General features: G+C 34.9%; 47 protein-coding genes and 1 tRNA gene (1 of these 48 running past the window's edge). 32 read left to right on the top strand and 16 right to left on the bottom strand.

Annotated features, from left to right (window positions below; translation table 11 throughout):
- The 8 genes from ACJJVI_RS02775 to ACJJVI_RS02740 form a co-directional block, all read left to right on the top strand.
- On the top strand, positions 1–192 hold the final stretch of the coding sequence (locus ACJJVI_RS02775) for a PAS domain S-box protein (protein WP_405350162.1). Its footprint begins 1,035 nt before the window's first position; the window shows 192 of its 1,227 coding nt (coding positions 1,036–1,227); its start codon lies beyond the left edge, outside the window; its stop codon occupies positions 190–192.
- Positions 193–199: 7 nt separating this feature from the next.
- The gene (locus ACJJVI_RS02770; protein WP_042269833.1) at positions 200–1,249 is read left to right on the top strand and encodes a response regulator; all 1,050 of its coding nucleotides are present in this window, start codon (positions 200–202) and stop codon (positions 1,247–1,249) included.
- 75 nt (positions 1,250–1,324) lie between these two features.
- Positions 1,325–2,128: a universal stress protein gene (locus ACJJVI_RS02765; RefSeq protein ID WP_042249326.1), complete on the top strand. Its 804-nt coding sequence runs from the start codon at positions 1,325–1,327 to the stop codon at positions 2,126–2,128.
- A gap of 73 nt (positions 2,129–2,201) precedes the next feature.
- On the top strand, positions 2,202–2,999 hold the full coding sequence (locus tag ACJJVI_RS02760) for a universal stress protein (RefSeq protein ID WP_397300727.1): 798 nt from the start codon (positions 2,202–2,204) through the stop codon (positions 2,997–2,999).
- Between the two features lie 11 nt (positions 3,000–3,010).
- Complete coding sequence (locus ACJJVI_RS02755) at positions 3,011–3,853, top strand: universal stress protein (RefSeq protein WP_405350159.1); 843 nt, start codon at positions 3,011–3,013, stop codon at positions 3,851–3,853.
- Positions 3,854–3,917: 64 nt separating this feature from the next.
- Positions 3,918–4,766 (top strand): universal stress protein, encoded by an 849-nt coding sequence (locus ACJJVI_RS02750; protein WP_317289874.1) that lies wholly within the window; start codon positions 3,918–3,920, stop codon positions 4,764–4,766.
- Positions 4,767–4,830: 64 nt separating this feature from the next.
- Positions 4,831–5,682 (top strand): universal stress protein, encoded by an 852-nt coding sequence (locus tag ACJJVI_RS02745; RefSeq protein ID WP_036579665.1) that lies wholly within the window; start codon positions 4,831–4,833, stop codon positions 5,680–5,682.
- Between the two features lie 56 nt (positions 5,683–5,738).
- A complete protein-coding gene (locus ACJJVI_RS02740) occupies positions 5,739–6,386 on the top strand; it encodes a hypothetical protein (RefSeq protein WP_405350158.1) in 648 nt (215 codons plus the stop codon).
- A gap of 89 nt (positions 6,387–6,475) precedes the next feature.
- On the opposite strand, the gene ACJJVI_RS02735 is transcribed toward ACJJVI_RS02740, so the two are convergent.
- The 4 genes from ACJJVI_RS02735 to ACJJVI_RS02720 all read right to left on the bottom strand — a co-directional run bounded on the left by ACJJVI_RS02735 (position 6,476) and on the right by ACJJVI_RS02720 (position 7,971).
- Positions 6,476–6,560, bottom strand: a tRNA-Ser gene (locus ACJJVI_RS02735).
- 112 nt (positions 6,561–6,672) lie between these two features.
- On the bottom strand, positions 6,673–6,816 hold the full coding sequence (locus ACJJVI_RS02730) for a hypothetical protein (RefSeq protein WP_193743777.1): 144 nt from the start codon (positions 6,814–6,816) through the stop codon (positions 6,673–6,675).
- Between the two features lie 102 nt (positions 6,817–6,918).
- Positions 6,919–7,584, bottom strand: a complete 666-nt coding sequence (locus ACJJVI_RS02725; RefSeq protein ID WP_405350156.1) for a vancomycin high temperature exclusion protein — start codon at positions 7,582–7,584, stop codon at positions 6,919–6,921.
- Complete coding sequence (locus ACJJVI_RS02720; RefSeq protein ID WP_036579670.1) at positions 7,585–7,971, bottom strand: acyl-CoA thioesterase; 387 nt, start codon at positions 7,969–7,971, stop codon at positions 7,585–7,587.
- Positions 7,972–8,115: 144 nt separating this feature from the next.
- Here ACJJVI_RS02720 and ACJJVI_RS02715 point away from each other — a divergent pair, with 144 nt between their 5' ends.
- Positions 8,116–8,742, top strand: coding sequence for an NAD(P)H-dependent oxidoreductase (locus ACJJVI_RS02715; protein ID WP_036579672.1), 627 nt, complete (start codon positions 8,116–8,118; stop codon positions 8,740–8,742).
- 67 nt (positions 8,743–8,809) lie between these two features.
- On the top strand, positions 8,810–9,304 hold the full coding sequence (locus ACJJVI_RS02710; protein WP_405350154.1) for a thioredoxin family protein: 495 nt from the start codon (positions 8,810–8,812) through the stop codon (positions 9,302–9,304).
- 11 nt (positions 9,305–9,315) lie between these two features.
- Here the strand turns inward: ACJJVI_RS02710 and ACJJVI_RS02705 are convergent, their stop codons facing one another.
- Both ACJJVI_RS02705 and ACJJVI_RS02700 read right to left on the bottom strand, forming a co-directional pair.
- A complete protein-coding gene (locus ACJJVI_RS02705) occupies positions 9,316–10,125 on the bottom strand; it encodes a DUF4249 domain-containing protein (RefSeq protein ID WP_405350153.1) in 810 nt (269 codons plus the stop codon).
- Positions 10,126–10,129: 4 nt separating this feature from the next.
- A complete protein-coding gene (locus tag ACJJVI_RS02700) occupies positions 10,130–12,496 on the bottom strand; it encodes a TonB-dependent receptor (RefSeq protein ID WP_405350152.1) in 2,367 nt (788 codons plus the stop codon).
- A 170-nt stretch (positions 12,497–12,666) separates the two neighbouring features.
- Between ACJJVI_RS02700 and ACJJVI_RS02695 the strand changes: the two genes are divergently transcribed.
- Both ACJJVI_RS02695 and ACJJVI_RS02690 read left to right on the top strand, forming a co-directional pair.
- Positions 12,667–13,635, top strand: coding sequence for an NAD(P)H-dependent flavin oxidoreductase (locus ACJJVI_RS02695; protein WP_405350150.1), 969 nt, complete (start codon positions 12,667–12,669; stop codon positions 13,633–13,635).
- A gap of 164 nt (positions 13,636–13,799) precedes the next feature.
- A complete protein-coding gene (locus tag ACJJVI_RS02690) occupies positions 13,800–15,353 on the top strand; it encodes an NAD(P)/FAD-dependent oxidoreductase (RefSeq protein ID WP_405350148.1) in 1,554 nt (517 codons plus the stop codon).
- Between the two features lie 3 nt (positions 15,354–15,356).
- On the opposite strand, the gene ACJJVI_RS02685 is transcribed toward ACJJVI_RS02690, so the two are convergent.
- Positions 15,357–16,292: a LysR substrate-binding domain-containing protein gene (locus ACJJVI_RS02685; protein WP_036579684.1), complete on the bottom strand. Its 936-nt coding sequence runs from the start codon at positions 16,290–16,292 to the stop codon at positions 15,357–15,359.
- A gap of 110 nt (positions 16,293–16,402) precedes the next feature.
- On the opposite strand from ACJJVI_RS02685, the gene ACJJVI_RS02680 reads away from it, so the two are divergent.
- Both ACJJVI_RS02680 and ACJJVI_RS02675 read left to right on the top strand, forming a co-directional pair.
- Complete coding sequence (locus ACJJVI_RS02680; protein WP_051788614.1) at positions 16,403–16,678, top strand: hypothetical protein; 276 nt, start codon at positions 16,403–16,405, stop codon at positions 16,676–16,678.
- 22 nt (positions 16,679–16,700) lie between these two features.
- The gene (locus ACJJVI_RS02675) at positions 16,701–17,663 is read left to right on the top strand and encodes a sodium-dependent bicarbonate transport family permease (protein WP_042269848.1); all 963 of its coding nucleotides are present in this window, start codon (positions 16,701–16,703) and stop codon (positions 17,661–17,663) included.
- Between the two features lie 60 nt (positions 17,664–17,723).
- Here the strand turns inward: ACJJVI_RS02675 and ACJJVI_RS02670 are convergent, their stop codons facing one another.
- On the bottom strand, positions 17,724–18,182 hold the full coding sequence (locus ACJJVI_RS02670) for a hypothetical protein (protein ID WP_042249350.1): 459 nt from the start codon (positions 18,180–18,182) through the stop codon (positions 17,724–17,726).
- A 216-nt stretch (positions 18,183–18,398) separates the two neighbouring features.
- Between ACJJVI_RS02670 and ACJJVI_RS02665 the strand changes: the two genes are divergently transcribed.
- From ACJJVI_RS02665 to ACJJVI_RS02610, 12 genes are all read left to right on the top strand, one after another.
- A complete protein-coding gene (locus ACJJVI_RS02665; RefSeq protein WP_042269850.1) occupies positions 18,399–19,394 on the top strand; it encodes a sugar kinase in 996 nt (331 codons plus the stop codon).
- The gene (locus ACJJVI_RS02660; RefSeq protein WP_405350146.1) at positions 19,394–20,050 is read left to right on the top strand and encodes a bifunctional 4-hydroxy-2-oxoglutarate aldolase/2-dehydro-3-deoxy-phosphogluconate aldolase; all 657 of its coding nucleotides are present in this window, start codon (positions 19,394–19,396) and stop codon (positions 20,048–20,050) included. The genes ACJJVI_RS02665 and ACJJVI_RS02660 overlap by 1 nt, the downstream gene beginning before the upstream one ends.
- 99 nt (positions 20,051–20,149) lie before the next feature.
- Positions 20,150–20,914: a FadR/GntR family transcriptional regulator gene (locus tag ACJJVI_RS02655; RefSeq protein WP_348022417.1), complete on the top strand. Its 765-nt coding sequence runs from the start codon at positions 20,150–20,152 to the stop codon at positions 20,912–20,914.
- Between the two features lie 177 nt (positions 20,915–21,091).
- Entirely contained in the window at positions 21,092–24,244 is a 3,153-nt protein-coding gene (locus ACJJVI_RS02650; RefSeq protein ID WP_405350144.1) for a SusC/RagA family TonB-linked outer membrane protein, read from the top strand.
- A gap of 11 nt (positions 24,245–24,255) precedes the next feature.
- A complete protein-coding gene (locus ACJJVI_RS02645) occupies positions 24,256–25,743 on the top strand; it encodes a RagB/SusD family nutrient uptake outer membrane protein (protein ID WP_405350142.1) in 1,488 nt (495 codons plus the stop codon).
- Positions 25,743–28,142, top strand: a complete 2,400-nt coding sequence (locus ACJJVI_RS02640; protein WP_405350140.1) for a polysaccharide lyase 6 family protein — start codon at positions 25,743–25,745, stop codon at positions 28,140–28,142. The genes ACJJVI_RS02645 and ACJJVI_RS02640 overlap by 1 nt, the downstream gene beginning before the upstream one ends.
- A gap of 11 nt (positions 28,143–28,153) precedes the next feature.
- Positions 28,154–29,590: an IPT/TIG domain-containing protein gene (locus ACJJVI_RS02635; protein ID WP_405350139.1), complete on the top strand. Its 1,437-nt coding sequence runs from the start codon at positions 28,154–28,156 to the stop codon at positions 29,588–29,590.
- 130 nt (positions 29,591–29,720) lie between these two features.
- Entirely contained in the window at positions 29,721–31,250 is a 1,530-nt protein-coding gene (locus tag ACJJVI_RS02630) for a lamin tail domain-containing protein (RefSeq protein WP_405350138.1), read from the top strand.
- Position 31,251: 1 nt separating this feature from the next.
- The gene (locus ACJJVI_RS02625; protein WP_405350136.1) at positions 31,252–32,061 is read left to right on the top strand and encodes a fibronectin type III; all 810 of its coding nucleotides are present in this window, start codon (positions 31,252–31,254) and stop codon (positions 32,059–32,061) included.
- A gap of 49 nt (positions 32,062–32,110) precedes the next feature.
- A complete protein-coding gene (locus tag ACJJVI_RS02620) occupies positions 32,111–33,010 on the top strand; it encodes a polysaccharide lyase family 7 protein (RefSeq protein WP_317289853.1) in 900 nt (299 codons plus the stop codon).
- Between the two features lie 106 nt (positions 33,011–33,116).
- Positions 33,117–34,523, top strand: a complete 1,407-nt coding sequence (uxaC, locus tag ACJJVI_RS02615; RefSeq protein WP_405350134.1) for a glucuronate isomerase — start codon at positions 33,117–33,119, stop codon at positions 34,521–34,523.
- Between the two features lie 54 nt (positions 34,524–34,577).
- Positions 34,578–35,105 (top strand): SMI1/KNR4 family protein, encoded by a 528-nt coding sequence (locus ACJJVI_RS02610; protein WP_405350133.1) that lies wholly within the window; start codon positions 34,578–34,580, stop codon positions 35,103–35,105.
- Between the two features lie 79 nt (positions 35,106–35,184).
- On the opposite strand, the gene ACJJVI_RS02605 is transcribed toward ACJJVI_RS02610, so the two are convergent.
- From ACJJVI_RS02605 to ACJJVI_RS02570, 8 genes are all read right to left on the bottom strand, one after another.
- Positions 35,185–36,486 carry a TRAP transporter large permease gene (locus tag ACJJVI_RS02605; protein WP_036579812.1) on the bottom strand — a complete coding sequence of 434 codons (1,302 nt, stop codon included), beginning with the start codon at positions 36,484–36,486 and terminating at the stop codon, positions 35,185–35,187.
- 3 nt (positions 36,487–36,489) lie between these two features.
- Positions 36,490–36,960, bottom strand: a complete 471-nt coding sequence (locus ACJJVI_RS02600) for a TRAP transporter small permease (protein WP_036579809.1) — start codon at positions 36,958–36,960, stop codon at positions 36,490–36,492.
- 2 nt (positions 36,961–36,962) lie between these two features.
- A complete protein-coding gene (locus ACJJVI_RS02595) occupies positions 36,963–37,937 on the bottom strand; it encodes a TRAP transporter substrate-binding protein (protein ID WP_348022410.1) in 975 nt (324 codons plus the stop codon).
- 9 nt (positions 37,938–37,946) lie between these two features.
- Entirely contained in the window at positions 37,947–39,167 is a 1,221-nt protein-coding gene (locus tag ACJJVI_RS02590) for a DUF4861 domain-containing protein (protein WP_405350130.1), read from the bottom strand.
- Entirely contained in the window at positions 39,168–39,956 is a 789-nt protein-coding gene (locus ACJJVI_RS02585) for a gluconate 5-dehydrogenase (RefSeq protein ID WP_405350128.1), read from the bottom strand. It lies immediately after the preceding gene.
- A 6-nt stretch (positions 39,957–39,962) separates the two neighbouring features.
- Complete coding sequence (gene kduI, locus ACJJVI_RS02580; protein ID WP_405350126.1) at positions 39,963–40,802, bottom strand: 5-dehydro-4-deoxy-D-glucuronate isomerase; 840 nt, start codon at positions 40,800–40,802, stop codon at positions 39,963–39,965.
- Between the two features lie 49 nt (positions 40,803–40,851).
- Positions 40,852–42,036 (bottom strand): mannonate dehydratase, encoded by a 1,185-nt coding sequence (gene uxuA / locus ACJJVI_RS02575; RefSeq protein WP_405350124.1) that lies wholly within the window; start codon positions 42,034–42,036, stop codon positions 40,852–40,854.
- Between the two features lie 63 nt (positions 42,037–42,099).
- On the bottom strand, positions 42,100–42,927 hold the full coding sequence (locus ACJJVI_RS02570) for an SDR family oxidoreductase (RefSeq protein ID WP_317289846.1): 828 nt from the start codon (positions 42,925–42,927) through the stop codon (positions 42,100–42,102).
- Between the two features lie 315 nt (positions 42,928–43,242).
- Between ACJJVI_RS02570 and ACJJVI_RS02565 the strand changes: the two genes are divergently transcribed.
- The 6 genes from ACJJVI_RS02565 (at position 43,243) to ACJJVI_RS02540 (ending at position 57,622) form a co-directional block, all read left to right on the top strand.
- Positions 43,243–44,907: a hypothetical protein gene (locus tag ACJJVI_RS02565; protein ID WP_405350121.1), complete on the top strand. Its 1,665-nt coding sequence runs from the start codon at positions 43,243–43,245 to the stop codon at positions 44,905–44,907.
- A gap of 88 nt (positions 44,908–44,995) precedes the next feature.
- A complete protein-coding gene (locus ACJJVI_RS02560; protein ID WP_348022404.1) occupies positions 44,996–49,006 on the top strand; it encodes a two-component regulator propeller domain-containing protein in 4,011 nt (1,336 codons plus the stop codon).
- Positions 49,007–49,214: 208 nt separating this feature from the next.
- Positions 49,215–52,274 (top strand): SusC/RagA family TonB-linked outer membrane protein, encoded by a 3,060-nt coding sequence (locus ACJJVI_RS02555; protein WP_397300651.1) that lies wholly within the window; start codon positions 49,215–49,217, stop codon positions 52,272–52,274.
- Between the two features lie 29 nt (positions 52,275–52,303).
- Positions 52,304–53,857, top strand: a complete 1,554-nt coding sequence (locus ACJJVI_RS02550) for a RagB/SusD family nutrient uptake outer membrane protein (protein ID WP_348022402.1) — start codon at positions 52,304–52,306, stop codon at positions 53,855–53,857.
- Positions 53,858–54,088: 231 nt separating this feature from the next.
- A complete protein-coding gene (locus ACJJVI_RS02545; protein ID WP_405350118.1) occupies positions 54,089–55,189 on the top strand; it encodes a glycoside hydrolase family 88 protein in 1,101 nt (366 codons plus the stop codon).
- A 21-nt stretch (positions 55,190–55,210) separates the two neighbouring features.
- Positions 55,211–57,622 (top strand): glycoside hydrolase family 2 protein, encoded by a 2,412-nt coding sequence (locus tag ACJJVI_RS02540; RefSeq protein WP_405350116.1) that lies wholly within the window; start codon positions 55,211–55,213, stop codon positions 57,620–57,622.
- Positions 57,623–57,671 lie beyond the last annotated feature (49 nt).

The raw sequence follows: 57,671 nt of genomic DNA, 5'->3' as shown, positions 1-57,671 counted from the left end.
ATACCAGAACATGAACAACGTTTTGTTTTTGATAGATATTTCAGAGCAGAAAATGTATTGCTTAATCCAGGTACCGGTATAGGTCTTAATATTGTAAAAAATCATTTGAAAAACTTAGGTGGCAACATCACTTTTCAAAGTAAAGAAAATGAAGGTTCTACCTTTGCAATAACTATTCCTACAAGTAAATAACATAATAATGAAAAAGATCTTAATTATAGAAGATGATGCCGCATTAAGGGAGAATACAGCCGAATTGCTTGAGCTGTCAGACTTTGAGGTTATTACTGCGGCAAATGGTCGTTTAGGAATAGAACAAGCTCAAAAAAACAAACCCGATGTTATCGTTTGTGATATCATGATGCCAGAAGTAGATGGTTATGGTGTTTTAGAGGCTTTATCACTAGACGTGAGTACCAATCAAATCCCTTTTATATTCTTATCAGCTCGCACAGACCATAAAGAGGTGCGTAAAGGAATGGATCTAGGAGCTGATGATTATCTAACAAAACCATTTGAAGAAGAAGAATTATTAAACGCTATAGAAACTCGATTAGCCAAAGCTGAAGTTTTTAAATCTTTATTAAATAATTTACCACAACCTTCAAGTGATGAAGATCAATTGCGTAATCTAAATGAGTTGAAAAATTTTTTTGATGATCATGGAGAAGAGCTCAGTTTTAAAAAAGGTGATGTAATCTATCAAGAAGGTTCACGTTCATTTAGAATTTACTTGATTACAAAAGGAGTGGTTAAAACATATCAAATCGATAAAAGTGGTAAGGAGTTAATTACTTCCTTATTTAAGGAAGATGAGTTTTTAGGGTTTACCTCTATATTAGATAATGTTGCTTATGAAGAATCTGCAGAGGCTCTCGAAGACGTGACACTAGTTGGTGTCTCTAAATCTGTCCTTAAGGAAATACTAGATCACAGTAATAATTTATCAATGGAGTTGTTACAATTGTTATCTGATAATGTAGCTCATGTAAAAACACAACTTTTACAAATGGCTTATAGTTCAGTACGTAAAAAAACAGCTCAGACGATACTACAATTTGCTAGTGCTTTTAATAAACAAGCTCAAGAAGATATTTGTATCACTCGTAACGATCTAGCAAGTGTTGCAGGTATAGCTACAGAAAGTTTAATACGCACTTTATCTGGATTTAAAAAAGATGGGCTTATTGAAATAGAAGGACGCAGTATTAGAATTATCGATATTAATGGACTTGAAAAAGTAGAATAAATATCCGAAAACTGATTTTTATCATTATTTCATAGTTTCTAGCCCGATACATTTGTGAGCTCAAAGTAATTTGCAATGAAGCACATTCTTATACCGGTAGATAATACAGATCCATCATGGACCGCTGCACATTGCGCTATATCTATGTATCGTGATGCTGGAATTTGCTTTTATTTGTTGCCAGCTAGCTCTTTAAAGCCTATTGATGATGTGTCTAAAACTCTAATAGCTACCAATTGTAATTTTAAAGAAAGAGTAGAGGCTTTAGAATTATTAATAGCACCACATCAAAAGATTATTGGTTTATCATTAGAAGGTAGTTTCATAACTCAAGTTAAAGAAGCTGTACATGACAATGATATAGACCTTATAGTGTGTACAGATGTATTTCATACAACTCACAATGGACAGATAGATGCCATTCATACTAAAGCTATTATCACACGCATAAAATGTCCTGTGTTGATTGTGCCGCATGATTTTAAGTGTAAACCTCTAGAACAAGTTGTCTTACTGTCCGATTTTAATTTTACTCATCGGTCCAAGGCAACCAACACCATTACAGATTTTGTAGATCGTTCACAGACTCATCTCAATATATTACAATTACAGACCAGTAATGCTATTTTAACACAAAGTCAGGTAGAAAATAAGTCATTTCTTAAAACTGCTTTAGAGCAGTTTTCTTGTAGTTTCCATTCTGTGATAAATAAAACAATGGATGATGCATTACAACTTTTTGTAAGTATACACCAGGTGGAGTTAGTTATACTATTTGCTAAAAACATCAATTTTCTTGAAAACATACTTTTCTCGTCCGAGCATTACCATGAACTCAATTATCGTAAAAAAGTTCCTTTTTTAATCATTCATGAATAACGGTTAACTGATTAATATCATAGTTTTTAAGTGTTGTAAATCATAGGTTTACGTAAATAAACACCATGATACTATGAAAGTTATAATCGTTCCTACAGATTTTTCAGAAAATGCTTTTAACGCGTTGCAGTGTGCTATACAGTATTTTGATAAGGAAGAAGCTAAGTTTGTAATTGTACATACCTATGATCTGCCTATGCAAGACGTACAGCTGGCGTGTGAAGAAAAGCTGGATCACTTATTAGAGCGAGTAGAGTATTTAACCTATAATCCGCATCATAGTTTTGAGACTCGCGCAATTGCAGGTAATTTTATGACACAACTCAATAATCTGGTAGACTTACTGAATGCAGACTTAGTTGTTATGGGAACGCAAGGTAAAACTGCAGATCGCAAAAGAAATTTCGGTAGTAATACCTTACAGATCATTAAAAATGTTAGCTGTCCTGTTCTAGCCATACCACTCGAGTTAGAGTTTAAGAGTCCAGATAGTATTCTTTTCCCATCTGGACTGCAGGTACCTTTTAAAGATAGAGAACTAGACTTAATCAGCATGCTGGCACTATGTCATCGTTCTAAAGTGCATCTTTTACATATAGCACAGTTTGATCAATTATCTCAAAGGCAGATTGAAATTAAAAAAATATGGGAATCACGCTTTCGCGAAAGCGAGATAGAATATACCCGTCATGATTTAGGAGATGGAACCACAGTGATTAATAATTTTATCAGCAAACATGAGATTGATTTATTAGTACTTGTAAATTCTAAACATTCTTTCCTAGAGTCCTTTTTAAAAACACCAACCATCGATGCGTTAGGATTAAATCTTAAAATTCCTTTTTTAATTCTTCAAAATCTATCACGATAATATAATTAATTATGAAAAAGATTCTTTTACCTACAGATTTTTCCAAGGCATCCATCAACGCCATAGAGTATGCTGTGCAGTTGTTTAAAAATGAAAAGTGCACTTTTTATGTTCTTAATACTTATGAGCCGGTAGCGCTTTATACTTCTACTACTTATGGAAATGATCCTGGTTTAGATTTAGAAATAGGAGAGCTATTTAAAAAGAAGTCTAAAGAACAGGTGCAAAAGGTTATCGATGAGGTGAGTTCAAAATATGAGGATGAACATCACCACTACAAAGGGATTTCAACATTTAATATGTTGAGTATTGAAGTTAATCAACTAGTTAAAGATTATAATATCGAACTCATTATTATGGGGACAAATGGAGCTACTGGTCTTAAGGAAGTATTTATAGGCTCGCAAACCATGCATGTTATAAAAAATGCCAAAGTTCCCGTAATAGGTGTACCGCAAAATTACCGTTTTAAACAGCCCAAGGAGATATTGTTTACCACTGATTATCACACAAATGAAAACCACATAGGTATGGAATTGCTTGAAGATATTTGCAATAAAAATATCTCCAGATTAATATTTTTAAATGCCTATGAAGGTAGTAGTTTGACACAGCAACAAGTTGCAAATATGGAGTCGTTAGACGTTTTTTTTAAACGTGATGCACACCTTACTCAAATAGCAAAAGGTATGGATGTATTAGAGGCTATGGAAGATTTTCAATCTAGGCATGGTATCGATCTTTTAGTTCTAGTTCACAATAAACACAACTTTTTTGAGAATTTATTGTTCAAACCTGTTGTTAAAAAAGTAGTTCATCATTCAGATGTGCCTTTCTTTATTTTACCTAACTAGAACTGATTTTTATCATAGGTAAATATATAAGTAAGGGATAGTTTTATCCACTAAAATAAGGACCATGGCATCTATTATTGTACCGACTGACTTTTCTGAAAATGCGTATAATGCGTTATTTTATGCGACACAATTATTTCCTGATGAAAATTGTACCATATATCTAGTACATTCTTATGAGGCGACCTTAAATGATAGCATTAGTAAAATGGATCCTGTGGCAAATGAAGCAATTACTGCAAAATTAAGATCAACGGTCCAAAGTCAACTAGAGCAATTGTCTCATCGAGTTCAACTAGACTGTGCGGGATACGACTTAAAGGTTGAATTGATGTATGCTGCATTACCTCTTAATGAGATTATTAATGATTTAATTGAGAATCTAGATGTTCAATTAGTAGTTATGGGCACTAAAGGAGCATCAGGATTAAAAGAAATTTTTATAGGAAGTCAAGCGGTAGATACCATTAAGAATATCAGCCCTATTCCGCTTTTTTTAATTCCTGAAAATTCGAACTATATTCATCCTAAAAATATAGCCTATGCTACTGATTTTAAGAAGAATACTCTACAAAATAACATTGATTTTTTAAAAAAGATAATAAAAGCAAATAACTCAAAATTACAATTAGTTCATTTTCATAATGAGTCAGATGTACAAAGAGAAGTTGAGCCACAATTCAATATTTTAAAAGAGCAATTAAATGATGTTGAGTTTACAACACACTGGGTCTCTAGTAAACAATCTGTTGAGAGTGATCTTAATCAGTTTTGTAAAACACAAAATATTAATTTATTGACATTACTATTTCATAAGTATAGTTTTTTAAAGAGTGTTTTAAAAACCTCAACGGTAGAAAAAATAAGTTTCCATACTGATCTTCCATTACTTATTCTGCCGGAAGAGGTCTGATAATTATCATAGTTATTCTTCTCTCAAATATCTAGATTTATGAAGTAATATAAAGTAATAAGCTATGAAAAAGAAAATCTTAATACCTACCGATTTTTCAAAGAACGCATGGAATGCCATAACCTATGCTTCAGACCTGTTTAAAAATAAAGAGTGCAGTTTTTTCTTGCTCAATGCCTACAATGCTACAATGCATAGTAGAGGACATTTAATGAAGGATAAAGCAGAAATGCTTTCTTTTGAGACAGAAAAAAATAAGTCAGCTAGTGGTCTAGCAAATATATTAGAGATGTTAGATTTTAGAGGTCTTAATGAAAAGCATGAATATCATATAGTATCTGTAAAAGATGATCCATTAAGTGCTATTCAATCAACCATTGAAAAGAAAGATATTGAGTTGGTTGTTATGGGGACAAAAGGTGCTAGTAATTATGAGAATAAACTCTTTGGTAGTAATACTATAAATGTGATGGAAAATTTGCGTAGTTCACCTATTCTTGGAATTCCATTAGACGCCAGATTAGTACATATTAAAGAAATTGTGTTTCCGACTAGTTTTAAAACGCATTACAAAAGAAGAGAACTAGTTCATCTTGTCGAGATAGCGCAGTTGCAAGATGCAAATATTTGCGTTTTACACGTTAATGATCATCCAGAACTAACCGTTGAACAACAAGAGAATAAACAATTGCTAGAAGATTGTTTTGAGGATGCTTCTTTTAGTCTACATCACATCGGCGGTTCAGATGTTAATAGTAGTGTTAAACGATTTGTAGAAAGTCGTGGAAGTGATATGGTGTCTTTTATCAATAGAAAACATTCATTTTTAGATTCTATATTTTCTACACCAATGGTAGAAGAATTAGGAATGTTTAGTAAAGTGCCTTTATTGGTGATGCATGATTCAAAGTACTAAATCGTGGAATAAAATGTATTTGCGAGAGCATTTTTGTATCTATTTAAAAACTAATCATGAGAAATTCAATATATGCTATAGCGATTTTAGTCTTTGGACTTGTGAGTTGTTCTGACTCTGAATTAGTAGAAAACTGGAAAAATCCTGAAGTTGAAACTTTTCAAGCGCAAAAAGTACTTGTACTTGCCATATCCAATGATGTTGAAAACAGACAGTATTTTGAAAACCGTGTGGTTCAACAGCTCATAAATAAAGGAGTAAACGCTATAAATAGCGATAATTTTTTTGACAATAATTTTACCCAAAGACCTCAAACGGAGAATGAAGTAAAGGCTCTGGAAGATTTATTGTTACATGATGGTTATGATGCAATATTAGTTTCTAAAGTTATAGGAGCAGAGGATAAGGTTACGTTGATTAAATCATATCAGAATTTTAATAAAACGTTTGAGACTTTTAATGAAGATTATTATTCAAACCAAGGCTTATTTGATCAAAACGAGCAATTAGAAAGTTATGTAGTTTATCATGCTGAAAGTGTACTATATCGTATCTGTCCAGAAAAAGAGCGACAAGTGATATGGCGAGCATCTATTGACGTTACAAAACTTGATTCCAAAAAGAAAGCCATTAAAGATTATTGTAAAATGTTGATGTGGTCTCTTGAAGATCAAGAATTGTTAATCACTAATTCAAAATCTTAATCGAGAACTCAATTGTTTTTTTGTTGAACACAATAAGAACTTTGATTAAAAAATAGAACCCCAATAATCAAAGATTATTGGGGTTTTTGCGGAGAAGAAGGGATTCGAACCCCTGGAGGTGTGACCCTCGCTGGTTTTCAAGACCAGTGCATTCGACCACTCTGCCACTTCTCCAGTCGATAAACAAAAATGTTTTTGCTTAAGCGGTTGCAAATATATAATTATTCTTTGTTTAATTATAATTTGGAGTAAAAAAAATCTACTTTTTTTGTAGATTTTTTATGTATTAAGAAGGTGTTTTAATTTCATCTCTAGGTTGATGATGTTCTTTTTTATCTTTTACCTGATGATTAATTTTTTTGCCATGGGTTTTTTCTAGGTTAATGGCTTGTTCTCTTTTGCTTGTTTTTGCTGTCTTCGATGTTTTCATTTTTTATTTTAAGATAAAAAATATTCTAATCGTTGACAAATAACTTAACAAGCTTTAACTGAATCATTTTCCTTTTATTTAATTTTTAAGAAAAATGGTCCGTTAGTTTAACTGTTTGTCATGACTAGGGCTGCTACTTCCTGTTATAGGAATAGATTTCCCACTATAAGTAGGGCTTTTTTCAATGTTTAATTCAATCCAAGCTTTAATATTTGCTAGCCATTCTCTACGAGTGAAATGGGCGTTTCCTGGATACTCTCGATTGTCGGCAATATATCCTTGTAGTTCTAATCCCATTTTTTTACCTACATATATGGCGCGTGGTAAATGAAATTTTTGAGTTATCACAATTGCTTTTTCTACTTGAAATACCTCTCGTGCTCTAAACATGCTGTCGTAAGTGTCAAAACCAGCATGATCCAAAAATATATCCTCATTAGGTACACCTTTATCGTTTAAATAACGTCGCATAGCATTCACCTCATCGTACTCTTTTTGCCCATGATCACCGCTTAATAAAAACTTTTTGATTGTACCATTGTGATATAATTCAAATGCCTTGTCAACGCGGTCTTGTAGAATAGGAGAGAGACTTTTATCTGGTCGTACACTAGCGCCTAGTACTAAGCCTACATAAGTAGGCTCTAAATCATTTGCGTTTTCAAAAATCAAATCACGACTAGATTTGTTTACATGAAACTGTAAGATAATTACAAGTAGGACTATCCCTAAAATTGTAAAAACGGTAAGATTTAGAAATTTACGCATTTAGCAAATAGGAGTTGGATTCTTATCATCATCTATGGCGACAAAGGTAAAGTTTCCTGTAACCACTTTTTCACGTTTATAACTATACATATCCTCCATAAACATGCTTACCTCAACAGTACAACTAGTATTACCCACGCGGCTTATACGCGCTACAAGTTCAACAATGGAGCCTTGAGGAATAGGTTTTTTAAAGTCAATTTGATCGGTACTTATGGTAACAACTTTCTTTCTAGAAAAACGAGTAGCACATATAAATGATGCTTCATCCATCATGTGTAAAGCAGTTCCACCAAAAAGAGTGTCGTAGTGATTTGTAGTATTTGGAAAAACGGCTTTGAAAATTCTCGTTTCAGAGTCATTAATACGTTTTTCTGTGTCGGTCATAAATTTCCTTTATTGAATAATTAACGAGCTAAGAGATTGAAGGTCTTACCTTTGTTTATAGTTATTTTGAACTTTGATTTTTCGCTTTCGCGAAAGCGAATATATAATAACTCGACTACCTTACAAAGATAACGTTTCCAACCTATGAAAAGTATAGATAATTTACAATGGCGCTATGCCACAAAGAAGTTTGATTGTCAAAAGACATTAACTACGGATCAGATAGATACACTAGTTCAAGCATTTAACTTAACTGCAACTTCTTATGGATTACAGCCTTGTAGAATGATTGTAGTACAGAATCAAGAAATAAAAAACGCGATGGTTGAAAAAGCTTTTGGTCAGAAACAAGTTGCTGATTGTAGCGCTGTGTTAGTTTTATGTACTAAACATGTTGATGTTGAATATGTAAATGAATATTTTGAACTTGTAAAAAAGATACGCAGTACACCAGATGAGGTTTTAAAACCGTTTAAGAATCAACTCACCCAATCTTTTTCAGAAAAACAAAAGGTTGAAGTAGAACAGTGGTCTAAAAACCAAGCTTATATAGCATTAGGCAATTTAATGACTGTTTGTGCGCAAGAACGTATAGACTCATGTCCTATGGAAGGTTTTTTACCAGAGCAAATCGATGAATTACTAGATCTTCAAAAACAAGGTCTTAAATCTGTATTACTGCTGCCAGTAGGACACCGTGCAAAGGATGACGTGTTTTCTAAAATGGAAAAAGTAAGACGCCCACAACAAGAAATGGTACAATACGTTTAGATTATGGCAAGATTGTTGACCTAGTGTAAATAATCTTATTATTTTTGATACTATAAACCTAGTTACTATGAAAATGTATTCCTTTTTATTGATTCTTCTTTTTACTGGATTAGTGAATGCTCAAGAGTCTTTTGAAGAAAATGTTCAAGATGTCGAATCTATTGAAGAAGTAGAAATTAACTGGTTTACAGATTTTAAAACAGCTAAAGCTGCTGCAAAAAAGCAAAATAAGCCTATGCTCGTTTATTTTACTGGTAGCGACTGGTGCAAACCTTGTGTAAAGCTTAAAAAGGATTTTTTTAATACACCCCAATTTGCTGAAGCTTCAGAGGATTATATCGTTGTAATGCTTGATATTCCTTATCGTGATGATATAATCTCGTTAGAGCAAAAGAAAATAAATAAGGAAATGCAAAAAAAGTTGAGAGTTAGTAAATTCCCAACCTTACTTGCTTTAGATCATAATGGACGTGAACGCAATAGAATGGAACGTTATAGCTTCCCAGATCCACAATATTATTGGGAATTTATGAATAATAATGAGAGGCTTTTCGGCCTTTAAGAGATATCTATTTAAGGATTCTCAACAACAGTATATTCTATCTCAAATTTTTCTGAAACCCTGAAATATCCGTAAGGAAAATTTTCAGGGTTTACTGTATTAATAATATTTCCTCTTACGGTTGCTGGTTGTGTATCAAATGGGCCGCCGCCACCATCTGCAGTTTGTTGAATAAGCGTGTCATAAAATGTAAAACCTCTGCGGTCAATACCTTTTATGGTTAAGGTAATTATAGTGCCGGTTGGTAAATCTTCCATGAAAAACGCTGTCAAAGCTTCATTTCCATCAGAGAATTCATCATCTGATATGTCAACTTCAGTATTATACGCATCGATATATTCAAATAAATAATAGTTTTCTTCACCTGGTGGATCGTTAAAAAAGCCTGTTATCTCAGTAAAATCACCAAAACCTGTAATTTCTGACTGCTCTACTCTAGAATATGGAACGGTGCTAATAAACTCTTGTGTTGCCCTGTAGATGTCATCTCCATCAATAACGGTTAATACGTAAGATTCACCATCTTGTATATTTAAAGTTACATTTTTATATAATCCTGGATTAGTCAATATGAAAGTATGATCAGTTCCAGAAGGATCAGTAACAATCACACTAGCATCGTCTACAAAAAGAATTTCTTCTTGATAAAATGCGCTACTACGAGTTAGTAGAACAGTAGCTTCAGTAAAACCATCTTCTTGCAATTCAAGAGCTGCATCTATCACTAATCTAGGCGCTGCATTATTGAGATCTAGTTCAATAACATCTTCACAAGAAATTATGCAGATGGAAACTACTAATAAGGTAAATATCTTTTTCATCATCTTAAAATTTGAAATTGTAAGTAACAGCAGGTACTAATCCAAAAATTGATAGTCTCGTTGCTTCATTACGATTAGTATCTTCATTTTGTGCAAAGCTTATGCTGGCTGCATTTCTTCTATTATAAGCATTATAAATACTGAAAACCCAGCTGCCTTGCCATCCTTTTGTTTTGTCTGGTTTAGGAATGTATGTAGCACTTAAATCTAGTCGATGCACGATAGGCAGTCGACTGCTGTTACGTGCCTCATAGGTAGGTATAAATAAACCATCGAACTCATATTGCCCGTTAGGATAAGTGATAGGTTGTCCTGTTTGTAGAGTAAAATTAGCGCCAAAGCTCCACTTGTTATTTAATTCATAGTTACCCGTTATGGTTAAATCATGTGTTTTATCCCAGGCAGCGTTGTACCATTCACCATTATTAATTCCAGTTTCTTCAGGTGTGCGGCCTGGTGTGCGTTGTTCACTACGTGATAAAGTATAAGCAATCCAACCTTGTAATTTACCTTTGTTTTTTCTAAAGAGAAGCTCTAGACCGTAAGCTCTAGCCTCACCTTTTAATAATATTTGTTCTACGGCATCATTAGCTATAAGATCTGCACCATCTATATAATCCAGTCGATTATCAACTGTTTTATAAAAAACTTCTGTCTCTAAAGAATAGTTACCTATGTTCTTAAAAAATCCAGCAGCAATTTGATCTCCTTTTTGCGGTTCAATAAAAGTGCCGCTAGGAGCATAGAGATCAAATGGAGTAGGAGCATTAGTATTAGAAATAAGATGTATATATTGATTAATGCGCTGGTAGCTCGCTTTAAAGCTAGTATTGTTATCTAAAGAGTAGGCAATAGAGAATCGAGGTTCAAGATTTGCAAATGTTTTTAAAGTCGTGCCTCTACTAGCATTTGTAGTTTCTATAGGGTCTACAGATTCATAGATTTGTAAATCTTCATTAAAGACTATAGGTTGATTGTTTTCATATATATTAATATTGTTCTGACCTAGACGATTAAAGGTGCTTAATCTTAAACCAGCATTAATATTGATATTATCTGTTATTTCAAACTCTCCATCAACATAAACTCCATTTTCCCAAGCATACTTTTTTGTAAGTTGTCTCTCATTTATAGGACTTGTGGCTGTTGTAGGTGTTATAAGTCCTGGATCAAATTCATAATAGATAGAATTAATCCCATACCTCATTTTAGTTTTATCATTGACATAATGTGTCAAATCATATTTTGCATTAAGATTGGTAATTCCACTACTGAATTCAAATTCTACAAAATCTAATTCAAGGCCATAATTATAATCTGAATAAATCAAAGAGGTATTTGCAAACCATTTATTATTAAAGGTATGATTCCATCTCGCGTTAACAAAAGAGTTTCCAAAGGTGTTACCGAACAGATTGTTCACCTTAAATACATCTCTACCAAAGTAAGAGGACACATAAAGTCTATTATTGTCGTTTAATGTGAAGCTTAATTTTGCATTTAAATCATAAAAGTAAGCCACGTTATCTATATCAAATAAAGGTAAGAATAGATGGGCATAACTACTGCGACCACCGATAAGAAACGATGATTTGCCTTTCTCAATAGGACCTTCAAGCAATAATCTACTAGCCACTAGACCTACACCACCAGTGGCACTCAGTTTATTCTTATTACCATCACGTTGATAAATGTCTAGTACACTAGATACACGTCCACCATAGCGTGCAGGTATTCCTCCTTTATATAATTTTAAGTCTTTTATAGCATCTGGATTGAAAACAGAAAAGAAGCCAAACAAGTGATCACTACCATATAATGTTGCCTCATCTAGTAAAACTAAATTTTGATCTGCGGCACCACCACGTACATTAAATCCAGAGGCACCTTCGCCAGCATTAGTCACTCCAGGTAAAAGAACTAATGACTTTACAATATCTGTCTCGCCCAGTACAACAGGTATTTTTTTAATAGTTTCTATAGAAAGTGCATTCGTACTCATTTGTGGCGATTTAGTACTCAATCTTTCTACATCAGCCTTAATAACTATAGCGTCTAGCTGCTCGTCCGAGTCTGCCATCTCAATATTGATTTGTGTATCACTATTTAAAACGACTTCCTTTAAAATATTTTTGTAACCTATAAAACTGTAAACGACTTGATAAGTTCCTGCCGGTAGCGTGATAGAATAAAACCCATATTCATTACTCGAGGTTCCTGCGCTCAATTCTGGTATTAATATATTGACACCTATCATGGTCTCGCCGTTGCTTACCTCACTGATGGTACCTGATAGGGTGAATTTTTCTGATTGCGCTTTCGCGAAAGCGAAATTCAATAAAATTATTGCAATTAATAATCGTTTAATCATAAGAAATATTCTAGTCTGTCTAAGTAACGGACAATAGATTAATTTGTTACAAATTTAAATGGAAACCATCTTGTAAGACTTTAATTAACGACATCTTAACTGCAATATTAATTTAAGTTCTTATGCGGTGATTTTGTGCTATAATCGTAAATTTGTGGTAAACCCAAGTAATGAATAATACTGACTTTTCTCAAAATATAAAGCTGCCGGTAGTAGCAGCACCTATGTTCTTAATCTCTGGTCCTGAACTAGTAATAGCCTGTTGTAAAAATGGTATCGTAGGAACTTTTCCCGCACTAAATCAGCGTACGACAGAAGGTTTTGAAGAATGGGTAGTACAAATTAAAACAGAACTCGATCAATGGGAGAAAGAAACAGGTAAGAAAGCGGCTCCTTTTGGAGTTAACCTCATTGTTCATGGCAGTAATCCTCGTGTGCAGGCAGATTTAATGGTGTGCATGAAGCATAAGGTACCTTTAATAATTACCTCTTTAGGTGCTGTAAAGGATCTAGTAGATGCGGTGCACTCTTACGGTGGTTTAGTGTTTCACGATGTTATTAAAAAGCGTCATGCAGAAAAAGCTGCAGAGGCTGGTGTGGACGGACTGATATTGGTTTGTGCTGGTGCAGGTGGTCATGCAGGAACTTTAAATCCTATGCCATTTATAAGAGAAGTGCGCAGTTTCTTTAAAGGAACTATCTTACTGTCTGGTGCGATGAGTAGTGGACAAGATGTGGCTAGTGCCTTACAAATGGGTGCAGATTATGCTTACATGGGTACCCGTTTTATTAATACGGATGAGTCTAAAGCAACAGATGAGTATCGAGATATGATCATAGATGCTGGATCAAGTGATATTGTTTATACAGCTGCTATATCTGGTGTAAGTGCTAATTTTTTAGGAGCTAGTTTAAATGCAGCAGGTATTACTGAAGAGCAACTTAAAGCCACTGGTAAAATAGATTTTGGTAAAGAAATGGATACAGAGGCAAAAGCCTGGAAAACTATATGGAGTGCCGGACAAGGATCTGCTACAATTAACGATACCGTACCTGCTACAGATTTGATCAATCGTATGAAGACTGAATTCAAAGATGCCATAGAGATGCAAAATAAAAATCTAGAACGATACTCTTAATAGAGATTATAATTTTTTTAAAAAGCCTTTTATTGTTAAGATAAGAGGCTTTTTACATCATAAAGATGTTTAAAATTTCGCTTTCGCGAAAGCGTCAACCACATCATCCTACAAGAACGTATAATTAAAGCATATTATTCAAAGACCTATTACCTTTGCCACCTATGAGTACACTGGTTCAGATTCAAGTTTTACCACATCATCTAGAGGATGAAGATCACATACTGGAAAAGGTTTTCCAAAAGATTGATTTTTCTATGAATGATGTCTCTCAATGGTCCATTAGAAAGCGCAGCATTGATGCTAGACAACGCCGTGTCCTTTATAATCTACAGATTGAATTATGGTTGAATGGAGACGAGAAACCTGTACGCGAGCCATATAAAATAAGTGATATAAGTAATAGGCCTTCGGTAGCCATTATAGGGGCTGGACCTGCTGGATTATATGCCGCATTGCGAGCAATAGAAGGTGGTTTAAAGCCTATTATTTATGAAAGAGGTAAAGATGTGCGTTCTAGACGTCGAGATCTAGCAGCTATAAATAAAGAGCATATCGTTAATCCAGAGTCTAATTATTGTTTTGGTGAAGGCGGCGCAGGAACTTATAGTGATGGAAAGCTTTATACCCGATCTAAAAAACGTGGTAATGTATTGAAAGCGATGGAGTGGTTTGTTGATTTTGGTGCAACACCAGATATTTTAGTTGATGCTCATCCACATATAGGAACTAATAAGTTGCCACAAATAATTACCGCAATGCGCGAGGCTATTATAGAGGCAGGTGGCGAAGTGAGGTTTAATGAGAAACTCACAGATTTAAAACATGAGAACGGACAGGTTACCTCAATTCAGATAAATGATAGTGTCTGGTATGATTATGATCAGGTGATATTAGCAACTGGACATAGTGCTAGAGATATTTTTTACTTGTTGCATAATCGTGGTATTAAAGTAGAAGCAAAGCCGTTTGCAATAGGTGTGCGTATTGAGCACTCACAATCTTTAATAGATCAGATCCAATATCATGGCGATGATCAAAATCCATATTTGCCGCCGGCCAGTTATAGTTTAGTAGAACAGGTCGATGGGTTAGGTGTGTATTCTTTTTGTATGTGTCCCGGTGGTATTATTGCGCCATGTGCTACTGATATTGAAGAGGTTGTTACTAATGGCTGGAGTCCTAGTAAACGCAATAATCCATATTCTAATAGTGGAATTGTTGTTAGTGTATCACCTCAAGATTTACCTAATTATAAAGAGAACGATCCTTTTGTCTGTCTGGAATTTCAAAAGAAAGTAGAATATGATTGCTGGGTCGCTGCTGGTAAAACACAAAAGGTTCCAGCACAACGCATGACCGATTTTATAGCTGGTAAGGTTTCTACTGATTTTCCTAAAACATCTTATCAACCAGGTTTAACGGCTGTCGATTTAAATGAAGTCTTGCCAGATATGCTGGCGAGTAGATTAAGAAAAGCTTTTGTAGCTTTTGGTCATAAGATGAAAGGATATTTAACTACCGAAGCTGTATTGCATGCGCCTGAAAGTAGGACATCATCACCAGTTAAAATACCAAGGGATGATTTTTCCCTTGAGCATATTGAAATTAAAGGTATATATCCATGTGCAGAAGGTGCTGGATATGCCGGCGGTATTATAAGTGCAGCGATCGATGGAATTAACTGTATGGATCGTATCATTGAAAAATACAACTAATAATTATGGGAGGAATGATTTACTTTCCATCCAACTGAAGTGTTTTTTAATAATTTCTATTTTGTTTTCTTTAACATATTGAGCTAAGGCTAGTGCTGCCGGAGACTGTTTTTTTGATGATAACCAGATCAAATTCCAGTTAGTTATTATTGGTAGGTTTTTAATAGGTATAATTTGTACTTCTTTGTTTTTGAGTTCGTTTTTAATTCCTATAATAGGCATTATAGAATAACCTAGTCCTGCTATAACAGCTTGTTTTACAGCTTCGTTAGAAACTAGTTCAATTTTTTTATGATTTGTGAATTTTTGTTGGTCTAAGAAGCTTTCCATAGCCTGTCTGGTGGCAGATCCTTTTTCTCTATAGATAAGTTTCAACTTTTTAAATTCTTGAGTACTCATCTGCATGCCGGACTTACTAGGGTTGTCTTTTCCTAATAAAAAAAGTTCATTGCGCATAAGCTCAATACGGCTAATCTTTAAATGATCAGGAAGTACAGATACCATGGCAAAATCAACTGTATTGTCCTCAATACTTTTGATTACTTCACTTTTATTAGTAACATTCATTGTTAAGTCAATCCCTGGATATTTTTTCAAAAAATCTGAGAGAAAATAAGGCATTACATATTTACCTGTAGACACTACTGATATGTTAAGTTTGCCAGCGACTTTACCTTCATAAGCTGCAGATTTATATGTAATCGTAGCTACTTGCTCAAGGATATTCTCTGCGGTATCAGCAATTTCTTTTCCAAATTCGGTAATGTGGATTTTACGACCTAAATATTCTGTAAGCGGTAATGGGAATTGATCTTGAAATTTTTTGAGTTGTATAGAAACTGCAGGTTGAGTAAGGTTTAATTCTTCGGCAGCTTTAGTAATACTTTTTAATTGGGAAATTTTAAAGAATATCTCTAGTTGGTGAAGTGTATAATGCATAAATATTACTTATGTATATGATAAAAATTATAAATATAAATTTATATAAAAGATAATTCAACTTTGCAGCAGCTTTTATTAAAAGTGATTTAACCTTTAAATATTTTATAATGCAAGAATTACAAATTGACTTAATCGACGGAAATTTTACAGCATCAGACGCTATGGAAATTATTACTTCAGTTCTAGACAAGAAGATGAATTTTCACAAATTACAACGACTGGCAAAAACAGAAAGAGATCACGCAGATCCATGCACATTTGAAAACGAGCGTATTGCAGCGTTACAATCAGAAAAGGATAAGGCAATATCTTTTCTTGGACCTATGATAAAAGGAAGTGAAACTTTATCAATCAAAAGTGAGATTAAAATCAATAAAAACTAATTAATTCTCTAAGAATATAATTATGGATTTACATCTATTATTTGATAACCTAAGTAACCCAGCTTTATTATTTTTCTTTTTAGGGATTATAGCGGTTCAACTTAAGAGTGATCTTAAAATTCCCGAGAATTCCTCAAAATTTATTTCTCTTTATTTACTGTTAGCGATAGGATTTAAAGGTGGACAAGAATTGTCACATAGCGAATTTGATATGGAAATTGTCTGGTCTTTATTATTCGGTGTTTTACTTGCTATTGTTGTTCCTATTTATGCTTATTTCATTTTGCGTCGTAAGATGAATGTCTATAATTCTGGAGCAATTGCAGCAGCATATGGATCTGTAAGTGCAGTTACTTTTGTTACGGCTATCTCTTTTTTAGAGATGGAACAAATGGATTTCAGTGGGCATATGGTTGCTGTAATGGCACTTATGGAAGCTCCTTCCATTATGGTAGGCCTTTTATTAATTTCTCTATTTAATAAAGATAAATCAGATAAGGTCTCTACAAAAACGGTGTTGCATCATGCACTCACTAATGGTAGTGTAATCCTAATAATAGGTAGTTTAGTAATAGGCCTGTGTGCAAGTGAGGCTCAAGCCGAAGGAATTAAACCTTTTACAACCGATTTGTTTAAAGGTTTTCTTGCTGTATTCTTATTAGATATGGGAATCACCAGTGGAAGAAAATTGTCAACCTTTTTAAAGAAAGGATGGTTTGCGGTTGCTTTTGCAATTATTATACCTATTGTTAATGGGATTATCGTGGCGGTAGTAAGTGGGCTTTTTGTAACAGAAACAGGAGACCGTTTATTGTTTTCTATTCTAGCAGCTAGCGCATCGTACATTGCGGTACCAGCCGCTATGAAATTAGCTGCACCTAAAGCTAATCCTAGTCTTTATATACCGATGGCACTTGCTATAACGTTTCCTTTCAACATTACTTTGGGAATGCCATTATACCTTAATGTAATACAGTCATTTTAACCTATCAAAATAAGTAAAGAGATTGAGATTTTTTAATCTCTTTACTTATTTAATTTGTTTTTAAAACACTAGGTCTAGTGAGTGCACAGGTTGATGATTATCAGTCTCAAAAAGTTTAGAGTAATCTGATATATCGTCGATACCTTCTAATTTACATAATATGGTAATGGCGGCACACAACCCTTCAAACTGAATCACTTGGCTTTTTGGGTCCTTAGGTTTAAAATGATGATGTCTTAATGGTAATTGATAGCCGCAACCTTGTAAAAAAGCGTGTTCAATACGCAATAGTTCCGAAGGTAAGTAACCATTAAAACGTTTTCCTAGTTTCTCATTGACTAAGCCTACATAATTAAGCTTTACAGAACCGTGATCATCAGATAGATGTTTCCAGAAATCCTTATTGTCGCAAATATTACCTACTGCACAATGACATGCACATTCTGGATGCAAGGTTCCATCATGAAAAGCTTTATATAATTTAGTGATGCTGCTTTCAAGTCTGTTTTTAATACTCATAGTTTACTTAGTATATAAATTAAGTAGGATGTTCTTCATTCACCTTACTAATATAATTCATTAGTATTATTTTATTGAAAATTTCAAAAATGCCACTGTTTATGTATGTTTATGGTGGCAATATCATTCTGAAAAGGGTAAACGATAGTTCTATTGTATAGATTATAACTAGTATAGACTTAAGTTTGTCCTCATTAAGTTTATCATTATATTATTATGAAGCAAAAGGTAGTTACTATAGGAGAAGTCTTGATGAGACTTACGGTTCCAGATTATAAAAGATTATTTCAAACAGTTAATTTTGATGTCACTTTTGGTGGTTCAGAGGCAAATGTTGGAGTTTCTTTAGCCCATTTTGGTTTGGATAGTACACATATAACGGCCTTGCCAGATCATAATTTAGGAGAACGTGTAGAGCGTTTTTTAAAACTTAATGGCGTGAGCGGTGAAGGCATCGTGCGCAAAGAAGGTCGTCTAGGTGTATACTATCTAGAAACAGGAGCGATGCAGCGTCCATCGCGTATTGTCTATGATCGATTTGATAGCACCTTTGTACATCTTAAAGAAGATGAGGTGAATTGGGAAGTCGTTTTTAAAGACGCATCATGGTTTCATTACAGCGGTATCACACCAGCAATATCTCAAAATGCTGCAGACATCACACTTAGAGCATTAAAAGAGGCTAAGAAAAGAGGTGTGACTACAAGTGGAGATATTAACTATAGACGTAATTTATGGCAATATGGTAAACAACCACTAGATATCATGCCAGGATTAGTAGAGTTAACAGATGTGGTAATAGGTGGAAGAGTGGATCTAGAAAACTGTCTAGGTATACAAGATGAAGACTGGCAAGCTAACTGTGATAAGGTGCTCAAAAAATATACTCATATTAAAGCTTTCTCAAAAACCGTACGTAATGCTATGACAGCATCTCGTAATGAGTTATCTGGATTGTTATATACAGATGGTAAGTTATACACGTCTAAGAATTATGACATGAAAAACATCGTGGATCGCATAGGTGGTGGAGATGCTTTTATGGCAGGATTAATCTATGGTTTTTTAAATTTAGATCCACAAGAAACGGTAGAATTTGGTGTAGCGGCATCTGTTTTAAAACACAGTACAATCGGAGATGTCAATTTAAGTAGTAAAGAAGAAGTAGAAGAACTAGTAAAAGGCGATAACGTAGGTAGACTTTTAAGATAATGGAAATCACTCAATTTATTAAACAAACAGAATCACATAAAATTGTTCCGGTGTTCTTTCATCAGGATGCAAACGTAGTGATCAATACCATTGAATCATCTTATAAAGGTGGAGTACGCATATTTGAATTTGTCAATCGTGGTCTTAATGGTCTCGAGACTTTTAAGACTATAATACCTCATTTTAAAAAGTATGATGATCTAGTGATAGGAGTAGGGACGATTTATGACTCAAAAACAGCGGCTCAATTTGTTGAAGCAGGCGCAGAATTTATAGTCTCACCAGGTTTAGTTTCTGAACTTGGAGCCTATTGTGTACAAAACCATATCGCTTATATACCTGGAATAGCTACCATAACCGAGGCTACTACCGCAATGCATTTGGGTTGTGAGATGATTAAAATATTTCCAGCAAATGTTATAGGTTCCGCTTTCGCGAAAGCGGTTAAATCAGTCCTACCACAACTAGCAATTATGCCTACTGGAGGAATCAACCCTACAGAAGATGGTTTAAAAGAATGGTTCAAGGCAGGAGTAAATTGCGTAGGAATGGGAAGTCAATTATTTGATAAACTTAAAATCAATAATGGCGATTTTGAAGGGTTAGAACTAGATGTCGCAAAAGCTGTTAAAGTTGCTATCACGATTCAATCTTAGTCTCATCATTAGCAAATTAGCAATATAGATTGTTAAAATTGGTCATTTCGGAAATTAATCAATCATATTATTTGGAAATATCTATGATATCACTTTAATTTGGACAACCAGATTGGTAAACCAATTGGTTTTAAGGATAGTTTTATGATAGAACATGGTCTCAAATTAATAACTACTGAGCAAGATTACGAAATCGATGTAGCTCCGGAAAATGATGTGGTTAGTGAAATACGTGCGCTGATTAAAAAACATAATCTAGAAGCTGGAGATAAATTACCTTCAGAGAGAAAATTATCAGAAAAACTAGGTGTAAGTCGTAATCAGATTAGGGCTGGAATTCAAAAATTAGAATTTTATGGTATTATAGAAACACTACCGCAAAGTGGTTCTATAATCACAGGGATAGGTGTACCTTCCATGAACACAATGATGAAGGATGTTCTCGATCTCGATACACCAGATTTTAATGCGCTAGTGGAAACTCGTGTACTTATAGAATCACAGGCAGTTCAAATGGCTGCAGTTCGATGTACTGAAGAATCATTGAAGCAATTAGAAATGGCTCATCAAAACTTTGTGGACTGTATTACAAATGGATTACCGTCATTAATTGAAGATATGAAGTTTCACTTAGCTATAGTAAAAGCAAGTGAAAACACAGTTTTATATGGTTTAATGAAAATCATTGTACCAGATATAATAGGACATTTTAATAAAGAAGATATTTGTGATCGTACTCAAGCTATTAAACTAGTAAGTGAGCACACCGATATCGTAGAAGCTATTAAAAACAAAAAAAGTGATGATGCGCTTGAAGCTTTAAATCTTCACTTTGCCGCATTACGCAAATACACAAAAAAGTAATAAAAAATAGCACGAGCTGCCACTCGTGCTATTTACATAAAGTAATAATAATTAATAAAAGAGTAGAACTCTTTCACTTTGTAAAAATAGATAGTCTTAAGGGATTTAGCTCTTAAGTATCTGTCAAATTTGACTCTATTTGCATGGGTGAGGATTTCTGTGAAACAAAATGTTTTTATGAGAAAAATTCTTTTCATCATCTGTCTATTTATTTTACCAGCTATTGCTATAGCTCAAGACTTAAAAGAGGTTACTGGGACAGTGACTTCAGGTGCAGACTTAGAACCTATTCTGGGTGCTACTATTCAAATTTTGAATACAAATAGAGCATCTGTTACAGACTTGGACGGTAAGTTTACCATTCAGGCAAAACCAGATGATGTTCTAGTTGTAAGTTCTTTAGGTTTCAAAACAGTTAATGTTCTTGTAGGTGATAAAAACTTTTTTGAAGTCATTATGCAAGAAGATCAAGAAACGTTAGATCAAGTAATTGTTGTGGCTTATGGAAAATCTTCAAAGAGTAACTTAACAAATTCTGTTGCTCAACTTAAAAATGAAAATTTAGATGATCTATCATATTCAGGTGTTGCAGATGCCTTAAAAGGTAAGCTAGCCGGTGTTCAAATAACAAATACATCTGGTCAAGTAGGTGAGGCACCACAAATTAGTATACGTGGACTTTCTTCTATTACAGCTAGTAGTAGTCCTTTAATAGTGGTAGATGGTTTCCCGATTGAAGATGCGTTAGAGTTTATTAATCCTAGTTCTATTAAATCTATAGAAGTTCTTAAAGACGCTAGTTCTGCTGCTCTATATGGATCTCGTGGAGCTAATGGAGTTATTCTAGTAACTACAAAGGATGGTGATGGTGAACCTAGCTTTAGCTTTAAAGCGTTTACAGGTGTAAAATCAGTATTGCGATTACCGGATTTATTAAACACAACTGAGTTTACTGATTTTACTCGTAATGAACGTCAATTGGCAGAGAATGCAAACGCGATTAATGAGAATCGTGATCCTGCGGTTATCGGTTATTCTAATTTAGAAATAGCTAGACGTATCCTAGCTCAAAACACAAGTGCTAGTGGTAATGGCACAGACTGGCTAGAAGAAGCAAAAAGAGAAGATGTTACTATACAGAATTATCAATTTGATGTAGGTGGTGGTAGTAGACTTACCAAATATTATTTTTCAGGCCAATTTGTGCAAGATGAAGGATTAGTTAAAGATAATGAATATCGAGCTTTAAATCTTCAAGCTAGGTTCAACACTAAATTGAGTGATAAAGTAAAACTAGGTCTAAATTTTAGGCCTTCATATTCAAGACAGCGTCGTAGCGCCCAACAATTTTCCGATTTTGCACGTAATTATGGGTTCTTTGCTCCACGTCATAATCAATTTTCTAGTGACCTAACTGGAGAGCCAGTTGGTAGCTACGCACATGCTAGACATTTTAGAAATATTGATTTCAGTTATATCGATGAAAATGGTGATCAACAAGACTTTACTCAATCTAGCATATGGGGAACTAATAACAACAATCCACTAGCACGTTTAGAAAATGAAAAAAGAGTTCGATACGAGTATCGATTTGTAGCAGACGGTAAGCTAGACTGGAAAGTAGTAAAAAACCTAAATTACAAAGGTAGAATAGGTGCCTACTTAAGAATGCGAAATGATGAGGAGTTTAGAAACTCAATCGCAAGAAGAGATGGTCAGTCATTCTCTGAAGATGTGAACTCCATTCGTAATAGAGTTATTACAGAACATACTTTAGATTATAATTATTCTAGAGGGAAACATGATTTTAATGCTTTAGTGGGTGGGACTTACGAATATACTTTCTTAAAAACATCCTCTATTTTAGGTTCTAATTTCCCAACCGATTATATATCTACTATTAATGCTGCAACAATCATAGATGCAGACAATACCTTTACTCTTAAGGAAGAGATAGGACTATTGTCTGGACTAGCGCGTGTTAACTATGGATATGATAATAAGTATCTTTTATCATTCGCGGCAAGGGTAGACGGTAGTTCGCTTTTTGGTCCAAATAATAAATACGGATTTTTTCCATCAGCAAGTGCTGGATGGAACGTTCATAACGAGAAATTTTTTAATGAAAACATCTCATTTTTAAATCAGCTTAAGCTTAGAGCTAGTTATGGTGTTGTAGGTAACAATAACATTGATAATTATTCTTTTACAAATCTTTTATTTCCTACTAATTATTCATTAGGTGAAGGGCCAGGATCTATAATATCTGGTCTTGCAGAAAACGGTGACGTTTTAGCAAATAGAAGTATCAGTTGGGAACAAACAGATTCCTATGACCTAGGTATAGATGCATCAATACTAGATAAAAGAATATCATTTACGGCAGATTACTATTATGCATTAACTCAGGATTTATTGCTTAACCAAAATGTGTCTTATGCTACCGGTCATGATAGTTTTATTAATAATGTAGGTAAGATCCAAAATCAAGGTTTTGAGTTTGTAGTTACTACAAACTTTGATTTTGGTGAATTGAACTGGGTAGCATCAGCTAACATAAGTACAAATCAGAATAAATTAATTTCATTAGGTGGTGAAGAACAGTTTATTAATAATGGAGAACGAGAAGATCAATATATTTCTCGAGTTGGAGAAGAAGCCATACAATTTTATGGATACCGATCTATAGGTGTATGGCAAAGTCAAGCAGAGATTGATGATCCATTGAATGCGAGTTCTGCAGAAGATGCGCCAGGAGGAATAAGAGTAGCAGATATTAATGGTGATGGTGTGATTACCACTGCAGATAGAACTACACTAGGAAGTCCTTTTCCAGACTTTACTTGGGGAATAAGTAATACATTCAAATACAAAGGTTTTGATCTTTACTTCTTATGGCAAGGTAGCCATGGTGCTGAGGTATACTATGGAGATGGTTTTTATTTAGAAACAAGGACTCTTCAAAGCGACTTTTTGCAAAATAGATGGGTGCATGAAGACATTCCTGCTTCTTTACCTACTGGTAGAAATGGTCGTGAATGGACCGCAACAGATTACTTAATCCAGGATGCTAGTTATATAGCATTAAGGGAAGCTGTTTTTGGTTACACTTTTAATGATAAGGTAACAGAAACTTTAGGTTTAGATTCAGTAAGAATCTTTGCATCAGCTCAAAATTTACTTTACTTCTTTGCAGATGATTACTATGGAAATAATCCAGAAGCATTACGTACTTCTAGTCAATACGCATCTCCATTAGTTTCAGGTTACCAAAGAGGTGCTGACCCATTAACAAGACAATTTGCAGCAGGAATCGATATTACTTTCTAAAAAAAACAATGATGAAGAATTATATAATTAAAATAACAGCAGTACTAGCCATTATTGTAGGTTTTCAATCTTGTGATGATCCTATTGATTTACAGCCCATATCAGATATAGGTGCAGATGGTTTTTATTCTAATACTAATGAAGTAAACCTAGGAGTGATAGGAATCTACAACTCTTTACATCTTAAACAATTAGATGAATGGATAGTTACAGAATTACGTAGTGATAATACGCAGCTTAGCTTTGATAACTCAGTAAATGCAAATGTCCCTTATAGACAGTTAGATCGTTTTGTTTCTAATCCGTTGAATGAATTTACAGCTAGTTATTGGAGAGCTAGTTATAAGACTATAGGTCTAAGCAACCATGTTCTAGAGAATCTAGCGGTTGTTGATGATATAGACTTGGCAGCCCAATATGAAGGAGAAGCACGTTTCTTAAGAGCACATTCTTTGTTCAATTTAGTAAGGTTATATGGTGGTGTATTTGTAATTACAGAAACCATTGATGCATCAGATGCGAGAAATTTAGAACGTAAGAGTATAGAAGAAGCATATGAAGTGATTATTGAAGATTTAGAATTTGCTTACAACAACCTGCCAGAAGCATATGGAAGTAGTGAAGTAGGCCGAGCTACAAAATGGGCTGCCGGTGCTGAACTAGGTAAAGCACTTCTAACTGAAGGATCTGCAACTAGCGTTGCAAGAGCAGAAACTGTATTGAGAGATGTTGCTACCTTAAGTGGTAAAATGTTACTGGATAATTATGAAGATGTATTTGATTTTAATAATGAATACAATGATGAAATTTTATTTGCTGTACGTTATCAATCTGGATTACTAGGATTAGGTTCACCTTTTGCAAATCTATTTTCACCCTTACAAAGTGAAAATGCTGTCATCTTTGGTGGTGGTGATGAGTTAAATGTACCTACTGAAGGTATGGAAGCCTTATATGCTGCAAACGATCCTAGGGCAAGAACAAATTTTGCCGTTTCATGGGTAGATAACAGTGGTAATACAAACTTAGAAAGATTTGTAAGCAAGTATAACAGTACGTTTTCTAATGTTGATGATGCACCTAATGATTGGGTGATTTCTAGATATGCCGATGTTATTTTATTATTAGCTGAAGCTATTAACGAAAACAACGGTGGTCCTAATACTGAGGCTATAGGCTATGTTGATGATGTGAAATTAAGAGCAGGACAACCAGTACTTACTTCTAGTCAGACGAGTACTTATTTTGATTTTAAACTAGCATTAGAAGAAGAAAGACGTAAAGAATTTGCTTTTGAAAACCACAGATGGTTTGATCTTTTGCGTACAGATCGTGCAGTTACTGTTATGAACAATCACTTTGTAACAGATTTTCAGTACAATGACCCTAACGAGACTGCCTTTAATACACAACCGATACAGCAATTTCAGACACTTCTACCTATTCCTCAATATGAGATAGATTTGAATCCATCAGTAGCACAAAATGTAGGTTATTAATGAAAATTAAAGTCAAAATAGTTATTTGGTTTATCATGTGTGTCGCTTTCGCGAAAGCGCAGACTATACCAGTAAATGATGATAGTCAACTATCTGAAGCGATTAAAAAAGCTCAGCCAGGCGATACAATCGTTATGGTAAATAAGGAATGGAAAGATGTCGATATTAAGTTTAAAGCAATAGGGACTTCAGAAAGACCTATTGTATTAAAATCTCAAACAGCTGGAAGTGTAAAACTTACAGGAACTTCAACATTAAGAATAGGTGGTGATTATTTAGAAGTACATGGATTATGGTTTGAAAATGGTAACGTAGGTAAAAATAATGTCGTACGTTTTGAGGCAGATAGTGATACCCCAGCAACTAATTCTAGATTAACTAACTGTGCTATTATTAATGTAAATCCAGATTCTAGAGAAATTACCAATTATTACATTGCTTTACATGGTAAAAATAATAGAGTAGATCATTGTAGTCTTTTAGGTAAACTTAATAAAGGACCAGCCATAGCGGTACGATTAAAGAATAGCATTGATAACAATCATAGAATCGATCATAATTATTTTGGTGAACGATTACCACTAGGTTTTAATGGTGGAGAAACAATTAGAATAGGTACCTCTACCTATTCAAAGCAATCTTCTAGAACGGTTGTGGAAAACAATTTTTTTGAAAGATGTAGTGGTGAGATCGAAATAATCTCTATCAAATCTGCTAATAATGTCGTGCGAAATAATTTGATTCTTGAAAGTGAAGGTACAATTACCTTAAGACATGGTGATTATAATATTATAGAAGGTAATGTCATTATAGGTAATAATTTACCTAAAACGGGTGGTATACGCATGATTAATAAGGGGAATATTGTGCGCAATAATATTATTATTGGAACTACAGGAAAAGATTTACGTGCTCCTATTTGTGTCATGAATGGAATTCCAAATTCTAAATTGAACGAATATGATCCTGTGGTGGATGGTATTATTCAAAACAATACAATCATTAATTGTTCTCCCGTCACATTAAGTATAGGCTCTAGAAGTAATGCTACCATCGCACCCGTAAATACTAAATTTGAAAATAACTTGATTTACAATTCAAGTCGTGGTTTAGCCATTTTTGCTGGAGATGATATTAGTGGGATTACTCTTGGTGGAAACAAAGTAAGCTCAACATTAATTGAAGATTTTGATGGTGTAGATGTGGTTGACTTTAAGTTAGAAGCTGCAAATGGAATTTATATTCCTTCTGCAGACAGTGATGCGTTACTGACTGCTGTGAAAACTAATCCCAAGGTGAGAGTAGATGCGACAGGTGCATTAAGATCTCAACTTAGAGCTGGCGCCATTGTACCAGGTAATTTTAAGCCAGCTATCGCATTAACCTCACAAGCAGGTGTTAGCTTTATTAAAATAGATGAACTACGAAACTTATCAAAAGATATTGCTGTTACAGTTGTAGATGTCGCTCCAGGCGAGAAAACTCTTGAAAAAGCAATAAAGAATATGTCTGGGCCTACCATACTTAAATTGACAGCTGGAGATTACTTTATTACTAAAGCAATTAAAGTTTCTCAAGACCTTTCAATCGTGGGGCATGGAAATGATAAAACTTTTTTAAAAATTAGTAAAGAGGCAGATAAGACGCCTCAATATATTTTTAGATTGAATGGTGCTAAAGAGGTAAAGATTAAAGGAATTCATATTGACGGATACGCTTCGTCTGAAACGGTTAAATATGGTATTACTTCTTCTAATAGCCCTTCAAGCGACATATACAATCTTTATTTAGATGATGTCACTTTTGTAAATTTTAAAAACTCCGCTGGTGGTGCCATTTTTAAAGCATATGCAGGTACAAAGGCAGATACCATTTCAATTAAGAATTCAACGTTTAAAGATTCTTATCGAGGACTTAATCTTTCGTATGAAAAAGATGAAACTGGTAAATATAATGCAGAGCATATCATAATTCAGAATAGTCTATTCGTAGACATTGAGCAATTTGCAGTGAATTATACGAGATCAGGTATAGAAGCTAGAACTAGCGGTGGTAATCTTTTAATTGATCACTGTGTTTTTTATAGAGTAGATGATTCAGAGAAAGGTAGAATTATTAAGGTAAATGGAATAAAGAATGTCCACATCAAAAATTCAGTTCTAGATAACTCAAGAGAGACCAATAGTATCGTTCAACTTAAGGGAAATCATCATATCATAGAAAATTGTGTGGTTTATAATAGTGGAAAGGTAAAATTAAGTGATAGTGCTCAAGAAATAAATTTAGAGCGTTTTAATCCCAAATGGGAAAACACAGAAAACTTTAAAGTTCGAGATGGATCAGGTCTTATAAATGCAGGTACTGATCAAAAGAATATAGGATTAATTAATAACGATTAAAAAGTTCAATAATGAAAAATTTGTATAAAATATTGACAGTTTTATCTGTTATGGCTGTAGTACTCATAGCCTGTGATGCAGATGTAGAAATAGATCAAACTGTTGCAGAAATTAAAGCTGAACAGCCTACCATAACTGGTTTTTCTCCAGGTACTGCGGCGGTAAATGCTTTAGTGGATATCGATGGTACATTTTTAAACTTTGCTACAGAGGCTTACATAGGTGATGTAGAAGCAACAATTACCTCACGAATTACAGGTCAACGTTTACAAATTCAGGTTCCTAATAATGCAGTATCCGGAGTTATAAAAGTGGTGACTGAGCAAGGTAAAGAAGCAGTAAGTGCTCAATCTCTTACGGTAACTTATCCTGTGCCTACAGTAACTACCGCATTACCAGCAACTGCAGATGTTAATTCTATTATTAATATTATAGGGACAGATCTTGTAGGTGTTACAGGTATAACTTTTGGCGGAACAGCAGGAACTATTGAATTTCAAGAAGAACAGGCCTTGGTCGTAAGAGTCCCAAATAACGTTGGATTTGTAGATGTTGTTTTAACTTACCTTACAGCTTCGGGAGAAGCATCCTTAGTTGCTGCAACTAATTTTGAAGTAATTTTACCACAGCCTACCATCGGTGGTTTTCCAGCGGTATTGACTCGTGATAATGAAGTTATTGTTACTGGACAAGATATGAACTTAATAACTGACGGTGATGTAGAAGGAACACCAATCACTATCAATAGTCAATCACCTACAGAAATCAGATTTGATGTGCCAACTTCAGTGGTAACAGGCTATGTAGATGTTAACCTTAATTTTCAAGGTGGAGGAACAATAACTGAATCGGGCTTACCATATGTTAATGGACAGTTTGAGCAGTTATATGAATTTGATTCTGATCCTAGTTCAGTATTTGTTATCGATTTTAGTAAAGATCCAAATGCAGTAGCCTCTATTAATGGTAATGTATCTCCACCACCATTTCCAGGTAATGATTATTATGCATTACAGATGAATACATCTACTAGCTCAACCGTTGCTAGAGCAAAAGTTCATCAAACCTCCACAAGCCCTACCGTAAATAACATTTTAGACTCTGGTAATTATGGTGATAATCCTGTTTTGCATTTCTGGATGAACACTGAAAATACAGATATGGCATTTAAAATCTATATGGGTGGTACGAGCTCTTCTAATAGAAGAAGTCTACAAGGATCAAATGCAAATACTGGTGGAAATTGGAAATTACACGCAGTAAGGCTTAATGGTTTTATTCCGGGACAAACAAGTGTTAATAATGTCCTAGAATTAAGAATTACACCAGGAAGTAGTAGTGCTACAGTACCTGCATATTTCAATTTTGACTGGTTTATAGTTACAGATCGTGTGCTAACTGAGTTTGGTGCAGTAGACGTGACAGATGATTTTAATCCAGCAGGATAAGTAATATTGAAAACATAATGTGATTCAGTCTTTACATCTTGAAGATTGAATCATATCATAATCGAAAGTGATTATAATCATATTAAAATCACTTCTAATAATAATCAACTTAACCGTATAAATAACAATTATGAAAACAAAATTACCTTTAATAGCAATGTTTCTAGGAATGGTTGCTTTTGCTCAAAATCCAGGAGATCTTATCGTTTCTGAGATTATGATAGACCCAAATGGTACAGAAAGAGAACAAGAATGGTTTGAAGTTTATAATACAACTAGTACCGCTATAGATATGAATGGGTGGATTATTAATGACGAATCTAGTAGTGGACGTGCTCACGTAATCACGTCTGCAGTGCCAGTTATGGTTCCAGCAAATGGATATGCTGTACTTGTAGCAAATGATGATCCTTTATTAAACGGCGGAATAACAAACTCTATTTATGAGTACGGTTATGATAGCCCTATAGGTGGTCCTGCTACTCCAGGAGCAGGAACTAACTTTCCGACTTGGAATAATGAAAGTACTTATGCAAATGGTTCTACAAACGATGATGGTATCCGTTTAGAAACAGCAACAGGAACTGTAATTGATCAAATTCTTTATGGGTTCGGTTATGCCGGATTGAATGCATGGCCAGCGATGGGAGCAGCTAGTGATGTTTCTTATCAACTAGATGCTGCCACATTAGATAGTGCATCAAACGATGTTGCCGCAAATTGGTTGCCTAGTACTGCAATTTACGGAACAGACATGATGGTAGGTACACCAGGAACTGCAAATAGTAATTCTGGTGGTACACCAGCATTAGGAGCAGGTGATATAGTGATAACTGAATTAATGATAGATCCTAACGGTTCTGAAGATGAAAGAGAATATTTTGAAGTTTACAATACAACTGCAGCAGCCATTGATTTAATGGGATGGACAATTGTTGATGCTTCTTCAAGTGGTAGAGCACATGAGATTACAACTAGTACTGTAGTTCCAGCAAATAGTTATGCAGTTCTTGCTGCTAGTGGTGATGCTACACTTAATGGAGGAATTCCAGCCGTTGCTTATGAATATGGATTTGATTCTCCTCCTGGTGGTACAGCAACACCTGGAGTAGGTTCTAACTTCCCTAGATTCAATAATGAATCTTCTTTTGATGATGGAACACCTAATGATAATGAAATTGATGGTATTGCTTTATTAAGTGCTAGTGGTACTGAAATTGACCGTGTAGAATATGACTATGGTTATGGTACAGCACCTATTGGATTTCCTATGATGATGTTTTCAGGTGGTGGTAGTATTGAGTCTAATACTTTTGATGTAAATGCAAATGATCTTGCAGCCGCATGGACCGCAGCTACAGCAACTTTTGGTACAGCTAGTCAATTAGGTACACCTGGAACACAAAACACACTTTCAGTTTCTAGTAATGAGCTTGGTGCGGTTAAATTATATCCTAATCCAGCAACTAATTTATTATCGATAGAGTTAGAAGACGAAAACTGGACCTCACTAACGATTTATAGCTTAACAGGCCAACAATTGATATCCGTTAAAGAATATACATCTAGAGTAGATATAAGTAATCTTAATACTGGTACATATTTTGTAAAAGTTAATGCAAATCAAGGTACTGAAACAATCCAGTTCCTAGTGAAGTAACATGAAACAAATATTTCTTTTAATCGCAGCCCTATCCATGCTTTTTAAGCAAGATAGGGCTGTTGATATAGTAACACAATTACAAGCTGATAGTTCAAAAAAGACTTATGAACTTATTAATAGTGTGCTATCTCCTGGTTATAATGTAGTTGAGGTAAGTGATTGTAGTCATCCTAGTTTTGGAGACCACATTACTCAACAATATGACGATATACTAGAGAAAGATGTGTTTGTTTTTCACGCTCATGTTGAAAAGGATACAGATAGATGTAAGAAATTTGATCGGTCGCGTACTGAAATTAAAACCTACGGAAAGTCCCCAGAAGAGGTTTTGGGAACTCTTGGAGAAACTCATGTTTATACTTGGTTATTTAAATTAGATAAAAATTTTAAAGCTTCATCGGGATTTACTCATATTCATCAAATTAAAGCTGTCGGCGGTCCAGAAGATAAGATGCCTACCTTGACTTACACTTTGAGAGATAAAAATGATAAAAAGAGTTTTGATATAAGGTTCTCTAAATTTCTAACTCAAGAATCAATCGCGAGTACTGATTTAGAACCATTCTTAGGTGAATGGATTATGGTAAAAGAAATAATTACTTATGGAGAAGAAGGTAAGTTAGAGGTTACGCTTTCGCGAAAGCGAGATCAAAAAGAGCTCTTATCGTATAAAGGGAATTTAAGAATGTGGAAGACAAAGGCACAATTTTTAAGACCTAAATGGGGAATTTATCGCAGCTTAAAACACGCAGATCAATTAAGAGATGAGCAAGTGTTTTTTGCAGATTTTGAAATGACACAACTGTAGATAACACTTATAATTTGAGTTATTTAAGAATAAAATTAAAGAAAAATACATGAAAAACATAGCATTACTATTACTCGCTATGATTCTTATTACATCATGTGATAGCGAGGAAGAATCACCAGAGCGTATTGAAATAGTTGTACCTAACGAGCCAGATCCTGTTGCATCTAATTTTGATTTCTCGGACTGGAAGGTGACCCTACCAGTTGATGTAAATAGTGACGGTAGTCCAGATGAATATGCACCATCGCAATTAGATAATGGCGGTTACCGTACTTTGAGTGCCCTAGATGGTTACATGTACGATGATCCAGTAGGAGAAGGTATTATTTTTTACACACAATTTGACCCTAATGGTGCGACAACGGCAAACAGTTCTTATCCTAGAACTGAACTCAGAGAGCTTATCAATCCATCTAACTCAAGAGATAACTGGAGTTTACAAGATGGAGGTGTTTTAAAGGTACGCATGCAAGCGTTGGACGTATCTGATAATACAGGTACTGGTAGTCTTAATAAAGATCGTTTTATAATGGCTCAAATTCATGGTATCATTACACCATCTGACGTGGCTAGACTTAATCTTTCTAGTGATTCAGCTCCACCATTATTAAAAATGCAATGGAGAGATGGTGACTTATATGCTTATAAAAAAACTCTTGAAAACGAATCCATGTCTGGTGACGCTATTATTAATAAAGATGATGCAGTATGGGGAGATATATCGTATAATTTTGGTCAGGTCGGTTTTGAACCGTTTGATTTAGAAATAAGAGCCTCGACAGGTCGTCTAGAGGTAATTGTAGATGGTCAGTCCCATGTTTTTCAAGATATCAGTCTAGCAAAATGGCCTTTTGATAATTATTTCAAAGCAGGTAACTATATTCAGACTACAGATCCAACTGGATATTCAAAGGTAAAATTGTACAGTATAGAAGTATCCCATTAGTACATGATTATCATACATAAAAGGAATCTTTAAACACAATTCCAACCTCTTACAGGTTGGAATTGCTGTTTTTAAGGGGCATATTTGTAGAGTAATTAAGAACTATATGAACTCATTTATTACTGAGGATTTTCTACTTCAAACAGATTTTGCAAAACGTCTCTATCACAACTTTGCAAAAGAATTACCTATTATAGATTATCATAATCACCTGTCTCCAGAAGATATTGCCACTAATCGACAATTTGACAATTGTACACAAGTGTGGCTAGCCGGTGATCATTATAAATGGCGTGCGATGCGTGCACTGGGAATAAATGAAAAGTACATTACAGGAAATGCAACTGACGAAGAGAAATTCCATAAATGGGCAAGTGCAGTTCCTTACACGCTTAGGAATCCACTATATCACTGGACGCATTTAGAATTAGAGCGTTACTTTGGTGTTAAAGAGCTTCTCACAGAAAATAATGCTGCAGCGACTTACGAGAAAACAAATGACTTACTCCAGCAATCTTCTCACAGCACGTTAGGTTTGTTACAGCAACAAAACATAGAGTTATTATGTACTACTGATGACCCTATCGATAGTCTAAAATATCACAACAGTATTAAATCTCAAGCATTATCACCTAAAGTCCTGCCTACATTTAGACCAGATAAGGCTTTTGGGGTAGGAGATGCCGTGAGTTATAATGCTTATCTAAGTCAACTAGAAGAAGTAACTGGTAACAGTATTAATGATTACGATGCACTATTAGTCGCACTAGAAAACCGAGTAGACTATTTCCACCAGAATGGTTGCCGTCTTGCAGATTATGGTCTGGAACAAATCTACCACAGCACAACTGCAGATTTTAATCTTGATACGTTGTTTCAAGAAGTAAGAAACGGCAAGCAATTATCAGTTGCACAAGTACAATACTTTGCAGGTAAGGTGATGCTGGAGTTGAGTAAAATGTATCACAAACGCGGCTGGGCGCAACAATTTCATGTAGGCGCGATACGTAATAATAACAAACGTTTATTAACCCAATTAGGTCCAGATACTGGATTTGATTCCATAGGTGATTTTTCTCATGCGGTGTCTATAAGTGGTTATTTAAACGAACTGGACAGTACTGATCAACTGGCTAAAACCATAATCTACAATCTCAATCCTGCAGACAATGAAATGATTGCAACCATGGTCGGCAATTTTAATGATGGTACGATACGAGGTAAGGTGCAATATGGTGCAGCATGGTGGTTTTTAGATCAAAAAGATGGCATGGAAAAACAGCTCAACACACTATCTAGTCTCGGTGTTTTAAGCACTTTTGTAGGTATGTTGACAGACTCACGCAGCTTTTTAAGCTTTCCACGTCATGAGTATTTTCGTCGCATCCTGTGCAATCTATTAGGCAATGATGTTGTCAATGGAGAACTTCCTGCAGATGAGCAGTGGCTAGGGAAAATAGTTAGTGATATATGTTACCACAACGCCGTGAATTATTTTGAGTTTGATAAATAATACGCTTTCGCGAAAGCGTAATTAATTTAAAATTTAAAATTTAAAAATTAAAAAATGAAAAAGCTGTTAGAACAAATTTCTATTAAGGCTATTGAATTAGGAGAATCTGATTTCAGTGAAAAACAAATCATTGAAAGTTGGTTAGGAAGAGAATCTGCTACACAAAGTGATATTAATCATCTAGAAAAAAGATTAGGTGTCGTGTTGCCAGATGATTACAAGTTGTTTTTAAAGATGTCAAATGGATTTAAGGCAACAACTCACGTAGATATCACATTTGAGCCTACCGATAGAGTCGACTATCTCAGTAATTTTGAGAATTATAATGGTTCTTTATCATTCTATGATGATATGGATGGATATCAAGAGATAAGCTTACAATTCAAGAAAAGTATCTTAATAGGTGGAATAGAAGAAGAACAAATATTCTTGTTACTTCCTCCTGTAGGTAACATGGAAAAGTGGCGATACTGGCAATTTGCTAACTGGATTCCAGGTGAGGAGGAATATGAAAATTTAGAAGCTCATTTTATTGATGTCCTAAATCTACTAGAAGAATTAATAGAAGAGAAGGATATTTAATAATCATATGTGACTAACAAAAAAAAACCTGCTATCAATCGATAGCAGGTTTTTTTTTATTCAATATTGAAATAGTCGACTAGTCCATTAAATCAAATGCTCTAGGTAACCATAATGTAATATCTTCAAAATAAGTAACCATTACTAGTACGGCAATCATTGCTACAAATAATGGTAACATAGGACGTATAACTTTCTGTATTTTAAGATCTGCAACACTACAACCTACAAAGAGTACAGAGCCTACTGGTGGCGTACATAATCCAATACAAAGGTTCATGATCATAATGACTCCAAAATGAATAGGATCCATTCCCATTGCTGTTACGATAGGTAAGAAAATAGGAGTGAAGATGAGTACCGCAGGCGTCATGTCCATAAAGATCCCTACAAATAATAAAATAAGATTGATTAAGATTAAGATGATGATTGGATTATCACTGATTCCTAAAAGTGCATCACTAATTTCTTGTGGAATGTTTTCATAAGACATGACCCAACTCATCGCTATAGAAGTTGCAATTAATAACAATACAATGGAGCTGGTTTTAATAGTTTCTAATAAGATAGGAGATAAGTCTTTTAACTTAATTTCTTTATAGACAAAACCTAATACAAGAGTATAAATCACGGCAACTCCACTAGCTTCTGTAGCTGTGAATATTCCGCCTACAATACCACCTATCACCACTACAAGCAACATTAAACTAGGTAGTGCATCAAAAAATCTTTTAATAAACACCTTTACGCTTACTAACTTATCAGTTGGGTATTTTTTGATAATAGAATACACAGCAGCCACAATCATTAAGGCAAGTCCTAATAGTAATCCAGGTACGTAGCCTGCGATAAATAAAGCAGCGATAGAAACTCCACCACTTGCAAGAGAATAAACAATCAATACATTACTAGGTGGAATAATCAGACCTGTAGTAGCACTAGTAATGTTTACTGCGGCGCTAAAAGGTTTACTGTAACCATCTTTTTCCATCATAGGATTCATAAATCCACCTATGGCACTAGCTGCTGCAACGGCACTTCCTGAGATTGCCCCAAAAAGCATACAAGAAATAATATTTACAAAGGCCAGTCCGCCCGGTAATGGACCTACAATGGCTTTGGCAAAGTTAATCAGTCGCACAGCAATACCACCGCGATTCATAATTTGACCTGCGAGGATAAAGAATGGTATAGCACTCAAGGTAAAACTGTCTAATGATGTCGCCATACGTTGCGCCATAGTGGTCACCGATGGAAGAAATGGCATGGAATAAACCAGTGTAATAAAACCGGCAAGACCTATAGCATAAGCAATAGGAACTCGTAATGATAAAAACACTAAAAAGCTCAATACTAATATTAAAATTTCTGTATAGTTCATAGTTTAGGCTTTAGAAGAGATTACTTTTTTGAAGAATGTATCGATACTGAAATAACAAATTAATATACCAGCTAGTGGAACTACTAGATAAACGAAACCAAGAGGAATACCTAGTGAAGCAGACTTTTGTTCAAACTGAAAACTAAGTTGACATAATCTCCAACCACCTATAATCATCACAAAAAAGCCAAATGAGAAAACACATAAGTGAACAAAACCATCAAACAGTCTAGAGTTTTTTTCAACTAACTTTTCAGGTATAAGGTCAATGGCTAGGTGTAAATGCTGTCCAGTGGCATATGCAGCACCTAATAAACCTACCCAAATGAGTGAGTAGCTAGAAATTTCATCAGTTATTGTACTAGGAGATTGTAGTATGAACCTAGCAATTACCTGCCATACCACTGCAAATAGCATAATACTGAGCAGTAATAGGCATAATTTACCTAAAATAGAATCTATCGTTTTTCTCATGATTAATTATTTTGGATCGATTGAATTAATGCACCTAGTAAAGGATCTTTTTTAAACTCATTTACCAGTTCTACTGTAGCTTCTTGAAATGGTTTTTTATCCGGATAAAATACTTGAACACCACTTTCAACTGCTTTTTCAAGACATTCCTTCTCAGATTCTTCCCATAATTTACGTTGTGCAACTTTAGATTCTTCAACGGCCTGATTCAACCATTTTTTTTCCTCATCACTCAATCGTTTTAAGGTTTCTGTTCCTATCACTAGCACGTCAGGTACAGAAGTATGTTCATCCAGACTTAGAAACTTACAAACTTCGTAGTGCTTAGACGTAAAATAACTAGGGATATTATTTTCGGCACCGCTTACCACACCTTGCTGTAGTGCTGTGTAAAGTTCTCCATAAGAAATAGGAGTAGGAGCACCACCCAAATCATTAATCATTGCAATAGCCATGTTACTTTTCATAACACGTATCTTCATATCTTTAATATCATCTGGTGAGTTGATGGGTGTTGATTTTGTATAGAAACTACGGCTACCAGCATCATAAAAAGTTAATCCTTCTAGGTTAAACTTATTACCTTGTGATAAAATACCTTTACCTACTTTACCATCATAGATATCATGCATATGATCTTTATCTCTAAATAGATATGGAATACTGAATACTTTATATTCTGGAATAAAGTTCTCCAGCACTCCGGCACTTACTTTGGCAATATCCAGACTACCTATTTGAAGCAACTCTATGCTTTCTCGCTCACCGCCCAACTGACCATTAGGATAAATTTGAACTTTTAATTTTCCTTCAGAAATTCTTTCTAAGCTTTCACCTAGTACAATCATTCCATTATGTACGGGATGTTGTGTGTCTACGCTATGAGCAAGCCTTAGGGTTTTTGTTGATTGTATTTCAGCACAGCTATTACTAAGGATAGCTGCGAGAAATAAAAATATGATATGTTTAATTTTCATATAAGTTGTTTATTGAATTGTAATAGGTGAATTGATCATTTTTGTAGATTGTTCTAATAGTTTTTCAAAACCTTCAATCGTCTTGAATTGTGTGTCACTTGCTTCCCAACCGCTCATAAAATAGAAGCTGTGATTTTTTCCTTCTTGAAGATTTAGTAGGTAAGTATTGGTAATGCCAGTACCTTCTGATGGCGCATCTAAATATGCAGTTAGTGACTGTGCCGTGATGATAGCCATTCCTAGGTGATCATCATTTTCTGACTGTTTACCAAATGAATACAATACATCAACGCCTTCATTAGAGTTATAAAATTTTAATTTATTCTCTTTTAAATTTACTATTCCGGTATAGAGTTCTATTCCATCGTTGGTGCCGTGCAATTCAACATCACTTTTGTAAAACCAGTCGCCTTTTTCTATAGTTATGGTATGAACGATATGGTAAGATTTATCTCCAATAAACTCATCTAAGTAAGTCATTCTAAAAATAGCTCTCGCAGGACCTTCAGTTATAGTCTCAAATCGAGTACCATTCCAGCCAGTAAGTCTGTACAAGGAGTCTTGATGTTTAAAAGCTATGGCGCCAGCACCTAATGAATTGCCAACTTTGAGAATATCCATTCCCCAATCTGCCTTCTCATGATAATTTGTAGTCAATCCTTGTTTGTGTAATGTAGGTTCTTTAGTAGTTTTTCCGAAAATATCAATCCCATTTCGAGGATCAAAATACATACGGAATCCCACTTTATCATTTTCCCAAGCTGGTCCTTCCATTTGAAAGAACAACGAGTCTTTATCTCTTGGATCATAACTTCTAGTGTAGAGTTGCTCTTCACTTGCTTCTGGCTTAGCTTTTCCTACACCAAAATGTACGTCTGTCTTCTTTTCATATTGTGGTGATTCCGCTTTCGCGAAAGCATAAATCATAAGCCTTTTAGTTTCTAGAGCTTCGAAATTCACAACTAGAGCTGCTTCATCCCAGATTCCATCCTGATCCATGTCATCCAACTGATAAGGGAATTCAGTTCCCAGAGAATCTTTAAATATTAAAATTTGACTTTCATCAAAAGCTGGCAGTTTCTCTTTAATTTGCTTCTTTGAAATCACAATAACTTCAGTTCTGGCGATATCGATTTCGTTATGAAGCATAAAAAAAGCATCTTTATTCTTATCATCACAATTGATGAAAAGAATAGAAAATGCTAATAGTAAGAGGTTCCAATATCTCATTTAATCTTCATTTGAAGGTTTACCTATAGTCGCTAGTATACCGCCATCAACATACAATATATGACCATTTACAAAATTGCTAGCTTGTGAAGATAAGAATATTGCGGCACCTGCAAGATCATCTGGATCGCCCCATTTTGCTGCTGGTGTGCGATTCACAATAAAATCATTAAAAGGATGACCATCGACTCTAATGGGAGCAGTTTGGGTCGTGGCAAAATATCCTGGACCTATACCATTCACTTGTATGTTATGCTTTGCCCATTCTGTTGCCATATTTTTAGTAAGCATGACCAGTCCACCTTTTGCAGCGGCATAAGCACCTACGGTATTTCTACCTAATTGACTCATCATAGAACATATATTAATAATCTTTCCAGCCTTACGTTTCATCATGCCTTTTACTACATGTTTAGAAACTATAAAAGGACTTACTAAGTCGATGTTCACGACTTGTTTGAACTCTTCCACATCCATGTCTGCTAGCGGAACTCTTTTTATGATACCAGCATTGTTGATCAGGATGTCTATAGGACCAACTTCCCTTTCTATTTGTTGAATGGCAGTCTCAACAGCAGCTTCATTTGATACATCAAATTTGTATCCTACAGCGTTTATTCCAGCTTCTTTGTAATGAGCAACGGCGTCATCTATTTTTTGCTGAGATGAATTCCCGTTGACTACTATAGTGGCACCAGCAAGTCCTAATCCATGAGCCATGGACATTCCTAGACCATGTGTACTACCAGTAACTAATGCTACTTTACCTTTAATGTCAAATAGATTCATGGTCGATTATTTAAGATCTGTGATTTTTGCCACGTCCATATCGTTATAATCTAGATTCTCTCCTGCCATTCCCCAAATAAAGGTATAGTTAGAAGTTCCAGAACCTGAGTGAATAGACCATGGTGGTGATATCACCGCTTGGTGATTATGCATCCATATATGACGTGTTTCTTGTGGTTGCCCCATGAAGTGACATACCGCTTGATCTTGTGGTACATCTAGGTAGAAATAAACTTCCATTCTACGATCGTGCACGTGAGCAGGCATAGTGTTCCATACACTTCCTAATTTTAATTCTGTCATTCCCATTTGTAACTGACAAGTCGTAATAATTCCGCCAATAATCATTTGAGAAACCGTTCTGTGATTTGCTGTTTCCAGACTACCTAATTCTATTTTATTAGCCTCGGCAAGACTTGTTTTTTGAGTAGGATACGATTGATGTGCTGGAGCTGAATTGATATAAAATTTTGCAGGATCACTAGCATCTACACTATGGAAAACGACGTCTTTTGCGCCCATTCCTATGTATAAAGCATCCTTTTGAGCTAGCTCGTACTTAGTTCCATCTACTTCTACCGTTCCTGTGGCACCTACGTTGATGATTCCCATCTCACGACGATCTAAGAAATTATCCGCTTTTAATGGATCAATCGTTTCAAGCTTTAATGGTTTAGTAGGAACTGCGCCACCAGCGATATATCTGTCATAGTGCGTGTATACTAGATTGATCTCACCGGCTACCATCGGTTTGTCAATTAAAAATTCATCTCTTAGTTGAGTCGTATTATAAGCTTTTACAGCTTCTGGACTGTTTGCGTATCGTGTTTCAAATTTTGTAGACATGATATAATTTTTGTGCTTGAGTAAAATTTCAAGCCGTTAGTTTTAATTTTTAAGCTAGTGATCTTTTGATTCCTAGTTCTAGACCTCTTAATTCAGCAAGACCGCGTAAACGTCCTATTCCAGAATAGCCAGGATTAGTTTTCTTTTTTAAATCATCCAGCATTTTATGTCCATGATCTGGACGGAACGGCATGCGCAAATCTGCACGACCGGCTTTTTTACGTTTTTCTTGTTCTACCACAAGTGCTTTCATCACGGCATACATATCTACATCACCTTCTAAGTGATCTGCTTCATGGAAGTTTCCAGCTTCATCTCTTTTAGTAGCGCGTAAATGGATAAAGTGAATGCGATCGCCTAATCGCTCTACCATTCCCGCAAGATCATTATCTGCTCTCACGCCAAAGGATCCTGTACAAAAGGTTAATCCATTATTAGGACTATCCACAGCCGTATATAAATCTACAATATCTTGTTCTGTACTTACCACACGTGGTAATCCTAGAATAGGAAATGGTGGATCATCTGGATGGATGCACATAAGTACTCCAGCTTTTTCTGCTGCTGGAATAATCTCAGATAGGAAATGAAAAAGATTTGCTTTTAATTCTGTTGGACCTATGTCTTCATAAGTAGCGAGGATCTTATTAAATTCTTCTAGCGTGTAACCTTCTTCAGCACCTGGTAATCCTGCGATGATATTGCGGATGAGTTTTTCTTGATCTGCAGCGCTGGTATTTTTTAAATAAGTTGCTGCGGCTTCTTGTTGAGCTGCCGTGTAATCATTTTCTGCGCCAGGTCTTTTTAATAGATACAATTCAAAAGCGGCAAATGCGGCTGCTTCAAAACGTAGTGCTGTAGAGCCATCACTTACTTCATAGTCCAGATTAGTACGTGTCCAATCCAGCACCGGCATAAAATTATAACACACGATGTCTATACCGCACTCGCCTAAATTAGTGAGTGTATTTTTATAATTCTGGATATAAGTTTGATAATCTCCAGATTTAGTTTTTATGTTTTCGTGAATAGGCACACTTTCTACGACAGACCAAGTCAGTCCAGCGGCTTCGATTTCCTTTTTGCGTTTGGTGATTTCTGCTACAGACCATTCCACGCCATTAGGTATATGGTGTAATGCATTTACAATGCCAGTGGCACCAGCTTGTTTGATATCGTTAAGAGAGATTGGATCATTAGGACCGTACCATCTCCATGTTTGTTCTAAACTCATTTGTTGTTATTGTTACGCTTTCGCGAAAGCGAGATCTTAAAAATCTTACTTAAAAGTTGTTGTTTACACGCCACTATAAGCGCTAAATCCACCATCAATAGGAACCACGATTCCCGTAATGAAAGCTGCGCCGTCATCGCATAACCAGTTCACAGTACTCACCAGATCGTCTGGTGTGCCGTATCGTCCCATAGGTGTCTGACCTATGATTTGCTCGCCTCGTGGCGTTGCAGAGCCATCACTGTTAGTCAAAAGCGCTCTATTCTGATCGGTCAGGAAAAAGCCTGGTGCGATCGCGTTGACACGTATGCCGACTTTAGAAAAATGAACCGCAAGCCATTGTGTGAAATTAGAAACGGCAGCTTTTGCACCGCTATAAGCAGGTATTTTAGTCAAAGGCGTAAAAGCGTTCATGGACGAAATATTCAACACACTACAGCCATCACGACCTACCATATCTGTTGCAAATACTTGTGTAGGTAACAAGGTGCCTAAAAAGTTAAGGTTGAAGGTAAACTCAATTCCTTTAGGGTCTAGGTCAAAAAAGGTTTTAAAACCTTCTGTCTGATTGTCCAGATCTTCTAGTTGAAAAAACGGATTGCTCGTCGTTCCCAATGGGTGATTTCCTCCAGCACCGTTGATTAATATGTCTACCTTGCCATACTTAGAATTGATCTCTTTTTTTGCCGTTTCTAGAGAATCTTTCTCTAGGACATTTGCTGCTACACCTATGGCTTTACCACCATTATCACTAATTTCAAGAGCTACCGCATCTGCTGCTTCTTTTCTTAAATCTAATACAGCAATTTGATGTCCTTGTTTTGCAAGTGCAATTGCCATGGTACTGCATAAAACACCGCCGGCTCCTGTTAAAACTATAGTTTTTGCCATAATTAGGTTTGATTTTTTAGAATTTCTCAAAATTGGTTGACCAAATATGAGAAATTATCTTCTATTACTTTATAATTATACAATGGGAATTATTCAGAATAGGGAGAATTGTGTACAAAGCATTGTGAAGCAATGTTTTAATCGTGATTAGTGCTTGTGATAGCAGTGTAAAAAGATCTTAAAGAGTGATATTGTCTCGTGAGATTTTATGTAGATTTATTAGGTTAAACTGAATAATAGCAACCCATATGCTGTACTAGCGTTCTCTTTTGTATAGATATCTTTATAGAGTATATAGGACTTAACGACACCATCATGAATCGACAAAATCAAATTTTTATTTTTTTATTAATTATAACTATTGTTATTATTTGTACATCATGTAGAGCACAATCAATACCTGAAATATTAAGTAACACTCAAGCAGATGATTATATTTATTTACCTGATTATAGTTATGCAGGTTACAAGAATGGCGAAGAATTAATACCTAATCAAGGAGTGGTCTACCTGGCTACTGATTATGGGGTTGTTGCAAATGATGGAATTGATGATTCTAAGGCGCTTATTAATGCTGTTGATGAGTTAAGAGCTGTTGATGGAAGTGTGATTTTAGAATTACCTGCTGGTAAGATTATTTTGAGTGATATTATTTATATTGAGCGTAGCGATTTTATACTACGTGGTGCTGGGTCTGGAGAGAACGGTACGATACTATATTTTCCTAGACCTTTAATGTATGTACATGATCCTGAACCTTTAAAAGAATTGAGAGAATATCTAATGGAATTTGATAAAAGGCAAAGAGAGGAAAAGAATAATATAGACCTAGCTTTTTCGCAATATGCCTGGTCTGGCGGATTTATATGGACGCAAGTTCCAGGTGAACGAGTGAAGTCATATCTAGAGAAATATGAACGTCCAGTAAATGTACTTGCAAAAGTAACTTCTGGAAAACGAGGAGATTTCACCGTTACAGTGAAAAACAATAATTCCTTGAAAGTGGGCGATGTTATTGAATTGCAATTGTTCAATAAAGATGGTGAAAAAGGTAAAATAGTTGAAGAACTCTACAAAAATGCCGATGTAAAAGTAGGAACACATCATTTTAACTTCCCTGATTTGCCTATCGTGAGACAACAGCTAGAAATCAAATTAATTGATGGGAATCAAGTCACTTTTAAATCACCACTCACAATAAGTATAGACACCTCATACGAAGCTCAAATAGTCGAGTGGAAGCATTTAGAAAACGTAGGTATAGAGCATTTTTCTATAGAATTCCCGATGACACCAAGAATAGCACACCATATAGAACAAGGTTTCAATGGGATTAACTTAACTAGATTATATAATAGTTGGGTTAAAGATATAGTTATTGTAAATGCAGATAGTGGTATTTTAACAGAAGAAATAGCTAATGTAACTATTCAGAATATAACAACAAGAGGAGAACATTATGCACACTACACGGTAGCGATGGCAGGTGTACATAATGTGCTAGCTGAAAATATAATCGTAGAAAATTCTGCCGAGCATCCTTTAAGCTTCAATACTTTTTCTACTAAAAATGTTTATAAGAATTGTACGATTTATAAAAAACCTGTACTAGATCAACATAGCGGTGCAAATCATCAAAATTTGTTTGATAATATAACTGTTCATATCAATGAATTGAAAGGCGATTCATATCCGCTTTTTGCGGGTGGTGGTGCAGGCTATTGGAAACCTTCACATGGGGCATACAGTACTTTTTGGAACATTAATATAGTTTTAGAATCACCTCATTTATTAAAGGATCCTGTCTTACTTAATGGTATGTTAGATGGGCCACATGCTAGAGTAATAGGTATTCATGGTAATACTAGCTTCTTGGTAAAATATGAACCACTGGCTTATATTAAAATGACAAATCAATCTTTACACGATGTACCGTCACTATATGACTATCAGTTAAATAGCAGGTTAAATTATGATTAATAATGGTATGAGTTCTTTCTAGTAACTCATAAAGTGGCTATAATCAATCATATTAACTACATTTAAGCCCAAATTTTGTTTTTGATATATGTATAGAATAACGGTCATATTTCTCTTATTATTGAATGCTGCAGTTGCACAAGTCAGTAGTTTTCAATTTCAGCATCTGTCTACAGCTCATGGTCTTTCTCAAAGTAGTGCTATAGCTATTGAGCAAGATGAATTAGGTCAGATGTGGATAGGGACACGTGATGGTTTAAATGTATATGATGGACATAGAATTACAGTATTTAAATCTGATGGAGAGAATGTCAATTCATTAAGTAGTAGTGATATACTGTCCTTAGAAAAAGACCAAAATGGTCAGATATGGATAGGTACTTATAATGGTCTTAATAGATATAATCCTAAAACAGATACTTTTACTCGTTTTTTAAAAACCAGTGACACTAATTCGTTAGCTAGTAATATCATTCAAGAGGTCTATGCTACCAGTGATGGTAACATGTGGATAGGTACCTCAAAAGGCCTCTCTATATATAACCCTAGTGAAGATTCCTATTATAATGAGATATTTGAGGAAGTACAACAGGAAGTTGTCGTTTATAGCGTTATAGAACTTTCACCTATTTCATATTTAATCGGTACTAATCTAGGTTTATGGTCAGTTGAAAAAGATGATCAAAATGGTACTTATGCTGTTTCTCGATTTAACTCCTATCAAAATGATGATATTACAGACATCGTACCTGCAGGGAAAAATAGATATTTTATAGGTACAAATTCTTCAGGTGTCCTAGTCTATGATAGTCTTTCTAAAGAGCTTAAGTCTTTTGTTATCAATGAGGATTTACACATCAATGATATACGCAAGTTGCGATTAGACAAAGATGAAAGACTATGGATAGGAAGTTATAACGGTATTTACATTTATAATAAAGGACAGGTCAGTCATCTTACTAACAATTTAAATGATCCTTATAGTCTTGAAAAAAACTCTGTTAAAGCACTTTATGAAGATGCAAGTGGTTCTATATGGGTAGGTACTTATTATGGTGGAGCAAATATCTGGAACGAAGCTAATAGTAACTTTCAAAATTATGTTCAAAACGGGACTCATAAGGGTCTTAACTATCCTGTAGTTAGTTCTTTGCAGTCTTCAGGCAATCAACTTTTTATAGGTACAGAACAAGGTGGTATAAATATTCTAGATCTCGATACCAAAGATTTTAAATATCTAACGAGTGAGAATAGTGAACTAATTGAAAACAATATAAAAGCACTTTATCTAGAACAAAATACACTGTACATAGGGACATTTAGTAACGGTGTTGAGGTTTATAATACAGATACTAATCAATTTACAAAAAGTCCATTAAATGACATACTTAAAGATATAGGAGTGTACTCCATTTTAAAATCTGGAAATCACTTTTATTATGGAACCTTTGGTAAAGGAGTCATCTCGCAAGATGCTACCAAAAAAATTACCACTTTAAATCGTGAAGATGGTCTTACGAGTGATTTGGTAAGATCCTTATTATTTGATAACAATGGGACACTATGGGTGGGGACTCAAAATGGACTTAATAGTGTTGATAAGAACGATAAGATCTTAAATTATTTATTTGATAAAGATCAGGATGCTGGTTTTGACGTATTACATCTTTATGAAGATAGTGATAAGGTAATATGGGCAGGAACTAAATCACAAGGTCTCTTTAAAAGAGTTAATGACCAGTTTATAAAAGTTCCATTACAGTGGGCAGACAAAGAAATTACGACCATACATTCTATTATCGAGGATGGTAATGGCATGTTATGGATGAGTAGTAATCAAGGTATTTTAAAGCTCAATAAAGAAAACGAACAGATTTTATCACTCAACCAGCAAAAGGATGGGTTAGTAGGTAATGAATTTAGTGATAATGCCGTGTTAAGACTTCCAAAAGATCAACTCGTTTTTGGAAGTGTGTCAGGTATATCCTCGTTTAATACTACAAAAATACGTACAGATAATTACGCGCCTGACGTGCTCATTACTAATTTTAGAACTACAGGCGATGATCTCTTAAAGTTCAATGATAATAATGATGAAGTTGAGAATGTCGCTTTCGCGAAAGCGTTAAAAATCGATCATAATCAACGTAATTTTACCATTGAGTTTACAATGCCTAGTTATCATAATTTAACCAGTAAGACCTATGAGTATAGGTTAAGTGGATTAGAAAAAGAATGGAATACAACGGTAGAGAATAAAGCCACCTATGCAATTCAAAATGCAGGTGATTATAATTTTGAAGTGCGTGGCGTTAATGGCGATGGGATCAAAAGTGAGATTACAACTTTAATCATAAAGGCAAAACCTGCACCGTGGTATAGCTGGTGGGCATTTGTCTTGTATACAGCAGTATTTATAGCAGTTGCTTATGTTTTATTAAGGATACTTAAATCTAGAACTAGATTACAAGAAGAATTAAAATTTGAACAGATTCAATTACAACGAAATAGAGATATTAATGAGGCTAAACTTCAGTTTTTCACTAATATTTCTCATGAGTTTAGAACACCACTTACCTTGATATTAGGACCATTGCAGCAATTGCTGGCTGATTATAAAGGGACTAATAAAATGTACAAAAAATTATTAGTGATAGAAAGCAATGGTAAACAATTGCTACAGCTTATTAATACGCTAATGGATTTTAGAAAATTGGAAAAAAATCAATTTGAAATTCATGCAGCCGAAGGGAACATCGTTAAGTTTTTAAAAGAGATATATTTTAGTTTTAAGGAACATGCAAAACTAGGAGAATACGATTATGACTTTAAAACCATTGATGAAGAGATTCTAGTTTACTATGATAGACAAAAGTTAGAACGTGTATTTTTTAATCTCATCTCTAACGCATTTAAATTTACACCTAAAGGAGGAAAAATTAAAATAAAGATATCTAGAGATAAAGAACATATTCACATTAAGGTAAAAGATAATGGGATAGGAATAGAACAAGAGAAGCAAGAAAAAGTCTTTGATCGCTTTTATGAGGTAGAATCTCATAAGGAAAATGCTAGCATATATAACCAAGGAACCGGTATCGGGTTAAACATCGCAAAAAATATAGTCCAACTACATAAAGGACAAATTAAATTGCAGAGTAAGGTTAATCAAGGTTCGACATTTTTAATATCCCTTAAGCTAGGAAAAGAGCACTTTACTGAAGATCAGATAATTTCAGACTTTAAGTTTAGTGACGATGTTACACAGTATACCAATCAACTTGAGAACCCTAATTTAATCGCTGAGCCGTCTAGTATCGATTTTATTAATGACGAGGAGAAATCTACCGTTCTCGTAGTAGAGGATAATGTTTCTTTAAGATCGTTTATGGCTCAATTGTTAAAACAAAAATACAATGTGCTAGAGGCTGGTAATGGAGAAGAAGCTTTCAAAATAGCAGTAAATAGCAACCCAGATATTATTGTGAGTGATGTGGTAATGCCTGTTATGGCAGGTACTGAATTATGTTCTAAAATAAAAGAAGACGTGCGTACCAGTCACATACCGGTGGTCCTATTAACATCAAGATCATCATTAATTTATAAACTAGAAGGTCTAGAAAGTGGTGCTGATGATTATCTAAGTAAGCCTTTTGATATTAATGAGCTACAATTGCGTGTAAAGAATCTTCTTTCTTATAAATCTAGTTTAAAAAAGAAATTTGGAAATGGGGATTTGTTCACGCCCGATGAAGTAAGTGTGTCTTCAGTAGATGATGAGCTTATGAAAAAGGCAATCCAAATAGTAGAAGATAATATACCTAATGATCATTTTGATATACCTACATTTTGTTCAGATTTAGGAGTCAGTAGAACTATGTTATTTATTAAGGTTAAGGCTTGGACTAATTTTACTCCTAACGAATTTATACAACATTTTAGAATGAAAAGAGCTGCTCAATTATTAGAATTGGGTACCCTTAATATTTCTGAAGTAAGTTATAAAGTAGGGTTTAGAAACCCAAAATACTTTAGTAAATGCTTCCAAAAAGTCTATGGTGAGACTCCATCAGTTTATTCTAAAAAATTCTCTGTCTAGAATTTGATTTTAACAAATAACCCTTTGAAACTCCCGATTTTAATGAAATCGGGATTTTTTTGTACCCTTTTTTGAATTTTTAGTTATGCTTGTTAAGCTAATTTTAACAATCTGATTTAATGATATAATCGTGATTGGTTTTTCGAAAACGATTTAGCTGTTTTTTCAGATTAATAATTTTAAATTAATTATCTAATTTTTTACTCTTATGCAAAAAACTAACCCCAACAAGTTTTTAAATATCAGCACCTTTTTAGGCTGTATGTTATTTGCCATGTTTTCATATGCGCAAACGACAGTTACAGGTAAGGTTATTGATGAACAAACTGAGCCACTTTTAGGAGTGACCGTACTTATTAAAGGAAGTTCTAGTGCCACCACCACCGATATAGATGGTAATTATTCGATTAGTGTTGCAGATGCAGCAACTGCGACTATCGTATATAGTTATGTCGGTTATGCTACAACGGAAGTACCAGTAAATAATCAGTCTGTTATTAATGTGACTTTAAAGGAAGATCTAGCATTACTTGATCAGATCGTAGTCGTAGGTTATGGTGGAGTAAAGAAAAGTGATATCACTGGTTCGGTTTCTTCAGTAACAGGTAAGGAATTAAATGCATTCCCTGTATTAGATGCAGCACAGGCTTTACAAGGTAGAGCAGCTGGTGTTGTTGTACAATCTAATAATGGTGGAGAGCCAGGTGCTCCAATCAATATTCAAATTAGAGGGAATACTTCTATAGGAGCGAGTAGCTCTCCGTTAATAGTAGTTGATGGTTTTATTGGAGCTTCTATGCCTCAAGCAAATGATATAGAATCAATGGAAATCTTAAAAGATGCTTCTGCAACTGCTATATATGGTTCAAGAGGTGCAAATGGTGTTGTGTTAGTAACTACTAAAAAAGGTAGAAATGGAAAAATGGTTGTTGAATACAATACAAACTATTCTATTCAAAATACCACAAATGAATTAGACCTTTTAAATGCTGATCAATTTGCTGCATATCAAACACAAATTAGAGCAAATAACGGAAACACTATTGCTTATCCTCAAGGTCCTGCTAATACCGATTGGCAAGATTTAATTTATACTACAGGAAGTACTAAAACACATCAGTTTTCTTTTTCTGGTGGTTCTGATAAAATTAATTTTTATGCATCTGCTAATTATTTTGATCAAGAAGGGATCATAATTAACTCTGATTTTGAGAGAATTACATTTTTATCAAATATTGATGCTCAAGTAAATGATAAATTAAAATTAGGTCTGAATCTATTCGGTAGTTTAGGTACAAAGAATGGTGTGTCAACTCAATCCACAGGTTTAGGTGGTATTGGTGGTGGTGGAGATGATGTTATCTCTCTAGCAATGCGTTATGCACCAGATCAGCCAGTTTTTAATGATGATGGATCTTATAATTCTGGTAACACTGTAGGAGATTTAGTTGATAATCCATTTGCTATAGCAACAGAACGTGTAGATGAGACAAGAGAAACTGATTTTAGATCAAATTTTTATGCTAATTACGAGATTATTAAAGGGTTAGAGTTTAAAACAACTTTAGGTTTAAGTAGTGAGACAAGTAAGCAAGGTACTTATAGTCCTTCATCTCTAGAAGTTACTGCAGGTGCTGTAGGAGGTAGAGCAGCCATAGTAAATACGAGACAAAGAGACGTCTTAAATGAAAACTACTTAACTTATAAAAGAGATATAGGTAAGGGGAAATTAACTTTATTAGGAGGTTTATCTTATCAAAAAACGACTACTGAGGTATTTGGAGCAGCTGCAAATGGTTTTCTTTCTGATTCATTTTCATTTTACAACTTAGGAAGTGCACAAACTTTACTGCCGGCAACTTCTGCGTTAAGTGTTGTTGAAATTCAATCTCAATTTGGTAGAGTAAACTTTGATTGGGATGATAAATATCTGTTTACCGCGACGGTAAGAAGAGATGGAGCCTCGAATTTTGCAAAAAATGAAAAGTACGCTATATTCCCATCGGCTGCGATAGGATGGAAAATATCTAATGAAGATTTTATTAAGGATATCAACGCTATATCAAACTTAAAACTTAGAGCTAGTTATGGTGTGACTGGTAATCCAGCCATCAGACCATATCAATCATTAGCTAGATTTGCTTCTTTGTATGCTTCTAGTAACGGTGAAACGGTAGGTGCAGTTACCTCAGACCAACCGGCTAATCCTAATCTGAAATGGGAGTCATCATATCAAACTAATATTGGACTAGATTTAGGATTACTTAAAAATAGATTTACCTTATCATTAGATTATTATAATATCGATACTAAAGATATCATTCTTAGTAATAATGGTATTCCGGAATACTTTGGTTATTTAAGTTCTGACATTTTAACAAATTTAGGAGAAGTAAACAATAAAGGTTTTGAATTAGCATTAACCTCTAGAAATATAAGTAACGAGAATTTCTCTTGGACTACTAATTTCAATATTTCCTTCAATAAGAACAAAGTTGTAGCATTAATTAATGATGCAGATGTATTTGACGATGGTACACCTAGTTACTTTAGTCATGATCAAAGTACAATCTTAAGAGTAGGAGAAGAAGTAGGTCTTTTCTGGGGTTATGATTATGCAGGTGTTTATCAAGGTGGTGCTTTGCCTGCTGGTACAGCTACCTTAGCAGGTGGTGTTGCAGGAGATCCGTTATTTAGAGATATTGATAATAGTGGTGATATTACAGAAGATGACCGTACAACAATTGGTAACCCTAATCCAGATTACACTTTCGGATTTACAAATAATTTCAGTTATAAAGACTTTGACCTAAGCATTTTCTTCCAAGGCTCTCAAGGTGGTGAAATATTTAACTTGACTAATGTTCAACTTGCTAATGGTGATGCTAACACTACTGTAGATAACTTTAATAATGCTTGGACTCCAACTAATACTAATACTAATGTGCCACGTGTTGGAAACAATAGTAATAGAGAGATTTCTTCTCGTTTTGTAGAAGATGGGAGCTACATTAGACTTAAAAATATTGCATTGGGTTATAATGTACCAACAGAATTTTTAAGTAAAATCCGTTTAGAACGACTAAGGTTTTCAGTAAGTGCTCAAAACTTATTGACTATTACAGATTACTCTGGTTTAGATCCTGAAGCAAGTTATTTTGGTGGAGGTGGTTCTAGTAATGCAAAACAAAATACTATTAGAGGTTTTGATTTTGGTAATTACCCGACATCTAGAACAGTAACATTCAGTCTTAACGCAACTTTTTAATCACAAATAATAATCGTAAATATATAATTATGAAAACATATAAATTATTACTGTTATTGATAGGTGTATCAATAATAGGATGTTCAGATTTAGAAGAAGATCCTGTAGGTAGATTATCGCCTGACGGATTCTTTCAAACACCACAAGATATTCAAACAGCCGTAAACGGTGCTTATACCCATGCTATAAATGAAAAGTTCTGGGGAAGAAAACTATCGGTAGCATTAATGTTACGTTCTGATATGGTAGACCTTGCTTCAAATGAAACAAGAAGAATGGAGATGAATGATTTGACTACCCTAGGGAACAACGGTATGATTAGTGAATTCTGGCCTAAAACCTACCAAGGTATTGCAGCGGCTAACCAAGCTATTGCAGGAGCAGAGTCTGTAGCTGCAGATGAGACAATTAAGAATCCAGTTATTGCTCAAGCCTATTTCATAAGAGCATTTTACTATTTTCATTTAGTAAGACAGTTTGGTGATGTTCCATATATTGATGCACCTATAACAGATGCTGATGCTGCTGCTTCAATTAGCAAAACACCTGCAGCACAAGTGTACGAAAATATAATTGCTGATTTAGAATATGCAAAAGAATGGTTGCCAGATACACAAGCTTCTCGTGCTATACCATCTAAAGGAGCAGCAAGTTCTTACCTCGCTTTAGTTTATTTAACAATGGCTGGTACTAATGATACTGCTATGTTTCAAAAAGCTTTTGATGAGGCTTCAGAAGTAATTATGAATGAAGGCCTTTATGGTTATGATTTAGATTTAGATTTTCAAAACTTATTTAATGCAGATGAAATTGATGCGTCGGTTGAACCAATATTTGCATTAGACTATAATAATTTTGAAGCTCCTAATAACGCGTATGATCAAATTGCACCTATGACAGGAATTAGAGGAGATGATAGAAATTCTGGTGGTGGCTGGTCTGTTGCAGTACCTTCCTTTGCTGTATATGATACATGGAATGCTCTAGATTATAGACGTGCAGTAAGCATGGATGATGGTGCTAGTATTAATGGTAACCTTGAGTTCTATACTAATTTCACAACAAGTGGACATCAGTTTGCAAAGAATAGACCTTATATAGCAAAATATACTCGTTTTCCAGGAGCATTTGCTCGTGGTAACGCTAGAGCGACAAGTCATAACTACTCAATGCTACGATATGCAGAGTTACTTTTAATCGCTGCAGAAGCTGCAGTAGAGATAGGCGATAACATATCTGCTTTAACATACATGAATCGTGTTAGAGCTAGAGCAAGAATGGGTGGTACAACACTAGTAGCAGGTGTAAGCACTACAGTTGCTCCAAGCGCAGAACCAGCAGCATTGCCTATGAACTATATGGTTACTGCAAATGATGTATTAGAAGAGCGTAGATTAGAACTAGCCTTTGAAGGTAAAAGGTGGTATGATATAGCTAGAAGACAATTAGGAGCAACCGCATTTGGAGCTACGGGATTGGAAGGAGCTAAATCAGACTTTTCTGCTACTGATTATTTAATGCCCTTACCAGCAGATGAGTTAGATAGAAATCCAAATTTATTGCCTCAGAATCCAGGATATTAAGAAGTTGAAATAGCCAACTGCTTTAATCCCAGTGACTTTAAGTTGCTGGGATTTTTGTTTACCCAATTTTGAATTGATGGTTCTACTCTTTGTGTTACTTTTAAAATGAACGAGGTAAAACGCTTCGATCTTAATTTTATTTAAATCATGAAAATCTTTTATAACATTAGTTGGCTCTTGACCTGTATTATTTTTTTTACCTCCTGCAAGCCTCATGAACCTAAAGAAATAATGACTGCTGATATTGATCAGCTTTTGATCGCTCGTTATAACAAAGTACTCAACTACACATTAGATTCGACAGCCTTTCCACGTAGTTATAATCCTGAGGCAAAACAAATACTCAAGCGACCATCAAAAGATTGGACGAGTGGCTTCTATGCAGGAAACTTATGGATGTTGAGTGATATTACTAAAGAGTCTCGCTTTCGCGAAAGCGCACAAAAATGGACCGCATTTATGGAAAAAGAAAAGTTCAATGATGGAACTCATGATATGGGATTCAAGGTGTACAACAGTTTTGGTTTAGGTTACAATCGTACAGGTAAGGAACATTATAAAGATGTTTTAATATCAAGTGCCCAAACGCTAGCGTCTCGTTTTAATCGTAATGTTCAATCTATACGATCGTGGGATTTTAATAGTGATCAGTGGGAATTCCCTGTGATTATAGATAATATGATGAATCTGGAATTACTTTTTGAAGCGACTAAACTTTCCGGAGATTCTACTTTTCACAAATTAGCGGTGAAACATGCAAATACTACATTAAGTAATCATTTTAGACCAGACGACAGTACTGTTCATGTGGTGGTATATGACACGATTAATGGTAATGTAAAAGAACGTGTAACTCACCAAGGTTATAGCAATGAGTCTGCATGGGCTCGTGGACAAGGTTGGGCCATTTATGGATATACGATGGCTTATAGATATACTAAAAACGAAGATTATTTAAAACAAGCGCAGGCGACTGCAAACTTTTTTATTAAAAACAAAAATTTACCTGCAGACGGTATACCATATTGGGATTTTGATGCTCCTAACATTCCAGATGAGCCCAGAGATGTGTCTGCAGCTGCTATAGTAGCATCAGCTTTGGTAGAGCTTTATGGTTACACGGATAAGCAAGATTACATTAATTATAGCAGGAAAGTATTGAATAGTTTAAAGTCTGAGGAATATATCCTTCCTGCTGACCTAGAGATTCCTTTTATTCTTCAACACAGCTCTGGTGACTGGTCCAAACGATCAGAAATGGATGAACCTATCATTTATGGAGATTATTATTTCCTTGAATTGATGCTACGCTTACAAGAACTGGATCAATAATTTTCACTTTAAAACTACTTTATGAATCACTTTTTGAAACTTTGGGTACTCGTTTTTGTGATTACAGCCAGCTGTGACTCAGATATGTCAGGGATATCAACTACTACTGTTGAAAGGTCTAAGACTAATATTAACCAAGACTGGAAATATTTAGAGCATCCAACATTAGATATAAATGAAGCTCTAGAAAAGCAAGATTGGGAATCTGTAAATCTACCACATACATGGAATGCGCTGGATGCAACTGATTTGAATCCAGGTTATAGACGTAGTTCTAGCTGGTATAAGAAAGATTTGGAGATAGAAACTATTGCTGATAATGCAGTTTACGAATTGTATTTTGAAGGAGTAAACATTGTTTCTGAAGTATATGTGAACGGAACAAAGGTAGGTGGTCACATAGGTGGTTACATAGGTTTTACAGTAGATATTACAGATGTAGTAAAAGCAGGAAGTAATGAAGTATTAGTTAGAGCAGATAACAGCTATGATCCAGAAGTGATTCCTTCTCAAAAAAGTGATTTCTTTATTTATGGAGGTATTACTAGAGATGTATGGCTGGTAACTTTACCTGAAACACATATTGATAGAGTAAAAGTTACATCAACAGTTTCTGCAGAAAATGCTAGCGTACTTATTAATGTGGAAACTTCAACGCTTCCAAAAGAGTTTATAGTAGATTGTGAACTAACATCTCCGACAGGTCAATCGGTTAAAATGACTGAAGCCGTTGGAACTGATAAATTCACGAGTCTATCATTTGAAAACATCGACTCTCCAGAACTTTGGAGTACCAAAACTCCTAACCTTTATACCTTAACCACAATTATTAAAAACGGCGATAAAACCATTGATCAAACCGAAGAAAAAGTGGGATTACGCTGGTTTGAATTTGAAGATCATGGCGCCTTTTATTTAAATGGAGAACGATTATTATTAAGGGGAACTCACAGACATGAAGAACACGCTGGAGTAGGAGCAGCTATGAGCAACGAGCAACATCGTGCAGACATGGAACTGATAAAAAGCATGGGGACTAATTTTGTGAGACTCGCTCATTATCCACAAGATCCTGAAGTTTACAAGGCTTGTGATGAGTTAGGATTAATTGTTTGGGATGAACTACCATGGTGCCGTGGCGGATTGGGTAATGATGTATGGCAAGAAAATACTACCGGCATGTTGAAGGAAATTATCAATCAGAATTACAATCATCCCAGTATTGTATTCTGGTCGCTAGGAAATGAGATGTATTGGTTGCCAGATTTTGAGGATGGTGATAATACAGTAAAGATGAACCAGTACTTACAATCACTCAATGATCTAGCTCATAAAATGGATCCGTCACGAGTTACGGCCATAAGAAAATACTATGAAGGAGCAGATATCGTAGACGTCTTCTCACCGTCCATATGGTCGGGATGGTATTCTGGTAGTTATAAAAGTTATCAAAAAGCTATTGATCAATATAAAGCTCAATACAAACATTTTATCCATACCGAATACGGTGGCAGTAGCCATGTAGGTCGACATACAGAAAATCCGATTACTGGTGAAGGAGCTATTCAAGCTGATGGATGGGAAGAGGCAATCGTACAAACAGATGTGGCAAATATTGCTCAAATAGGTGACTGGAGTGAAAACTATATGGTCGATTTATTTGACTGGCATTTACGTATATCAGAAACTGATTCAACATTTGTAGGCAACGCACAATGGGCGTTTAAAGATTTTGGGACGCCGTTAAGACCAGAAAATGATATTCCATATATTAATCAAAAGGGATTAGTGGATAGAGATAATAACCCCAAAGATTCCTATTATGTGTTCAAAAGCTACTGGAGTGATGAACCATTTGTATGGATAGAATCACACACTTGGACAGAACGTCAAGGTCCTAAAGGATTAGAAAGAGAAATAAGTGTTTATTCTAATGCAGAAGAGGTGGAGTTCTTTATAAATGGTAAATCTTTAGGTAAAAAGATTAAAGACATTAATAAGTTTCCTGCATCCGGTCTTACTTGGTTAGTGGATTTTAAGGAAGGTGAAAACGAGATGCGTGCGGTAGGCACAATGAAAGATGGTGACGTTGTGAATGACGAGCTATTGGTGAATTATAGATTTACTAAAAACGGAAAGCCTAAGGCACTTACATTAGATTCAAAGCAGTTGGATAATGGTAATATTTTACTAATCGCTCAAGCTGTAGATGCAGATGAACTAAGGTGTCTAGATTATGAAGAGCGTGTTTATTTCCAGGCCTTGTCTGGCGGTACGACTATAAAAAGTCATGGAACACCGACTGGAAGTGAATCTATAAAAATGGCAAACGGTAAAGCAACGATAGAATTAATACGCAACGATGGAAGTGAGCAATTAGAAGTAATGGTGATAAATCAAAGTTTTAAAGGTACATATCTTGTTATTGAATAAAGCTCCTTGATAGGGATAGTAAAGACTTAATCTAGGATCTCCATTGTTG

Source organism: Nonlabens sp. Asnod3-H03 (assembly GCF_045063665.1).
Taxonomy (GTDB): domain Bacteria; phylum Bacteroidota; class Bacteroidia; order Flavobacteriales; family Flavobacteriaceae; genus Nonlabens; species Nonlabens ulvanivorans.
Note: the sequence above shows the minus strand (reverse complement) of the source record. Positions and strands in the feature narration are given on the sequence as shown.

Bases quoted from the DNA above. Each gene is read 5' to 3' on its own strand.
- ACJJVI_RS02770 (WP_042269833.1), top strand. From the start codon at position 200: ATGAAAAAGATCTTAATTATAGAAGATGATGCCGCATTAAGGGAGAAT.
- ACJJVI_RS02765 (WP_042249326.1), top strand. From the start codon at position 1,325: ATGAAGCACATTCTTATACCGGTAGATAATACAGATCCATCATGGACC.
- ACJJVI_RS02760 (WP_397300727.1), top strand. From the start codon at position 2,202: ATGAAAGTTATAATCGTTCCTACAGATTTTTCAGAAAATGCTTTTAAC.
- ACJJVI_RS02755 (WP_405350159.1), top strand. From the start codon at position 3,011: ATGAAAAAGATTCTTTTACCTACAGATTTTTCCAAGGCATCCATCAAC.
- ACJJVI_RS02750 (WP_317289874.1), top strand. From the start codon at position 3,918: ATGGCATCTATTATTGTACCGACTGACTTTTCTGAAAATGCGTATAAT.
- ACJJVI_RS02745 (WP_036579665.1), top strand. From the start codon at position 4,831: ATGAAAAAGAAAATCTTAATACCTACCGATTTTTCAAAGAACGCATGG.
- ACJJVI_RS02740 (WP_405350158.1), top strand. From the start codon at position 5,739: ATGAGAAATTCAATATATGCTATAGCGATTTTAGTCTTTGGACTTGTG.
- ACJJVI_RS02730 (WP_193743777.1), bottom strand. From the start codon at position 6,816: ATGAAAACATCGAAGACAGCAAAAACAAGCAAAAGAGAACAAGCCATT.
- ACJJVI_RS02725 (WP_405350156.1), bottom strand. From the start codon at position 7,584: ATGCGTAAATTTCTAAATCTTACCGTTTTTACAATTTTAGGGATAGTC.
- ACJJVI_RS02720 (WP_036579670.1), bottom strand. From the start codon at position 7,971: ATGACCGACACAGAAAAACGTATTAATGACTCTGAAACGAGAATTTTC.
- ACJJVI_RS02715 (WP_036579672.1), top strand. From the start codon at position 8,116: ATGAAAAGTATAGATAATTTACAATGGCGCTATGCCACAAAGAAGTTT.
- ACJJVI_RS02710 (WP_405350154.1), top strand. From the start codon at position 8,810: ATGAAAATGTATTCCTTTTTATTGATTCTTCTTTTTACTGGATTAGTG.
- ACJJVI_RS02705 (WP_405350153.1), bottom strand. From the start codon at position 10,125: ATGAAAAAGATATTTACCTTATTAGTAGTTTCCATCTGCATAATTTCT.
- ACJJVI_RS02700 (WP_405350152.1), bottom strand. From the start codon at position 12,496: ATGATTAAACGATTATTAATTGCAATAATTTTATTGAATTTCGCTTTC.
- ACJJVI_RS02695 (WP_405350150.1), top strand. From the start codon at position 12,667: ATGAATAATACTGACTTTTCTCAAAATATAAAGCTGCCGGTAGTAGCA.
- ACJJVI_RS02690 (WP_405350148.1), top strand. From the start codon at position 13,800: ATGAGTACACTGGTTCAGATTCAAGTTTTACCACATCATCTAGAGGAT.
- ACJJVI_RS02685 (WP_036579684.1), bottom strand. From the start codon at position 16,292: ATGCATTATACACTTCACCAACTAGAGATATTCTTTAAAATTTCCCAA.
- ACJJVI_RS02680 (WP_051788614.1), top strand. From the start codon at position 16,403: ATGCAAGAATTACAAATTGACTTAATCGACGGAAATTTTACAGCATCA.
- ACJJVI_RS02675 (WP_042269848.1), top strand. From the start codon at position 16,701: ATGGATTTACATCTATTATTTGATAACCTAAGTAACCCAGCTTTATTA.
- ACJJVI_RS02670 (WP_042249350.1), bottom strand. From the start codon at position 18,182: ATGAGTATTAAAAACAGACTTGAAAGCAGCATCACTAAATTATATAAA.
- ACJJVI_RS02665 (WP_042269850.1), top strand. From the start codon at position 18,399: ATGAAGCAAAAGGTAGTTACTATAGGAGAAGTCTTGATGAGACTTACG.
- ACJJVI_RS02660 (WP_405350146.1), top strand. From the start codon at position 19,394: ATGGAAATCACTCAATTTATTAAACAAACAGAATCACATAAAATTGTT.
- ACJJVI_RS02650 (WP_405350144.1), top strand. From the start codon at position 21,092: ATGAGAAAAATTCTTTTCATCATCTGTCTATTTATTTTACCAGCTATT.
- ACJJVI_RS02645 (WP_405350142.1), top strand. From the start codon at position 24,256: ATGAAGAATTATATAATTAAAATAACAGCAGTACTAGCCATTATTGTA.
- ACJJVI_RS02640 (WP_405350140.1), top strand. From the start codon at position 25,743: ATGAAAATTAAAGTCAAAATAGTTATTTGGTTTATCATGTGTGTCGCT.
- ACJJVI_RS02635 (WP_405350139.1), top strand. From the start codon at position 28,154: ATGAAAAATTTGTATAAAATATTGACAGTTTTATCTGTTATGGCTGTA.
- ACJJVI_RS02630 (WP_405350138.1), top strand. From the start codon at position 29,721: ATGAAAACAAAATTACCTTTAATAGCAATGTTTCTAGGAATGGTTGCT.
- ACJJVI_RS02625 (WP_405350136.1), top strand. From the start codon at position 31,252: ATGAAACAAATATTTCTTTTAATCGCAGCCCTATCCATGCTTTTTAAG.
- ACJJVI_RS02620 (WP_317289853.1), top strand. From the start codon at position 32,111: ATGAAAAACATAGCATTACTATTACTCGCTATGATTCTTATTACATCA.
- uxaC (WP_405350134.1), top strand. From the start codon at position 33,117: ATGAACTCATTTATTACTGAGGATTTTCTACTTCAAACAGATTTTGCA.
- ACJJVI_RS02610 (WP_405350133.1), top strand. From the start codon at position 34,578: ATGAAAAAGCTGTTAGAACAAATTTCTATTAAGGCTATTGAATTAGGA.
- ACJJVI_RS02605 (WP_036579812.1), bottom strand. From the start codon at position 36,486: ATGAACTATACAGAAATTTTAATATTAGTATTGAGCTTTTTAGTGTTT.
- ACJJVI_RS02600 (WP_036579809.1), bottom strand. From the start codon at position 36,960: ATGAGAAAAACGATAGATTCTATTTTAGGTAAATTATGCCTATTACTG.
- ACJJVI_RS02595 (WP_348022410.1), bottom strand. From the start codon at position 37,937: ATGAAAATTAAACATATCATATTTTTATTTCTCGCAGCTATCCTTAGT.
- ACJJVI_RS02590 (WP_405350130.1), bottom strand. From the start codon at position 39,167: ATGAGATATTGGAACCTCTTACTATTAGCATTTTCTATTCTTTTCATC.
- ACJJVI_RS02585 (WP_405350128.1), bottom strand. From the start codon at position 39,956: ATGAATCTATTTGACATTAAAGGTAAAGTAGCATTAGTTACTGGTAGT.
- kduI (WP_405350126.1), bottom strand. From the start codon at position 40,802: ATGTCTACAAAATTTGAAACACGATACGCAAACAGTCCAGAAGCTGTA.
- uxuA (WP_405350124.1), bottom strand. From the start codon at position 42,036: ATGAGTTTAGAACAAACATGGAGATGGTACGGTCCTAATGATCCAATC.
- ACJJVI_RS02570 (WP_317289846.1), bottom strand. From the start codon at position 42,927: ATGGCAAAAACTATAGTTTTAACAGGAGCCGGCGGTGTTTTATGCAGT.
- ACJJVI_RS02565 (WP_405350121.1), top strand. From the start codon at position 43,243: ATGAATCGACAAAATCAAATTTTTATTTTTTTATTAATTATAACTATT.
- ACJJVI_RS02560 (WP_348022404.1), top strand. From the start codon at position 44,996: ATGTATAGAATAACGGTCATATTTCTCTTATTATTGAATGCTGCAGTT.
- ACJJVI_RS02555 (WP_397300651.1), top strand. From the start codon at position 49,215: ATGCAAAAAACTAACCCCAACAAGTTTTTAAATATCAGCACCTTTTTA.
- ACJJVI_RS02550 (WP_348022402.1), top strand. From the start codon at position 52,304: ATGAAAACATATAAATTATTACTGTTATTGATAGGTGTATCAATAATA.
- ACJJVI_RS02545 (WP_405350118.1), top strand. From the start codon at position 54,089: ATGACTGCTGATATTGATCAGCTTTTGATCGCTCGTTATAACAAAGTA.
- ACJJVI_RS02540 (WP_405350116.1), top strand. From the start codon at position 55,211: ATGAATCACTTTTTGAAACTTTGGGTACTCGTTTTTGTGATTACAGCC.